Genomic DNA, 57,671 nt, shown 5'->3' with positions numbered 1-57,671 from the left:
ATGCTGGAAAAACTTGCTCGTAGCTTGTCAGGCCCGGCAACATTTGCAAGCCTATACGCTGGAACTCTGTGGCCAAAAACTGTGCGGCTTGCAAACCACTCGGTTTGGCTGCGGCGCGGCCTTGCATGTTGTCAGCGGCCAACGTGCGCATAACGCGCTCCACGGTGGCCGCTGAAACTCCTCCAGCGGGCGTAGAAGCGGTTTTCTTTTGCGCCTGCAGCTGAAAAGTTGAAAGTACTAAAAACAGAACGGTGGGAATGAGGTTGCGCATGACGCAAAATAACCGTTTTGGACAGTTATTTGTACAATTCAGTAGCTGCCTTTTCCTATTTCACTCATAAGTGCATAGTAACTTCTCTTGTCTTATGCTTAATCTCCATCGTATTGCACTTGGATTGCCCTTGCTACTGCTTACCGCTTGTCAGTCTACCTCGCCAGCTTCGCAACCTATTACCCCATTGGCTTCACTACGCAACACTCGTTGGGTGCTTCGGACCTTGCAGGGCCAACCGGTTCCTGTTCCAACTAATGGCGAAGCATATTTGCTGCTACGGACCAACGAATTGAACGCTGAAGGCAATGGGGGCTGCAACCGGTTTCGCGGCACTTTTGAACTCCCCGCCGATGGGCAGCTTCGGTTCGGCCCGCTTCTTTCTACTAAGATGGCATGCCCAGATCTTTCCACCGAAACCGGTTTCATGAACGCCCTGACAAACACGCGCACCTACCAAATCAGCGGCGACACGCTGCGGCTTTTCACTGAGGCCGCAACCCAACCAGCCGCCGTGCTGCATGCCGTATATCTGCACTAGGGTACCTTGTCTTGGCCCGATAACAGATAGTGAATAAGTAAGCAGCCCTCCAGCATGATGTTAGATATGTGTTCTAACCTTATGCTGGAGGGCTGCTTACGTGAAAAGTAGATTTCGCTTTCTATTTGGGGTCGAGAGTATCAAGTACGTTAGCCCACTCAACGTCAGTTTTGGCTTTCTGAGCGGCACCCGATTCCTTGAGGGCAGCGGCAAGTTCTGGCATGGCCGCTTGCAACGTTTTCACGCTCAACTTAAGCGGCACCAAGCTAGCATCAGGACGGCGCAGGTAGTACACGTTCTTATCTTCGACTTGGTCGTATTGCTGGCCGGTGTTGTATGCTCCGGTATTGTTGGCCTTGCGCAGCAGCTTCACATACCGCTTCAATAGCGAGTAGCGGCCCTCATGCAGCACCTCCACGTAATCCATGCGCTGGTTAGGGACGAGGGCTTCTTCGAAACGCCGAAACACCCGCTTTCGAATAGTGGTGGTGCCCGGAACAGGGTCATCCAACTCGAAACGCGTCACCGCCCGATCATCGAGTTGCAGCGAATCAACTCCCCGGTCGAGGGGGCGCATGAGGAGGCGCTGGTTTAGCACATCGTATTTGAGTGGTACTGGCGCCAATGGCAGCTTCGTCGAAAGGGTAATTCGAGCCAGTAGCCACCGATTGTCAGCGTAAGGGGTGCCTATTACTCCCGCACTGGTGGGTTTGCGTACAACGGCCGCGTCGCCCCGCCCTAGCGCATCAATATTGTCCCGGGCCGCAGCACCTGTTTGCTCAATGGGCGGTGGTAAAGAACTCTGAGCCGCCGCTGCCGCGCTAATCAGCAGCAAAACGGCAATGGGTAGCAAACGCGTAATCATAGCAACTTCAAACTTACTTATCTTATTTAAAATCAATTGCTTACTATACACCTAGCCATCCACCTCCAATGCAATACTTTGTGAAGGCAAAGCAAGTAGAGCCGTTGCACTACTGGTTAGCGCAACGGCTCTTAGTTTGCTCTGTACAGCAAGCTCACCTTGTAACACAAGGCAGCAGTAAGATATTAGCTTTCACTCATACTACGCCAGTGTTAGCACCAAATCGTCGGCGTTCACGAGGGTGCCTTCTGGTAGGTGCAGGCTTTGCACGGTGGTGTCTTCGGGAGCGGTAATGGTGGTTTCCATTTTCATGGCTTCGATGATAAAGAGTGGCGAATTACGCTTCACTTCCTCGCCATCTTTGACCAACACTCTCGAGAGTAGCCCTTGAAGCGGGGCACCAACTTGCTTGGCGTTGAGTTTGTCGGCTTTCTGGTTGAGCACGCGCTTCACCTCCACGCTCAGGTCGCGCACTTCCACGTTGCGGGTCTGGCCGTTGAGGTTGAAGAAGATAGTGCGGTTGCCGTCCTCGTTTACCGTACCAATCGACTGCAAACCCACAATGATGCTCTTGCCGCGGGCAATGTCTACAATGGTTTCCTCGCCGGGCTTCAAGCCGTAGTAGAACACCGGTGTGGGCACAATGCTCGCGTCGCCGTACTGGACCAAGTGCGCCCAATATTGCTCGAACACCTTTGGGTAGAGCAGCCACGACAGCAAATCAGTGAACTTGGCGCGGGCACCAAACTTCTCTTCGAACTTCTGCCATTCCGCATCGAAGTCGATAGGCGCTAAGTGCTCGTTGGGCCGGTCGGTGAAGGGCTGCTCGTCTTTGAGAATGACGCGTTGCACGTCGGCGGGCCAGCCACCTTCGGGCTGCCCAATGTCGCCGCGAAACAGTTCGCGCACCGATTCGGGGAAGTTCAGGCTCTCTCCTTTTTCCACCACGTCCTGCGTGGTGAGGTTGTTGGAAACTAGGTACAGCGCCATGTCGCCTACCACTTTCGAGGAAGGCGTTACTTTCGGAATATCGCCGAAGAGCAGGTTCACGTCGGCGAAGGTGCTCTTGATGGTTTCGAACTTATCGAGCAAGCCCAACGCCGCCGCTTGGGGCCGCAGGTTGCTGTACTGTCCGCCCGGAATCTCGTGTTGGAATACCTCGGAGTTGCCGGCCTTCAAGCCCGATTCAAAGGGGTAATAATGCTCTCGCACCGTTTCCCAATAGTTACTGAACTCGTTGAGCGACGGTTGGTTGAATTCGCGGTGGCGCGGCTGCCCACGCAACATTTCCACTACGGAGTTGAAGTTGGGCTGCGACGTCAAACCCGACAAGCTACCAAGCGCCACATCAATCACATCAACACCTGCTTCCACCGCTTTCAGATACGTGGCCGCCTGTAGCGACGATGTATCGTGGGTGTGCAGATGGATGGGCAAGCTGATAGTTTCGCGCAGGGCCGTAACTAGTTCGGTGGCCGCGTAAGGCTTCAGTAGCCCGGCCATGTCCTTGATGCAGAGGATGTGCGCGCCGGCTTCTTCGATCTGGCGAGCCAGGCGCAGGTAGTACTCCAGGTTGTATTTCTGGTTGCGCTTGGGGTCCAAAATGTCGCCGGTGTAGCAGATGCTACCTTCCGCCAACCGGTCGGTTTTGTTGCGCACAAAGCCTATGCACGCCTCCATGCCCGGCATCCAGTTCAGCGAATCGAAAATGCGGAACACGTCGATGCCGGTTTCGGCAGCTTGCTGTACAAACCGCTCGGTAAGGTTGTCGGGGTAGGCCTTGTAGCCCACGCCGTTGGCCCCGCGAATGAGCATCTGGAGCAAAATATTCGGGGTGGCCTTGCGGAGCTGCGCCAAGCGGGCCCAAGGGTCTTCGTGCAGAAAGCGCAGCGCCACATCAAACGTGGCCCCGCCCCAGCATTCCAGCGAGAAGGTTTGGGGGTGCTGGTGAGCGTAGCGCTCGGCCACCTTCATCATATCCGAGGTCCGCATGCGGGTGGCCAGTAGGCTCTGGTGCGAATCGCGGAGGGTGGTGTCGGTGTAGTGAATCTGCTTGTCTTCGCGCAGCCACTTGGCAAATGCCTCGGGACCAAGCTCCGTGAGCTTATTTTTAGTGCCGGGCTGCAAGGGCGCCTCCGGGTCGTACTGCGGCAGGCGAGGCTTGCGCAATTCCCGGCGCTCGTCCACGAGGCCTTTCACGTCGGGGTTGCCGTTCACAATGATTTCGCCCAGGAAGTTGAGCACCTTGCTGGCGCGGTCTTGCCGGGTCTTGAACTTGAACAGCTCGGGGTGGTCCTTGATGAAATCGACGTTGGCGGCCCCACTCCCGAAAATGGGGTGCGCAATGATGTTTTGCAGAAACTGGATGTTGGTACGCACCCCCCGCACCCGAAACTCGTCGAGCGTGCGGGCCATTTTGGTGGCCGCCTCGCCAAGCGTGGGCGCATGGGTAGATACTTTCACCAGCAAAGAATCAAAGAACGGCGACACTTTCACGCCGGTGTACACCGAGCCCTGGTCAAGGCGGATGCCGAAGCCGCCGGCCGAACGATACGCCGTAATGGTGCCGTAGTCGGGCTTGAAATCGTTGGTGGGGTCTTCGGTGGTGATGCGGCACTGAATGGCGTAACCGTTTTTCAGGGGTTTGTTGTCGCCGCCCAAGCCAATTTCCGGAGAAGTGAGGCGCTTGCCATCAGCAATGTGGAGCTGCGTTTTGATGAGGTCCACGCCCGTAATCATCTCCGTAACGGTGTGCTCTACCTGAATGCGGGGATTCACCTCGATAAAATAGATGCGGTCTTGCTCGGGGTTAACCAAAAACTCGACCGTACCCACGTTGTTGTAGTTCACGGCCCGGCCCAGGCGCAGCGCGTACTCATATAAGAGGTGGCGCATGTGGTCAGGCAGATTCAGCGAAGGAGCCACTTCCACCACCTTCTGGTAGCGCCGCTGCACCGAGCAGTCGCGCTCGTAGAGGTGAACCAGGCCGCCGTGGTTGTCGGCTACCAGTTGCACCTCGATGTGCTTGGGCTGCTCCACAAACTTCTCCAAGAACACGGTATCGTCGCCGAAGGCTTTCAGCGCCTCGTTGCGAGCCTCGAAGAAGCCGCGCTCCAATTGCTCATCGTCCCGAATAACCCGCATACCACGGCCGCCGCCGCCCGCTGCGGCTTTCAGCATCACGGGGTAGCCAATGCGGTGGGCTTCATCCAGCGCAGTGGGCAAGTCGTTGAGCTCTTGAATGCTGCTCTCAATAATGGGCACCTGGCACTGAACGGCCACTTTCTTGGCGGCTACTTTGTCGCCTAGGGCATCCATTACTTCGGGGCGCGGCCCCACGAAGATGATATTCTCTTCGGCGCACCGCCGGGCCAGCGTGGCATTTTCCGACAGAAAGCCGTAGCCCGGATGAATTGCATCCACGCCGTTTTCTTTGGCCGTCCGAATCACCCCCTCAATATCCAGGTATGGTTTCAGCGGCTCGTCGTCGCGGCCAATTTGGTAGGCTTCGTCGGCTTTGTAGCGGTGCAACGAGTAACGGTCTTCGTAGGTGTAAACCGCTACGGTCGTAATACCTAACTCGGTGGCAGCACGCATGACGCGAATAGCAATTTCGCCCCGATTGGCGACTAGCAGCTTGCGGATGTTCATCTTGGAGTATGCGGTGTTTAAGTAGAACAGGAATGCGTGTGGCAAGCTACTCAAAGACTTGGGAAATAGGAGCGAAAATTCGCTTCACTATTATAGTATATTGAAATTTTAGCATAAATACGCCGATTATCTAGCAAACAAATAGTTTATCCAGCCACTATTTGAGAAGATGGCAGTAATAACTGGCATCAGTTGCTAATATCTTATTCAGTGGTTAGCACAAACCTTAGCTGCACCATTCAGTTGTCACTAGATCCTGTCTAATTGATTTCACTGCATGGAATTTGCCAACCAAAACATTCTGCTCGTTGGGGCTTCTTCGGGTATTGGACTAGCTACGGCCCAGCTGCTGCATAAGCTTAATGCCAATCTGTACACCGCCTCCCGCCACCTCTCCCCAGAACTGGCCGAATTAGGTACCACCTTTCTGGAACTAGACGTAACGCAGCCTATCGGTACCGCCCTCGACGGTTTGCCCGATGAACTGCATGGCGTGGTATACTGCCCGGGCAGCATCAAGCTGCGGCCTTTCGAGCGAATTCCGGTGGATGATTTTCGGGCTGATTTCGAGTTGAATGTGCTTGGGGCCGTGCAAGTGCTGCAAGCCACTATGAAGCGGCTCAAAAAAGCGGGCGGCGCCTCCGTGGTGCTCTTCAGCACGGTAGCCGCCGATACGGGCATGAGCTTTCACGCCAGCATTGCCACGGCCAAAGCCGCCGTGGAAGGGCTTACCCGGGCGCTGGCTGCCGAGTATGCCGCCAGCAACATTCGGGTGAATGCCGTGGCACCGTCCCTGACAAATACGCCCTTGGCTGCGGCCTTGCTCAACACGCCCGAAAAGGCAGAGGCAGGCGCCAAACGCCATCCTTTGCAGCGCATTGGTCAGCCCCAAGACTTGGCCTACATGGCGTCGTTTCTGCTCTCCGACCACAGCTCTTTTATCACCGGCCAGGTATTGCCGGTAGACGGCGGTATGGGCCGGTTGAAGTAACGAGCAGCGCGGAGCTTCGATTTCGCGTATCGTCGTTGACCTGCAGCCCGTACTAAGTATATGGTTCAACGATGGGCGAAGTTGAAGCTTCGTGCTATACTTGCTTTATGACAGAAATTACGCTCTTTTGGCACCGCCGCGACATTCGTTTTCACGACAACGCCGGCTTGGCCGCCGCTTTGCAAAGCGGATTCCCAGTGGTACCGCTCTTTATCTACGACCGAGAAATCCTGGATCTGCTGCCTAGCCGGAGCGATGCGCGCGTCACGTTTATTTATGATGAGGTAGAGCGGTTGGGCCGCAAAACCTCCCAATCAGGGGGCCAGCTGCTGGCATTTTATGGGCGGCCGCTCGAAGTTTTCGCGCAGTTGCTGACCACCTACAAGGTGGCCGCCGTGTACACCAACGAAGACTACGAGCCCTACGCCACCGAACGGGACACCGCCGTAGCACAGCTGTGCCAGCAGCATGGTGCCACATTTCACGCGCTGAAAGACCAAGTAATCTTTGCCAAAAACGAGATACTCGGCAAATCAGGCAAGCCTTCCAAAGTATTCGGGACGTACCGTAAGGCTTGGCTGGAAACTCTCCGCAACGAGCAACTGCTCCCCTACCCCTCGGCCGAGCTGTTCAACGCCACCAACCTAGCTAAGCTTCCCAACGCACCCCGCCGCCCCACCCTAACCGAAATGGGCTTCGAGGAATTCCGGCAGTTTGTGCCCTCTGCCGAGCTACCTACCGAAAGCTTGGTGCGCAACTACCACCTCACCCGCAACACACCCGGTCGGGTGGACAGCAGCACACGCCGCTCGGTACACTTGCGCTTCGGGACGCTAAGCGTGCGGGAGCTGATGCGGCAGGCTCAAGAACTGAACCCCAAGCTGCTGGCCGAACTCATCTGGCGCGACTACTTCATGATGCTGCTGTGGCACTACCCATATACTGCCACCGAAAGCTATGAGCCCCGCCTGCGCCACGTGCCCTACCGCAACAACGAAGAAGAGTTTCGGGCGTGGTGTGCAGGCCGCACCGGCTACCCGCTGGTAGACGCCGGCATGCGCGAGCTAAACGAAACCGGCTACATGCCCAACCGCGCCCGCATTGCTACGGCCGGCTTCCTGGTAAAGCACTTGCTCATTGATTGGCGGTGGGGCGACAAGTACTTCTCCGACAAGCTGCTCGACTACGATATGAGCCAGAACGTGGGCAACTGGCAGTGGATGGCGGGTACCGGAGTGGTAGCGGCACCCTGGTTCCGGGTATACAGCCCCCAGAGTCAGCTAAAGCAGTACGACCCGGACCTGGCCTACGTGAAAAAGTGGGTGCCCGAATACGGTACTAGTGCTTATCCGGTGCCTATAGTAGACCACAAGTTTGCGCGCGAACGGGCCATAGAAACCTTCCGCACCGCGTATCGGGCGGCTGTAAGCTGAGGGAGGCAATAGGTGGAAACTGTTCGGAATAAACTCAACTAATCGGCCGCCCCGATGGTTATAATAGTACTATGGAACAGCAACCTTCGCCTCAAGCAATGCCCGAAACGGCCAGCGCCACAAAAGTCCGGATCAAGCAAGCCTACCTCGACTATGTATTAGACAAAGGCCACCAGCCGGCGTCGGTGTACAAGCTCACCAAGAAGCTTGGTTTGCCTGAGCAGGAGTTCTACCTGCACTATGCCAACTTCGACGTTATCGACCGGGAGTTGTGGGCCGACTTTGGCCGGGAAGCTCGGGCCACGGCCGCCAAGGAGCCTGTTTGGGAGCAGTACGGTGCCCGCGAAAAGCTGCTGGCTTTCTACTACACGCTCATCGAGATTTTAAAGCGCAACCGCAGCTACGCCCTCAACGCGTTGCGCCGCTCGCTTTCAAAAATGCCGGGCCTCACGCCTCGGGTGCTCGATGATTTCCGGCAGGAGTTTGAGGATTTTGTAGATGAAATCCTGCGCGAAGGACGCCGCACCGACGAAGTAGCCAGCCGCCAGCTTATCCAGGACGGCTACCCGCAGTTTTTCTGGCAGCAACAGTTGTTTGTACTGAGCTTCTTTGCCAAAGATGACAGCATCAACTTCGAGCGCACCGACGCAGCCATTGAAAAAGCCGTGACGTTGAGCTTCGACCTAGTCGGCCGCAACACCCTGGATTCTGCCACCGACTTCATTCGCTTTCTGCTGCACAGCCGCCGTCGGCGCTAGTTTGAAAAAGTGTACGGTTTGCTTGATCTGGCGGCCGCGTGTCATAACATCCCGCGTGCGTGCACAGGCTAACTACTCAATCAGGACGTCATGCTGAGCGCAGTCGAAGCATCTCGCTAGTGTGGTAAACTCAGTTAGTGCTGCAACGATTCGAGCGAGATGCTTCGGCTGCGCTCAGCATGACCGATATAGTTTGGCTTCGTCAGCACGCGCGGCGAGATGCTTTAGCTTCGTTGCATCCCTGGCTTGATGCGCCACATCTTCAGCATGATAGGTGCTTTGGCAATAGTTGCCTATACAACCTTAGCATGCGAAACACTTAGGAGGCGTCGCGTCAGCTTGATGGCCTTGAGCAAGCAGCTGTTGCGCAGCGGATTTACACCGTTTTCACATCAATTTGAATGTCCGAATTACCTGAGAATAACTCTCTTTCTTCTCTTCCCACCACCAAAGTAGCGCGGGCGGCTCGCTTTGCGCGTACTGGCCTCAACGTAGGCGCCAACTACGTGAAGCATTACGCCAAGCGCGCCGTAGGAGCCGAAAGCACCACCGATGATCTGCATGCGGCCAACGCGGCCGAACTGTATGGCACCCTAAGCGAGATGAAAGGCTCGGTGCTGAAAGTGGCGCAGATGCTGGCCATGGAAAAGAATCTACTGCCTACCGCTTATGCCGACCAGTTTGCGCAGGCGCAGTACCAAACGCCGCCCCTATCGGGCCCGTTGGTGGTGAAGGCATTTCGGGATGCTTTCGGGAAGTCGCCGTTCGAGGTATTCGAGGAATTTGACATCAACGCCCGGCAGGCAGCCAGCATCGGGCAGGTACACTTCGCACGCAAAGACGGGAAAGCCTTGGCCGTGAAGGTGCAATACCCCGGCGTGGCCGACAGCATCCGCTCGGATATTCGGCTGGTCAAGCCCATTGCGTTGCGCGTGTTGGGCTTAGATGAAGCCACGGTACGCCCTTACTTGCAGGAAGTGGAAACTCGCCTCATCGAGGAAACGGATTATGCCTTGGAGTTGCGGCGCGGGCAAGCAATAGCAGCGCAGTGCGCCGGTTTGCCGCACCTGGAGTTTGCCACCTATTACCCGGCGCTGTCCTCGGCCCGCATCCTAACCATGGATTGGCTGCCCGGCCTGCACTTAAAGGAGTTCTTGGCTACCGCTCCCAAGCAGGAAGTACGTAATCAGTTGGGCCAGGCCCTGTGGGACTTCTACATGTACCAGCTCAACGAGTTACGCATGGTACACGCCGACCCGCACCCCGGCAACTTCCTGCTGCGCGCCGAAGCCGGTGGCACCGTTGGTGTACTGGATTTTGGTTGCGTAAAAGAAGTACCCGCCGATGTACACCGCCTCTTCAACGGCCTCCTAACGCCCGAAACCCTAGCCGACCGTAGCAAGCTGGCGGCACTGCTCACCGAAGCGGGCATTCTGCGTCCTGAGGATACCATTACCCGGCAGCAGTTCTACCTCGACACCATGCAAGCGTCGCTAGAGCTAGTCGGTCGGCCGTTCCGGCAAGAGGTGTTCGACTTCGGCGACCCGTCGTACATGCAGGCACTCTACGCCCTCGGCGACGACCTGATGCAGCAGCCGGAACTGCGACAGCAACGGGAACCGCGTGGCTCCGAGCACTTTATTTACTTGAACCGGACCTACGTTGGTCTCTACGCCTTGCTCACGGAACTACGCGCAGTGGTACGGACAAGCCGCTAGACCTACTGAAGTGGAATTCAACAGAGAGCTTATTGCTTCACGAGTTGCCGCGTGATAGGAATACCATCTACATCGAGCAGCAGCGTGTAGATACCAGCCTGGCTTATCCCTAGTTCTTCGGCCCGTAATTGATAATGGTAGCGGCCGGCAGCTTGCCGGTTATACCGAATAGTTTTCACTTTGCGGCCAGCAGCATCGAGCACCGTAACGGTTACTGGCGCCACGCGAGGCAGTTGGTAGTTGAGCGTTAGCACGTCGCTTACGGGGTTGGGGTACGTCTCCACTTCGTACACTGCCGTAGCGGAAGCCATGCTCACCCCGGCAACAGTGCGGGTGATAGTCCAGTCAACCGTATAAGTGTGTTGTATGACGTGGCTGGCTTGGCGTGTGAGGCCCGTCGTATCGACCACAACGGCGCGAACGGTGTGCATGCCCGATGGCAATTGCGCCAGCGCAACAGTGGTTGCCGCCGTGTCGCGGGCAAACACCTCACCGTCGCGGGTCCAGGTTACCTTGAGCGTGTTAGGGCTGGGTGGCAACAAGGTAAGCGCGAACGACAAATCTTGGCGGGGGTTGCTGATCGTGAAATTGGTGGGAGAACAGGCTTGCAACGGCGGCACCAACGTGTGTATGCGCTCCACAAATGTCTCTTTGCACACCGAGCAGAAAGGCATATCCAAGAACTGCATTTTGCAGTTCTGGTGCGGCTTTTGCCATTCAGGATGGTCTACGTGAGGATAGATACCCACGGCATTCGTGCCCATCCAGGAAGCCCAGCGCACTGTGGCCGGATCGGTGGTTTGGGTCATGTTGGCTGTTTCCCGTGCGTATTGGCTTCCTGCCCAATACTCGTCGGATAGCCCCGCAAAGGAGTGTCCGATTTCGTGGATGGCTATTTCGGAGGCGTTGTTATTGGCTGAAAAGGTGGCAAACTGCCCACCCGAACCGCCGTACTCACTGGAGTTGACCAGCACAAATACTTGGTCGTAGGTTGGGAAGCTTTGGGCCAGCACCATGCCCAAAGCCGCAGTTCGCTGGGGCACCAGCAAGCGGTGAATACTGCCCACATCGAAGGTGCTGTTGAAGTAAGTGGATGCCTTGAAGGAAGGCGTAGGACCGCAGTCAGGCGCCGTGCGAGGGTGTGTCGAGCCGCTCTCGGCAGAAGGCACTTTAATGGCGAAGGCATTAAAATACTGCTGATATTCCTGAAACGGACTTTGAGTTAGCAAGCTATGCAAGGCCTGCTTGGCCCTACTAATGAATAAAGGCATTTCCGCTTCCTTATAGCCGTCGGGGACAAAAACCAGATTGATGCGCTTGGTTAAGCTGCCCGTTTTCACCAACGTATCGACGGGGAAGGTTTGCGCGGCCACTGGCCCAGACAGCCCCGCCCATAGCAACAATAACAAGTAAAATGTATAGGCTTTCATAGCTTAGAAGGAATAGCAAGTTCACTGAGGATAGAAGTTCGACCGTCGGCAATTTCTTCGATGCGGACCGTAGTGGCCGTTGGCTGCAGAGCCAGCCGAACGAAGAACTCGGCCGCTGGCAACTTCACTTCGCTGCGCTGGAAAGTGCGCTGATCATCGGCTACGTGCTCCAGGCTCCGGCGCAATGGATGCGTGACCCGCGTTACGCCTACCACCTGGCTACGGCCATCGAGTTGGGAAACGCGCAAAAAAGCAGATGTGTCAGTTGCTGTTTCAGGGGCTTTCAAAGTACCAAGCACCGCCTCGGCGTGCATGTCGTGGAGCCGGGAGCCAGATGGCTCGGCCGTCAGCCGACCGCTAAGGAATAGCAGTTTGGGAGCAGGTGCTATGGTAGATACCGGCAGCGGCCTGAAGTCGCCTACGGGGCGGTGGGTGCACGCTAAGAGCCCGTGCACGATGCATGCACAACTTGATAGATAATAGATAACCCGCATAACCCAGTCACCCCTCAATTCCTACAACGCTTGACTGTCAGTCAACTGGCTGGTTCCAGTGTAAACTTGTGTAATTGTACAAAACTAAATTCCAATTTTACAGTTTACCACCAGTCTTTTGAACCTGTGTAATTACATTGGTTTACAGGTTTTTGTACTAATCCTTCTTCCTTACTTTCTACATGAAAAGAATCTGGACTCTCCTTACTGTGCTATTAAGCACGGCTGTTATGGCTTCGGCGCAAAGCACGATGAGCTGCTGCACCAAGCCAACAAACCAAAACGCAACGGAGGCCTTTGCCATGCTCGCCACCAACGAGGACTTCTCGGGCGGCCACGATGCACCGCTGCCTTTTCGTTATGCGGGCGAAGGACAGCCAATTGAGTTTAAAACCCCTGATGGCAAAACCGGGAAAGGATTCGAAATCAAATCGGCCACTCCCTCCGACAAGTACCTGTTCGTGATTCATGAGTGGTGGGGCCTCAACGACTACATCAAGCAAGAAGCCGCGCAATACGCCAAAGACCTGCCCGGTGTCAACATCCTAGCCCTCGACCTGTACGACGGCCAGGTAGCTACCACACCGGAAGAGGCTGGCAAATACATGCAAGCCGTGAAAACCGACCGCGCGCAGGCCATCATCAAAGGAGCCGTGCAATACGCTGGTTCTAAGGCACAAGTGGCAAGTGTAGGCTGGTGCTTCGGGGGCGGTTGGAGCTTACAAACCGCTCTGCTGGCTGGCAAGCAAGACGTAGGTTGCGTGATGTACTACGGCATGCCCGAGAAAGACGTAACCAAGCTCAAAACCTTGAATACGGACGTGCTTGGCATTTTCGGCAGCCAAGACAAGTGGATCAACCCGGAAGTGGTAGCTCAATTTCAGAAAGACATGGCCGCCGCCAAAAAGAAGGTGACCATCAAGAGCTACGATGCCGACCACGCCTTCGCTAATCCTTCCAATCCCAAGTACAACAAAACGTTTGGCGACGATGCCCACGCGCTGTCGGTAGCTTACCTGAAGAAGAACTTCAAGCTGAAAAGTTAAGGTCAGCACTTGGGGTAGTTAGCTGTAAGTAGTTGGTGGCCACACCTCAACCATAAGTGGCCACTTCCGAATAACAACAAAGCCCGGCTGTATGCGCAGTCGGGCTTTGTTGTTATTCGGAGGTAGATAAAATTTAAAATAATTAGCTCTACCAGACCTAATTACAAAAAAACAACAAGCAGATAGAGCAGAAACCTACCCGGCTATTTCAAGTTGGAAGCAATGGCTGTACTAGTATCCCCCCTCCCACTGCCATACTTCAGACAACTTGAAAAACTACGGAACAGGCTTCCACACTATTGCTTGTTGTGGTTCTGAATATAAGAAATTTATTCCACTGGTTTCAGTTGCCAATCAGAAGCCAGAATGGCCGCTAGCTCGGCTACGCTACCAGTAAGGTGCTCCCAATTGGGCAGCACGAAATATTGGTCCTGCAAATGCGCTTCGCTGTAGGGCGTGTGCAGCACGGTGGCCAAGTCGAAAGGCCGACGAGTACTGGTGTCGGCAATGCAATGGTGAATCTCGCCCGAGGAGGACAGCAAACCGGCGCCGTACATCCGGGTAGCGCCGTTTTCCTCTACCAACCCAAACTGCACCGTGAAACCATAGAGCCGATCGAGCCGCTCCAGCGCGGCCGCATCGTGCAGATGCTGCGCGGCTACTTGGCCCAGGAAGTGCAGGAAATCAGCAAACGCTTTGTCCATGAGCAGCGGCACGTGCCCAAATACCCCGTGAAACAAGTCGGGCTCTTGGATGAAGTCGAACTGCGCCATGGAGCGAATCCAGACGGTAGCCGGGAATTTGCGCTGCGCCAGCAAGCCGAAGAACTCGGCATCGTTGAGCATGCCGTGTACGGGCTCTAACTGCCAACCCGTAGCCTTCTGAAGCCGCTCGCTGGTTTCCTCGAAATTAGGAATGGCATTGCGGTGAAAACCAACGCGTTGCAGGCCATCCGCGAAAGCCTGGCAGGCACGTTTGTGCAGCAGAGCTGTTTGGCGGTCGAACAATACCTTCCAAACCAGTTGGTCTTGGGTGGTGTACCGGTCGTAGTGTTGCTGTAGCATGGTTGTATAGCAGAAAAAAGCCCGGCTCCTTGTGTTAGGAGTCGGGCTATATAAGGTTTCAGAGGTTAAGCGTCATATTTCGCTTCTAGCTTCCGTACCGGCAAGTCAGCCCGACTCCGTCCCGCGCGGGACGAATATTGGTTAGGCAAAACTGTTTCACTAGCTGGTGCGACATCATAGTGACAAATATATAGTAGAAGATTAGTAACCTGTATCGGTCGAGCTATTGTTTTTTTGAGTGTCACAGAAAAATAACATAGATTTTTAACTCTACCCACCCTCGGCTCGAAGGCCATATTTCAATTTATATAGTGATTTTTCTTAACACCCCCTTCTAAATAAAGGCAACTATTACACATACTACTATATATGGCAGCCGTTGCCGTCTACTTTTCACTGTTCTTTTCGCTATTATGCTTATCGTTGAAACTCATACTTGTTACGCATGAGGAAGGCGGTAGTACCATCGTATTTCACTTCTTTCAGCACTGAAAACTGATGCGAACTAAGGAGCACGGTGCGCTTAATCAGGCAGTCCTTCTTGTCGTCTAGCCCGCGGCCTTCGAGCACTAGTTGCAGCGTTTCATCTGGCAGGCGGGTTTTGCTACTGATTTGCAGCGGTACTCCATCCCAGGTCAGGCGAGTGCCATCAGCAGAAAGTTGGACCTTGTCGGAGCCTTTCACTTTGCTGCCATTAGGCTCTTGGTACACAAAGTCGAGCTCCAACTCCAGCGGTGTAGCTTGTATGCCAGTTAGGGTTGTAGCAAGCATAACAGGCTTTTTAGTGGTGTAGTCCAGGTAGGTTAGGGAGCCAGTCCATTGCTGAGCAATAGCAGTCAGTTCCTGCATGGCCACTTTGGCTGGCGTCTGCGACGGCTGCGCGACCACCGCACCAGCAGCCAACACCAGTACGACTGTTGCTACCTGAGCTTTTAGGGTAGCCGCCAGCGGAGCAGAAGCATGAATGTGCGCCTTTTGTACCAGCCAATAGTCCAGGGAATAGCGCCCGCCCCCAAGTGCTGCTACCAGCACAAAGGCCCAAAATAGGAATTGCTGATAATACATGCTGAGAAAGGGCTCAGGCTCGCCGTACCACAGAAAAGCAACAATCAGAAACTGAAAAGCGAGTTGCACCCCGTTCCAACGGGTTAGTAACCCCACTGCAATGAGCAGGCCACCAGCAAATTCTCCCCAAGCGGCCAACCAAGCCCACACATACGGTGTAGGATAGGTAAAACCAAGGGTGGCCACTTGCTGCACAAACCAGTCGGGTGGCGCTAGGGGCACGGCGCTGGTGGCTAGTTTGGCGGCTTCCTGTGTGGTGGTCAGGTTAATTAGCTTAGCCCAACCGGCCCCAACAGCAACAGACAACCCTAAGTGTAAGCGGAAAAGCAACCAGACGACATCGGCGAGGCGTGAAGAGAAAGGCTGCGCAACAAACAAAAGCTTTTTCATGGCGAAACGAAATGAGAGTGAGAAGTTGGGATGTAGTGGGTTCTTCTCAGAGCTTGTTTTCGCTGCTCATATTCAAGTTCGCTTCGCCGGTGATGCGCAGATCTAAGTTGGCCTTGGTGGCGGTGGAATTGACAAGCACAGCCGCCGAGCCAGCCGCAAACCGCAGTGTGGCTTGCTGCCCCGGCTTAAGGTTTGCTTTACTGAATGGGGCACCATTGGCAGGCCGCTCTTTCACTTCAACGGCTACTTTGCCCACGTTGCGAGCCGCTACTTTGAAGGCGCCGCGCTGGTTGCCACCAAGCACAAACTGCTGGCCAGGCTCGATAAATAAATCGGAATGCACATTGCCCCAGCAAGCGCTGGTCAGCAGCAGTAAACCAGTGAGCATAGTCAAAGGCGACTGAAATTGGAGGGCGTTCAGGACACGCATAGGTCAGGGGGTAGAGTTGGTGAAACAATGCTCCAAAGCAACACCCCGCTCTTACCCTAAGCGACCCGAATTACCTTCCGGGACGTCCCAACTTATAGATTGAGACCCGCGGCTACCTCACTCGGCGTTGCGCCGCGCAGCTTTTTAAACACCCGATTAAACGTAGATTTAGAATTGAACCCCGATTCCAAGGCTATGGCCAACAAGGTGTAATGCCGGTACCGCGGGTCGCGCAAACGACGCTCGGCCTCTTGCACGCGGTATTCGTTCACGTAGTCGTTGAAATTCTGGTTGAAGCCCGCGTTGATGACGCGCGAGAGCACCGAAGTATTGGTACCCAAGCGCGCCGCTAGCTGTGGCAAAGTCAATTCTGGAAGCAAGTAGGGCCGGTCAGCAGCCATGAGGTCACTTAGGCGCGCGGCCCACCGGGCTAGTTCCGGGTCAGTAGCCTCGGCAGTTGGCGCTGGCTTATCGACTACCGAGGCAGTGGCCGTTGCTTTATCGGCAGACAGGCTGTTAGGACTTGCCTCCAAAGCAGTCAACCAAGCATCGTCTTCCCCTGAACCGGCAGTTGCGGCTGGTACTCGCGCCGATGAGCGTTCTGCCAGTGGCACCGCCAGCGGAGCAGCAGGTACTTCAACTTCGGCGGCCTCAGCGGGAGTAGGCAAGAACTGCAGCGGCACGGCCAGCCGGTCGTTGGTGAGCAGGCCGGCAATGCTGAGAAAGTAAATCAGAATGCCCGTAGCCAGGAACTCATACCACATTTGATAGAAGTTGAGTGACACCACGCCCACATTCACTACCGAGAACAGAAAGGTGGTGCCCACGCCTAGCAGCATGGCTACCAACAAATTGCGAAGCCACACAAACCGAATTCGCTCGGTGTCGGAGAAGTAGTCGTTGATGTAGCGGCGGTACTGTTGGTACTCGCGCAAGGTCAGCCAGGCATACCACGCTATTGATACGTAGCCTAGCGCCTCCACCCAAAAGCTGAGGCCTTGCTGCATAGCCGCCAACTGGCCCTTGGTGCCGAAGTGGTACGGAAACGGCCGCCCGCGCACCCCATGCTCCCACCCCACATCTACTATAAAAGCGGCTGCCCGCCACCCCAAATACAGCAGCGCCGGCACGAAATGCAGCAGTTCCCTTCGTCCAAACCGAAACTCTTGGTTGGTGAGGCTGCGGAAATAAAAGTAAAGCGTTGGCCCTAGCGCCAGCCAATTCCCGAACGGGAAGTAGAACATGAACGTCGATAGCGCATTGTGGGCGTCGTACCAACCGCCAAACCCAAGCATCCACTGCGCCAACCGGACAGAGTGCAGCAACAACAGCAAAGCCAGCCACCCATCCGAAGCGGTTCCGTGCCGCCGGCCACGTGTCAGCAGCACGATGCTTACTACCACCCCTTGCAGAAAGAAGGGCAGCAGCAAGCTACTGTAGGCGCTGAAGGTGAAGGTCATGCCGGGCTTTTCGGTATCGGTGGCGAGGTTCCGCAGTAGCTAGTCAACAGCCAAAGCTGAACCGCCACCCAAAGAAACATCAGCCACCAATAACGAAAAACAAAAGCCAAAAACGTACGGCCTACTCCAGCTCCTGCCGCAGCGCGTATACCCTGCGCAGGTTGCGAATCAGGCGGCCGGATTCTTCGAAGTTCAAGGTTTGGGCCCCGTCGGAAGAAGCCTCTTCGGGCTTCTCGTGGGCTTCGTAGATGATACCATCGGCACCGGCCATTACGCCGGCTAGCGCCATGGTGGGCACGTACTCCCGAATGCCAATACCGTGCGAAGGATCCACGATAACGGGCAAGTGCGTTTTCTCTTTCAGAATAGGCACGGCGTTCAGGTCGAGGGTGTTGCGGCTGGCCGTTTCGAAGGTCCGAATGCCCCGCTCGCACAAAATCAGCTTCTCGTTACCGCCCGAAAACACGTACTCAGCCGACGACAGCAATTCTTCCAGCGTACCCGAAATGCCGCGCTTAATCATCACCGGCTTATCAACCCCGCCCAAGGCATCGAGCAGGTTGAAGTTCTGCGTGTTGCGGGCGCCCACCTGAAACACGTCCACGTAGTCGTGCATCTCTTCCACCTGCGACACCTGCATTACTTCGGTAATAATTTTGATGCCGCGGGCCCGGGCCATTTGGTGAAACAACTTCAACCCATCCATGCCCAACCCGCGAAACGAGTACGGCGACGAACGGGGTTTGAACACGCCCCCCCGCATAATGCGCACATCATTGTCGATGAGGTGCTGCATCATCAGTTCCATCTGCGGCTCGCTCTCGATGCTGCAAGGGCCAGCGGCCAGCGTCAGGCTGCCTTCCCCTATACGCACCCCGTCGCCGAGGTCGAGCACGGTAGGGCGTACGCGCCACTTGCGGCTCACTAGCTTGTAGTCGTCAGAAACCCGGTGAATGTCGAGGATGCCCGGCAACTGGCCGATGGTGCGCAAATCGAAGTCTGCTTTGCCAATGGCCACCAGGTAGTGCGCCCGCTGCGTGGTGACGTCCGTGGCTTTGTACTTCACGGCCTTGATGTGCGCCAGAATATCCGCCTTCGCGGCTTCCGTGATATGAGGGTCGAGTTGGATAATCATACTTCAAAAATCAAAAAACGCTAGGCCATACTGGCCGATATTTTCCCCGCATATGGTTTGCCATCCTTCATCTGTCATCCTGAGCTTGCGAAGGACCTTCTCACGCGTATACTGCTGGCGAAACAGTGGTTCGTGCCAACGTGGGAAGGTCCTTCGCAAGCTCAGGATGACAGATGAAGGAGAGCTAATAGCTCACACTTAGCAGGAAAACGATTTAGTTTAGAACAGAAGAAACAAACCGCGAGGCGGCAGCCGGGGCATCATCGACACCATCCAACGCCTTGATAAGGGCCGAGCCGATGATAGCCCCTTCGGCGTACTGACAAGCGTGCTGGAATGAGGCTTTATCGGCAATGCCGAAGCCAATGAGGCGCGGGTTGCGCAGCTGCATGTCCTCGATACGCTGGAAATACGCATCCTGTACGCCTTCGGCCTGCGTATTGGCCCCACCCGTAGTACCGGGCCCCGAAACGAGGTACAAAAACGAATCCGTCAACTCATCGATGCGGCGGATGCGGGCGGGTGCCGTTTGGGGCGTAATCAGAAACACCGGCTTCAGGTTGTAGCGCCGGAAGATTTCCTGGTACTCGTCTACATAATCATCGAGCGGCAGGTCGGGCAGGATAACGCCATCGACGCCCGCAGCGGCAGCTTCGCGGCAGAAGTTTTCCACTCCGAACTGCATCACCGGGTTCAGGTAGCCCATTAGCAGAATAGGCGTTTCGGGCACTTCGTTGCGAATGTCTTTGAGCTGCGTGAACAGCACCCGCATGTTCATACCGTTTTGCAAGGCTACGGTGCTGCTCTGCTGAATCACGGGGCCATCGGCGAGCGGGTCGGAAAACGGCATTCCAATTTCAATAAGGTCGGCGCCGGCGGCGGTCAGGGCTTTGAGCACCGGCACGGTGTCGTGCAGGCGCGGATAGCCCGCCGTGAAGTACACATTGAGCAGCTTCTTGTCCTGCTTTTGGAAAGCTTGTTGGATTCGGTTATTCATTATCAGGTTTCCGCAGTAGGCACGGAGAGTTACGCCAAGGGCGCGGAGGTTGCGCGGCTTTCGCATAATCTCCTGCGCCCTCGGCGGGCTAGTTTTTACTTAATAGAATCCGCGTACTTCATGTAGGTTTCCAGGTCCTTGTCGCCGCGGCCGGAAAGGTTGATAACCACTACATCGTTGGGGCCTGCGCCTAACTCACCGAGGGCAGCCAATGCGTGCGCGGTTTCCAGAGCCGGAATAATGCCCTCCAAGCGGCTGCACTCCGCTACTGCCCGCAAGGCAGTTTCGTCTTCAATGGAAATGAACCGCGCCCGGCCTTCCGCCGCCAGATAGGCATGCAACGGCCCAATACCTGGATAGTCGAGACCCGCCGACAGCGAATACGGCTCGGTAATCTGGCCGTCTTCGTCCTGCATAAGCAGCGTGCGCGAACCATGAATAATGCCCGGCTTACCCAACACCGACGTAGCCGCCGAGTGACCCGACGTAATACCATGGCCAGCTGCTTCTACCGCAATCAGCTGCACCGACGGCTCGTCGAGAAAGTGGTAGAACGCGCCGGCTGCATTGGAACCGCCACCCACGCAAGCCACCACGTACTGCGGCAACTCCGAACCCGTTTTTTCTAACAGCTGCTTGCGCATTTCCTCGCTGATAATGGATTGCAAGCGTGCCACCAAATCGGGGTACGGGTGCGGACCTACCACCGAGCCAATGATATAGTGGGTGTCAACGGGATTGGAAATCCAGTCGCGGATGGCTTCGTTGGTGGCGTCTTTCAGGGTTTGGCTGCCGCTGGTAGCGGGGCGAACTTCGGCACCGAGCAGGCGCATTCGCTCCACGTTGGGGCGCTGCCGCTCCATGTCTACCGAGCCCATATACACAATGCACTCCATGCCCATCAGCGCGCACACGGTGGCCGTGGCCACGCCGTGTTGCCCGGCACCCGTTTCGGCAATGATGCGCGTTTTGCCGAGCCGCTGCGCCAGCAAAATCTGCCCCACCGTGTTGTTGACCTTGTGGGCGCCGGTGTGGCAAAGGTCTTCCCGTTTCAGAAAGATGCGCGTGTTGTACTTCTTCGACAGCCGCTTGGCCTCGAATAGCGGCGTGGGTCGCCCTACAAAGTCGCGCAGGAGTTGCTGGTACTCGCGCTGAAACTCCGGGTCGGCGAGGATGGTGAGGTAATTGTCGCGCAGCTCTTCCACGTTGGGGTAGAGCATTTCGGGGATGAAGGCGCCGCCAAACTGGCCGTAGTAGCCGCGGGCAGTGGGTTCTTTATAGGTTGTGGGCGTCATGGCTCGTAGGGTTTCGGTGGGGATGATGCAGATACTTGCAGAATGAAGCAGGGCGAAGCGCAACATTTGGCGGCTATCTACCTCGGCTTATTATTGCAAGTCCTATCAGGTTCGTAGTTCAGTAAAAAGTTGCCGCAGCATTTCGGCGTCTTTCAAGCCCGGTTCAATTTCGAAACGGCTATTTAGGTCCAGTGCAAACAAGCCCGGCAGGCGCAAGTTCCGCAAGTCGTCGGCTTGATCTAAACTGAGGCCGCCAGCCAGGAAATAAGGCACCGGCAAGTTGTAGGCAGTTAGCAGGTTCCAGTCGAAGGCAGTGCCGTTGCCGCCGGGCTGGCTGCCTTTGGTGTCGAAGAGGAAATAGTCGACGCTCTCCACGTAGGGCAGCAACACCTCGAAGTCGAACTCCTCTCCCACCGAGAAGACCTTGATAACGGGTACTCCCGCGGCCCGAATAGCTGCGCACTGCGCGGGGGTTTCCCAGCCATGGAGCTGCACCAAATCTAGCCCTAGCTCGGCTACGCGCGCCAGCACCGCCTCCGTACTTTCATCCACAAATACCCCCACCTTGCGAATTCCGGTTGGCAGCGCCGCTAGTTCCGTTTTGCTAAGCTGCGCACCCACATACCGGCTAGACTTTGGGTAGAAGATGAACCCCAAAAAGTCCGGCCGCAAGGCAGCAACTGCCGCCATATTTTCTGGCTGCCGCATGCCGCAAACTTTCAAATAAGGCGTTGTTGGGGTCATGGCTGGAAAGGAGTGCGTCGGCCGCAAAACGGCTTTAGAGCAATGTCACTGCTTCGGTGGCGCGGAGCTGCTGCACCAAGGCGGCGCAGGCTTTTTCGGGGCGGCCGTGGCGCATGAATGTTTCGCCTATAAGGAAGCCTCGGTAGCCGACGGCGCGCAACGCCTCGATGTCGGCCGCTGAGCTTAGCCCACTCTCGGTCACTTTCACGTAGTCGTTGGGAATGCGCTGAGCTAGCTCGCCGGAGGTGTCGAGGCTAACGGAGAAGTCGTGGAGGTTGCGGTTGTTGACACCCACCAAGCTTACGGCATCAGGGTGCAGCGTTTTGTCGAGTTCTTCGGCGCTGTGGATTTCGAGCAGCACTTCCAGGCCGAGGCTCTTGGCGAAACGGCCCAAGCGCAGCACTTCTTCGCCCGTCAGTACGGCCGCAATGAGCAGGATGGCATCAGCGCCAATGCTTTTTGCTTCCAGAATCTGGTACTCATCTACCACGAAATCTTTGCGCAGAATAGGGCAGAAATTGTAGCGCCGGGCAACAGTCAGATCCTCGTTTTTGCCACCGAAGAACTCGGTATCGGTGAGTACCGACAGCGCCGAGGCACCGGCTTGCATGTAGCCCAACGTGGTTCGCTCCACCGGCGCGTGGGCATTGATTACGCCCTTGCTCGGCGACTTGCGCTTGAACTCGGCAATGATGCCGCTCAGGTCGTCGCGCAGCAGGTAGTGGCGCAAGCTCAGCGGCTGCGAGTCCATGTAGAGGCTTTTTTCCAGCAGTTTCACGGCTACCAACGCTTGGCGGTCAATTACCTCTTGGCGCTTGTGCGTGATGATTTTGTCGAGAATGGTGGGCATTTCAATAGCACCAGCTTACAGCTAGCAACGGTTAAGTGTAAGGGCGAAATCAGTGTTCCGCGGGTTGTTGAATGATAGTTACACAGCCACTAGGTTGCTGTGCGTGGCGGCCAACAGCTTCCGCAGCGCCGTTCGTGCCCGCCCGGAATCCAACGACTCTTGCGCAGCGGCCAAGGCTTCGGCGAAACCAAAGCTGGGTTCCAAACAACGGATGGCTAAGGCGGCGTTGGCCGTTACCACGTCGCGCTGAGGCCGAGTGGCGCGGCCTTCTAGCACGTTCAGGAACAGCTGCGCCGACTCGGCTGCATTGCGGCCACCTGCTAGCTCGGTGGGCTCGGTGGCCTGCAAACCAAAGTCGGCCGCCGTTACCATTTGCTCGCCCGTACTGGTGGCTAGCTTTGCTGCCGCAGTGAGGGACAGTTCGTCGTAGCCATCCAGGGCGTGCACCACAGTGTAGCACGCATCGGTTTGTTGCAGCAAGTAGTGGTAGAGGCGCAACAGCTCCAGGCTAAACGTACCGGCTACCTGGTAGCGCGGCCGAGCTGGATTCACGAGTGGGCCAAGAATATTGAAGAAGGTGCGCACGCCCAACTCGCGCCGCACCGGGCCTGCATGCCGCATAGCCGGATGGAACGAAGGCGCGTGCAGAAAGCAAATATTGGCCGTCTCCACCTGCCGCTTCAGCACGTCGTTGCTTACCGCAAAGTCTACCCCAAGCTGCGCCAGCACATCCGACGAGCCGCACACCGACGATACACCGATGTTGCCGTGCTTGGTAACCTTGTAACCCGCACCTGCTACCACAAAGCAAGCCAACGTGCTGATGTTGAGCGTATCTTTGCCGTCGCCGCCGGTGCCTACTATATCTACGGTGTCGTGGGTGCCTAGCTCCGGGTCACGGCTGAGGCTGAGCAGCGCGTCGCGGAAGCCAGCTAGCTCGGGTACTGAAATAGGGCGCATCCGGTACACGGCCATAAACGCCGCCATTTCTGCCGGATTGGCCTCGCCCTGCCCGATGTGCAGCATGGCCTGCCGCGCCTCGGCGTGGGAAAGCAGTTGCTGATCGAAAAGGATGTTGAGAAGGTGTTTCATTCTGTAACGCCAAGCAGACGCTTGCCGAGTCGGTAAACAATGAGACAAGAAACCTCAGCAGGCTGCACAATTGGTGGGCCGCTGCTGGAGCTTAGCGCATTAGGCCAGCCAGTTGCGCAGCATCTGGTGGCCGTGCTCGGTCAGAATGGACTCGGGGTGGAACTGCACGCCGCGCACGTCGTAGTCGCGGTGGCGGAAGGCTAGCACCTGGCCATCAGCGTCGAGGGCAGTTACTTCTAGCTCGGATGGTACCGACTCGGGGCGCACGCTCCACGAATGGTAGCGCCCTACTTGAAACTCTGTGGGCAGGCCGTCGAACAACTTATCGTCGGCCGTTACTTCGGCCTTGGTGGCAATACCGTGCAGCACCTCGGGCATATTATATAGCTCGCCGCCGAAGCTCTCTGCCAACCCTTGGTGCCCAAGGCATACTCCCAAAATCCGCTTGGTAGGCGCGTAGCGACGAATAATTTCCGGCATCAGGCCGGCTTCCGAAGGCAAACCCGGACCCGGCGACAGTAGCACCGCATCATATTCTTCTACATCGTCCACTGCTAGTTTATCGTTGCGGATGACGGTGGTGGCTTCACCGTGGCCTAACTCCCGCAACACTTGCACGAGGTTGTAGGTGAAGGAGTCGTAGTTGTCGAGGACCAGGATTTTCATATAGCTAGGCGGGATTTTAGAGGAGGTGGAGAACTTGGGAACGTAGGGTCTATTATTTCGTCAAGAGGTTGCAGCTGGTGCTTGGTTCCGCAGAATAAGTGTAGCTTCTTGGCTTTGCTTGAAGTGCGTTTCAGATTCAGCGTCTTAAACAGCCTCGGCTTCTTTCAGAGCTTTGCGAAGCGCAGCTAGTTTGTGGTGGACTTCGTTGAGTTCGGAATTGATGTCGGAAGCGGCCACTACGCCGGCACCCGCTTGGAAGTACAGCTGACCCGCCGTGCTCAGGAAAGAACGAATCATGATGGCGTGGTTGAAGTCACCGTTGAAGCCCAGGTAGCCGATGGCACCGCCGTAGTAGCCGCGGCCAGTAGGCTCCAGGCTGTCGATGAGCTGCATGGCGCGGTGCTTGGGTGCTCCGGAGAGCGTGCCCGCCGGGAAGGTGTCGGCTACCACTTGCAGCGGGCTAGCGTCCGGGCTTAACGTGGCGTTTACTTCGCTCACCAAGTGAATGACGTGCGAGTAGAACTGGATTTCGCGGAAGGTTTTCACCCGCACGTTGTCGCCGTGCCGGGCCAAGTCGTTGCGGGCTAGGTCAACGAGCATGGTGTGCTCGGCGTTTTCCTTGGGGTCGTCGGCCAGCTTTTGGGCCAGGGCGGCATCCTCGGCGTCGTGGCCGGTGCGGCGGAAGGTGCCGGCAATGGGGAACAGGCTAGCTTCGCGCCCCTTAATAAGGAGTTGGGTTTCGGGCGAAGACCCGAAGATTTTGAAGTTGCCGTAGTCGAAATAAAACAGGTATGGCGACGGGTTGATGGAGCGCAGCGCCCGGTACACATTGAACTCGTCGCCGGTAAAGCCCTGCTGAAAGCGGCGCGAAAGCACTATCTGAAACACATTGCCTTGGTGGCAATGCTGACGGCCAGCGGCCAGCACTTTCAGGAATTCTTCATCGGTCTGGTTGGTGGATTCCTCTCCTACTACCGAGAACTTGTAATCCGGCAACGAGGGGTTGCGCACCAGGTTGACAAGGCGCGTGAGGCCTTCGGGGTCGGTTTCCTCGCCGGCTAGCGTGTGCTCGAATACGTACAGCTCGTTGCGGAAGTGGTTCACGGCAATAACATACCGATACGTACCGTACAGGATGCTCGGAATCTGGCCGGCGGCCTGCTTGTCGGTGCGCAGGTTCAGGTCCTCGAAGTACTGCACGCCTTCGTAACCGATGTAACCAAACAAGCCTCCCGTAATGAAGTCGTACTCGGTAGGCTCGGTTTGGAAGCAACCCGCAAATTCCTGAAGGCGCGTGAGAGCAAGCCGAGGCTCGGTCAGGGTTTCGGTTTCGACGCTGTCGTCGGGGAAAGTTAGCTTCAACTCGTTGCCACTCAACTCGAAACGGGCCAGGGGGTCGAAGGCGAGGTAGCTGAACGCGTTTTGCTGGCCGTGGTAATCGGAGCTTTCCAGCAGCAAGCAGTTAGGATACCGGTCGCGCAGACGGAGGTAGAGGCCTACAGGCGTTACGGTGTCGGCTAGGACGCGGAGGTGGCGGGTGTGGAGCTGGAACTGTTTCATATGGGGCGTTTCGAGAGAAGCTAAGCGCCGGGTAATAAAAAAGCCCGGCGGGTCGGCCGGGCTTTCTGTAGAGTCGTTGCGGAGAAGAGTTTCGATGATCTTAACGCACGCACAGGAGGTCCCGTCCGGAATTTCCGAGAGGCCACCACCAAGCTTGCTGAGTCATTGAAACGGTCATTGCCAAAAGGTAAAGGGGCGTTGAGTAGCACAAAGGTAAGGTAGCTTTTTTACCACACAAGCAAAATTCAAGATTTGTGATGGAATAATGGCAAGAATAAGCGCCGATAGTTACGATAGTGTTAAGACATCCGGTTATTTGAGTGCTAGGTATGGCTACTCTGTAGGTGGTCTGATGCTAAGGTCTAGAGAAGCTAATCCTCCTTGGCCAAGAAATTAGAGGATACTGAACTATAACCAGCACGAGCTACAAGACCGTCATGCTGAGCGCAGCCGAAGCATCTCGCTAGTGTAGTAACCCCTTTTGTCAGCTCAACGATTCGAGCGAGATGCTTCGACAAGCTCAGCATGACAATGGTTTGGCAACATCAGCAACGACTAGTCAAACACCCCCAACTCCTCCTTGCTAGATTCGCAACATCATTTGAGGAAGGGAACTAGTCTTGGTCTTAGCATAGGCTAGACGCACTATTTCTTAAGCTAGCAACTGGCTTGCTGCTGATACGCACAAAACATGACGCCTTAAATTACCATCCATAAGCACACAATCAATTGAGCGATGAGGCCTCACTTGATTCATATGATTAGCTAGTACTTAGGCAGCGGTTGAGAGTATGGCTATGCGCACCGCTAGGCAAGCGAAGCAGGGTGTGGTTACACAAACGATTGGGCAACCCAATAAACCTATCTACTTTTCGGGCTGCTTAACGCCGCGCGCAAACTGCGCTTACAGTCCCCACCCTATGCTCAATCGATTATTTCTTCTGCTTTTTAGTGCTTGGCATATCCTTTTGGCGCTACCATCGGCGGCACAAAAGACTCCGCGCCAGCCTGAGGGCGACGTGTTTGTGGACAAACAGGGCGTACTGCGGTGGCAGAAAGGCAAGCAGGAAGTAGCGTTGTTTGGCGTGAACTACACCACGCCCTTTGCCCACGCATACCGGGCGCACCAAAAGCTAGGCGTACCGCATGAGCAGGCCATTGCGCAGGACGTATACCACTTGTCGCGGCTAGGGGTTGATGCCTTTCGGGTGCACGTATGGGACGTGGAAATCACGGATACGCTCGGCAATCTGCAGGAAAACGAACATCTGAAGCTGCTCGATTTTCTGGTGGCGCAGCTGAAGCAGCGCGGCATCAAAATCATCCTCACGCCGATTGCCTACTGGAACAATGGCTACCCAGAGCGCGACACGGGTACCGGTTTTTCCAGTATTTACTCGAAAACGCAGGCCTACACCAATCCGCGGGCCATTCTGGCGCAGGAGAAGTACCTAACGCAGTTCCTTAACCACCGCAACCCCTATACCAAGCAGCTCAACCGGGACGAGCCGGACATCATTGCCTACGAAGTATGCAACGAGCCCCGCTACCGCAAGCCCGAGGCCGAAGTCACGGCTTTCGCCAACCGCATGGCCCAAGCCATCCGGGCCACGGGCTGCCGTAAGCCGGTTTTCTATAACGTGTCGGAAAACCCGGATGTGTACGAGGCCATTTTGAACGCCAAGGTGGACGGGCTGACATTTCAGTGGTACCCGCAGGGCTTGGTAAGCGGCCACGCTTTGCGTGGCAACTTCCTGCCCTACGTCGACCAATACACAATTCCGTTTCAAACCGACAAGCGCTTTACCAGTAAGGCGCGCATGATCTACGAGTTTGAGTCGGCCGACATTATTCAGCCGGTGATGTACCCGTTTATGGCGCGCAGCTTCCGGGAAGCAGGTTTTCAGTGGGCCACGCAGTTTGCTTATGACCCCATGGCTATGGCGTTTGCCAACACCGAATACCAGACCCACTACCTGAATCTGGCGTACACTCCGGCCAAGGCCTTGAGTTTGCTGATTGCCTCCAAGGCGTTCCACCGCGTTGGCCGCGGGCAAACGTTCGGGCGCTATCCACAGGATTCGGTGTTCGATGCTTTTCGGGTCAGCTACCGGCAAGGTCTCAGTGAAATGAACACGCCCGAAGAGTTCTACTACACCGCTTCCACCACTACGCAGCCCAAACGGGTAGCAAGCTTACAGCACGTGGCAGGGGTAGGCTCCTCGCCAGTGGTGCGCTACGGCGGCACCGGCGCCTACTTCCTCGACCGACTGGCCGCGGGCGTGTGGCGCTTGGAGGTGATGCCCGATGCCGTACCCATCCGGGACCCTTTCGAAAAAGCGTCCTTGGATAAAGCGGTAACGCAGATTCTGTGGAACAACCAGCCCCTACAGCTTTCGCTGCCGGAGTTGGACAACAACTTCAGTTTGCGTGGTCTCAATGAAGGCAATACCACCCAAGCACAGGCCACCAACGGCAGCGTTATGGTGCAGCCCGGCGTGTACGTGGTGTCCGCCACTGGCAAGTCAACCACGCAGTTCACGTCCCAAGCCACCTACAACTACATTAAGCTAGGCGAGTATGCAGCCCCGGCGCCTACCAAGCTTGGACCACAAGTGCTGCACACGCCGCCCGCGCAGGTTTCGGCCGGACAATCGGTGCGCATCACGGCCCGCCTTACCGGTGCTACGCCCCAAGACAGCGTATTTCTGGTGGCTCAGCACTATTACGGCCGCACCCAGACGCTCCCCATGACCACCACGAGCTACGCCACCGTAGAAGCCACCATACCCGCCGACATGGCTTATCCGGGTATGTTGCGCTACTGGATAGTGCTCCGTAAAAAAGACCAGACGCTGACCTTTCCAGGCGGTTTCGAGGGCCAGCCCCGAGATTGGGACTACTACCATTCCGAGCATTGGGAAACTCCTATAGTGGCGGCTGCTACTCCCCTGCCCCTTTTCCAAGCCAGCCGCGACCAAGAGCAAGTAGAAGCACGCGGCATAGCCAGCACCGCCTGGACCGACTATGTAACCACGCCCACCGGCACGCTGGCATTGCGTTTAGTACAAGGAGCCGCGCGGCCCAACCAACCGCAACCTGCTGCTACAACTGGCCCAGCCGCAGCTTTGCGCGCCTACTTCGGGCACAAGCTTGCCGGCCGGGTCACTGAGCTAGCAAGCTTCAAGGAAGTTGCTATCCGGGGGCGGGCCAGTGAGGCGGTTACCTCCGTGAAAGTGGTGCTGACCACCAAGGATGCAACCGCCTATTCAGCCACCGTTCAGCTTGGCCCGGAAATGCAGGAACTACGGATTCCGCTTTCCGCATTCCGTCCCGATGCACTGTTACTGGTGCCGCGCCCCTATCCCGGGTTTCTACCGTTGAACTACCAGCCCGCTCGTCAACCTGCCCTGCAACTCACTGAAATGGAGGTGCTGCACGTGCTGTTTGATGTTCCCGCCCCGGCCACCGGCTCACGCCACCTCGACCTCGAATCCGTTTCCTTGCAATAGACCTTATATATGCCTGACCTTACGCTGCTTTCCAAGGTTTTTGCCCGTGTTGGGGGCAGCTTGCTGCTGATAGGCGCTCTGAGCGAATGCTCCACCCACTCCTCATCTAGTATAGCGCCGGCGGTTGACTTCAACCAAGACTGGCAGTTTGTGAAGGATATAGATACGGCAGTTACTGCGTCCTTCTTCACCAACACCACCGACAGCACCATTCGGTGGGCAGCCGTATCGTTGCCCCATACGGCGCAGCTAGAGCCCGTCGTGACTGATAAGAAGCAGTGGCAAGGCATCTGTTTTTACCGCAAGTTTTTCCAGGTACCCGCTGCCGATTCCGGCAAACAAGTAGCTATTCACTTTGGGGCGGCCATGCACACTGCCGATGTGTACTTGAACGGCAAGCGGCTCGAACGGCACGTGGGTGGCTATCTGCCCTTTACCGTGGACGTGACGCGCCAGTTGAAGTATGGGCAGGAAAACTGCCTGCTGGTGAAGCTCAACAACCAGGATAACCCGGCAGTACCGCCGGGCAAACCACTCAAGGACCTGGATTTCAACTTTTACAGTGGCCTCTACCGCTCGGTGCAGCTGTTGGTGCAAGACAAAGTCCACATTTCCGACCCCGTAGAAGCGGGGCACGCGGCGGGCGGGGGCATTCTGGTACACTACGAAAACGTAAGCCCGCAGTCGGCTACGCTGCGGCTGCAAACCGAAGTAGAGAACAAAGCAGCCCAGGCTCAGACTGTACAAGTACGCGCGACCTTGCTCGACGACAAAGGCCAGGAAGTGGGTAGAACGCAAAACGAAGCGGCTGGCATTGCCTCTGGCGCTTTCGAGCGTGTAGACCAGCAGCTTTCCATTGCCAACCCGCGCCTTTGGTCGCCGGAGCAGCCGTATCGTTACCGGCTGGTGGTGGAAGTGCTGCGCGAAGGAGCCGTAATTGACCGGCAAGAGCTGCACACCGGCATCCGAACTATTCGCTTTGCCAAAGACGGTTTTTACCTCAACAACCAAAAGCTTCGGCTGCGGGGCACCAACCGCCACCAAGAGTATCCCTACTTAGGCTACGCCCTATCCGACAACGCGCAGTACCGCGACGCCTGGCAGATTAAAGACGCGGGCTTCAACTTCGTGAGGTGCTCCCACTACCCGCCCTCCCCTGCTTTCCTCGATGCCTGCGACGAGCTTGGTATTCTGGTGATGAACTCTATCCCGGGCTGGCAATTTTTCGGGAATGCGGAATTCCAGAAAAATAGCCTGCAAAATGTGCGCGACATGGTTCGCCGCGACCGGAACCACCCGAGTATCGTGCTCTGGGAATCGTCGTTGAACGAAACCGGGATGAGCAAGCCGTACATGGAGCAAACCCATCAGGCGGTACATCAGGAGCTTCCCTGGAAGGAAGGCGTGTACACCTGTGGCTGGATGGACTACGCCTACGACGTGTTTATTCCGGCTCGCCAGCACAGCAAGGCGCCCGATTACTGGAGCAAGTATGCTGGCAAGAAGCCGCTGCTGCTGTGCGAGTACGGCGACTGGGAGTACTACGCTCAAAACGCCGGCTTCAACCAAACTGCCTACGCCGGCCTGAAGGAATCGGAGCGGACTTCGCGCCAGCTCCGCGGCCAGGGCGAACGGGCACTGGCGCAGCAAGCCCTCAACTTCCAGGAAGCCCACAACGACAATTTCCGTAGTCCGGCAGTGGGCGATGCCAACTGGCTGATGTTCGATTACAAGCGCGGCTACGCCCCCGATATTGAGTCGTCGGGGGTGGGCGACATTTTCCGTCTGCCCAAATTTGCGTACTACTTCTACCAAAGCCAGTACGGCCCGGTAACTACTCTTCATGGCTTCGGTAAACCCATGGTGTACATTGCCAATTACTGGCAACCTACCTCCGCCAAGCAAGTGGTAGTGTATAGCAACTGCGACGAGGTGGAACTGCAACTCAACGGCCAGCCCGTAGCCCGCCAGCGCCCCGATGCTAATGCGTTTTCCAATAAGCTAAAGCATCCTCCCTTCACGTTCACGCTACCCGCCTTCACTCCAGGCACGCTGCGGGCAGTTGGCTACCGTAACGGGAAAGCCGCCGCTCAAACCGAGCGACGCACTCCTGGCGCGCCGCAACGCCTTCAACTTAGCTACGCCCGCCACGGCAAAGACCTAGCAGCTGGCCAGAACGACGCCGTATTTGTGTACGCTTCCGTAGTAGATGCCAATGGCACCGTCGTACCGGAAGTTACCACGTCTGTCAGCTTCACTGTGCAAGGGGCCGAGCTCATGGGCGACAACCCAATGAAGGCAGAAGCCGGTATTGCCACCATTCTACTTCGCGCTGGGGTTAAGCCCGCAGCTATTCAAGTAACAGCTTCGGCTACTGGCTTAATCAGCAACACATTGATCATCAACAGCAAGTAGTTTTATTGCTCACTAGCATAAATCACCAGGGTCCATGGCGTAATCTGTTGATTAGCTTCTAAGCTGTTGCCACCATTTCCCTTCGAAAACAGGACACTGTTTTACTACCAATTTGCAGCTTGTATGTGCAGCGTCACTAAGCTCACGATGTCGTCTTAAAAGCAGCTTCGTCTGCAACAGCTGTACGCAGCTAAATTTTGATGTAGTCGTATTCCAAACTCATGGCTGCTAGGTTAGCACTAGCACGACGGCTAGTTAAGAGACCTGGAATCATAAAGTGTACGCTTCGTTTTTGGGCATCTTGAAAGAAATCTACAATCCAAGCAAAAAATAGCAATTGTATTTTTCACATAAAAAAAGTCTAATCATGCTACGCTGTTGCCTCTTTTAGGACAGCTTTTAGCCTTTATTTATGTGATGGTCAGCTCGACCTTGGCAACTATACTTTACGAGTATTTGAAATTCGAGCGAGGTTTTTGCTAGACTTTATTAGGTGGAAATGTTATTTCAGATACGGGCACCAAAGACAATTCTGCCTCGATTACCTATCTAGTTTGCAGCTGATTTAGACCTGTACAGCACAAGCAAACTCGTTATTGAAACGTGGATTGATTAGATGTTTTTCGTGTATAAACATCTTTACGTCAAGGGGCATACCGTTCGAGCGTCTTACTAAATCGATTTAGTAAGACTTTATTTATGCTTCACATTTGGCCTTGTAGTGCTCCTATTCCTCGGTTTTGCAAGTATCTACCAACAAACACCCGGTTGAATAAACTGGTTAATCGGTGAAGCGGGTTTGGTTGTGCAAGCAGAGAAACCTAAGGACCTCATTGCCGAGGCTGAAGATTGCCGAATCGGAATGGGTTGGGAGAAAGCCCAATTGAAACAAGTGAAGTTTCGCCAGCAAAATAGATTTATTGCTATTCTTAGGGAGCCTCTGCAAACGTTTTCGATGTCGTTTGCAAACATTTAACTTGCGCACTAAATTAATAAGCAGTCAATGCTAAATACCTTTTAAAGGGCCCCGTGAAGTAGTCCGCCGGCTCTAGCTAGGCCCTTTGCCAGATCATTAAGCATTGCCTCAAATTCCCGCTCCGGCAAAACCGGAAAAGTCCAGTTCAACACCCAAACAAATTCCCAATGAAACACACCTACCTGGCAAAACTTTTGTTTTTGCTGCTGTTTGTGTGCGCCGGTTTCACCGGTGCATTCGCCCAGACTGGTTCAGTGAGTGGCCGCGTTATTGACGAAAAAGGTGAAGGCCTACCCGGCGTGACAGCCCTCGTGGAAGGAACTACCCTTGGCAACTCCACTAATTCCGATGGCACCTTCTCTATCCAGAACGTGCCAGCTGGCCCCCACACCCTAATTATTTCGTACGTAGGCTTCACGTCGTTGCGGCAGCCTTTCACCAGTGCTAGCGGCCAGAATGTTGCCTTAGGCAACCTAACCCTCAATGAGAATACCACCCTGCTCAACGAGGCGGTGGTAGTAGGCTACGGTACGCAGCGCCGCCAAGATGTAACAGGTTCTGTTGCCACGGTCCAGGCCAAAGACTTCGTGCAAGGGCAGGTAACCAACCCCGAGCAGTTGGTGCAGGGTAAAATTGCGGGCGTAAGCATCACGACGGGTGGTGGCGCGCCTGGAGCCCCGGCTTCGGTACGTATCCGCGGTAACTCTTCGCTCAACGCCAACAACGACCCGCTCTATGTAATTGATGGAGTGCCGGTAGACAAAGGCGGCATTTCGGGCGCTTCTAATCCGCTCACGCTCATCAACCCCAATGACATCGAGAGCGTTACGGTGCTGAAGGATGCTTCGGCGACGGCTATCTATGGCAACCGCGCTTCCAACGGTGTTATTCTGGTTACCACCAAAAGAGGTCTGCAAGGCGAAAAGCTGACGGTTAATCTGTCGTCGCAGACCTCTGTTTCCCGGCGCGCCAACGAGTACGATGTACTGGGTGCTCAGGAATTTAGCGACATTATCCGGGCCAATGGCTTGGGGTCGCAGGTTGCTACGTTGGGCACTGCCAACACCGACTGGCAAAGCGAAATCTTCCGCACGGCCGCTACCTACGATAACAACATCAGCCTGACGGGCAGCTTCAAGAAAGTGCCTTTCCGGGTTTCCTACGGCAACCTCAACCAGGAAGGCATTGTCATCACCAACAAGCTCAAGCGGAACACGGGTTCTATTAGTTTGACGCCTTTGCTCTTCGATGACCGTTTGCGCATCGACATCAACGCCAAAGGAACACTGGTTGACAACCGCTTCATCGACAATGCTCAGGTAGGCAACGCGGTGCTTTACGACCCAACGCAGCCAGTATTTGGAACCAATGAAATGCGGTACGCTCCTTACGGCGGCTACTTTCAGTTTCTGCAGTCCAACGGCAACCCGCTCGGGCAGGCCATTGGCAACCCGGTGGCAGCCCTCAACAACGTCAACAACACCAGTGACGTGAAACGCCTGATTGGCAACGTGCAGTTCGACTACAAGATCCACGGCATTGAAGGGCTGCGCGCCAACCTGAACCTGGGCACCGACATTTCGCGGGGCGAAGGCTCAACTGTCACCAACCTCGCCGACTTCGGCAACTACCTCAACCAGGGCCGCTTCACGCAGTACAACCAAGACAAGGACATGCGTTTGCTGGAAGCCTACTTGGCGTACAGCAAGCAATTTGGCGGCACCAAGTTCGATATCCAGGGTGGCTACTCCTACCAAGATTTCGTAACGAAAAACGACAACTTCCTCGACTACCGTTTCGACCGCACGACGCTTGTCAATCCAACGGCGGTACTAACCGTACCGGGCGGCTACTCGAAGCTGGTGCTGCTTTCTTACTTCGGCCGGACCACGCTGAACGTGAAGGACCGTTACTTGCTGACGGCCACCGTCCGGAATGACAATACCTCGCGCTTCTTGGAAGGCAACCGCAGCGGCGTATTCCCGGCTGTGGGCTTAGGCTGGCGCTTGAAGGGCGAAGAATTCCTGAAAGACAACAACACCTTCTCGGAATTGAAACTGCGTGGTGGCTGGGGCCGCACGGGCCAGCAAGACATTGGCGGCGTGTACGACTACTTGCCGCGCTACGTGACCGGCAACGCTGCCGCCCAATACCAGTTGGGTAATGGCTTTGTTACCACCCTGCGCCCCTCGGGCTACAACCGCGACCTGACCTGGGAAACCACCACAACCTGGAACGCAGGTATCGACTATGGTTTCCTTGATGACCGTATTTCGGGTGCCATTGATGTGTACCAACGCACCTCCGACGACTTGCTCTCGCTGGTGAACGTACCGGCTGGCGCCAACCTAACCAACCAGCTCAACGCCAACATTGGCTCGCTGCGCAACCGCGGTATTGAATTCAATATCAACGTAGTGCCTGTGCGTTCCGAAGACTGGAACTGGGACTTGAACTTCAACGTCGCATACAACAGAAACAAAATCACCGATTTGGGTCAGCAGCAGGAGGGTTTTGCGGGCTACCTGACCGGTGGTATTCCGGGCGGCACGGGCAGCACCATCCAAGTCAACTCGGTTGGCTCGCCTTCCAACGCCTTCTTCGTGCGCCAGCAGGTATACGACTCCAATGGTCGTCCGATTGAAGGCGTGTACGTGGATCAGAACGGCGACGGCATCGTGAACGAGCGTGACAATTACCGCTACAAGCAGCCCGCTCCGCTAACTGTGCTTGGCTTCTCTTCGAACGTGTCGTACAAGAAATTGAACCTGTCGTTCTTGCTGCGCGGCAACGTGGGCAACTACGTGTACAACTCGGTGGCGGCCAACATCGGCAACCTCTCGAATGCGCAAAGCTCGTCGGGTTTCCTGCTCAACCTGCCCACCGACATCCGGAATACCGGTTTCAGAAGCCAGCAGATTTTCTCGGACTACTATGTTGAAAACGGCTCGTTCCTGCGCTGCGAGAACATCACGCTCGGCTACAACGTCGGCAAGTTCTTCAACGACAAAGCCACGCTTCGTTTGACGGGCGCTGTGCAGAATGCTTTCCTAATCACCGATTATACTGGTCTCGATCCGGAGGTAACCAACTTCAACACCACCGACAATCGGTTTGAGGCGGGTATCGATAACAACTTCTATCCCCGCTCCCGCACGTTCACCTTCGGTTTCAACGTTGGCTTTTAATATTCCCACCTATGCATAAGAACTTACTTCGGGGACTGGTTGCCGTAGCAACTGGTTTAACCCTAGCCACAAGCACTACTTCTTGCACCGACGACCTCGACCAGCAGCCACGATTCGAAACCACTCCCGATAAGGTATACGTTGACCTCAATGGCTACCGCTCGGTGCTGGCCAAGCTGTACGGCGGCTTTGCTCTGACCGGCCAGACGGGCCCTAACGGTGCCGGCGACATCGGCGGCATCGACGAAGGTACTTCCGACTACATCCGTCAGTACTGGAGCGCGCAGGAACTCACCACCGACGAGGCCGTAGTGAACTGGAACGACCTTGGCATCCGGGACTGGCACAACATGAACTGGGACTCCAGCAACCCGCTGCTCCGCGGCTTGTACAGCCGGATCTACTTTGAAATTGCGGCCTGCAACGAGTTCATCCGCGAATCATCGGACGATAAGCTGGCCTCCCGCTTGAGCGGCAATGATGTAGCTGCGGTAAAGCAGTATCGGGCCGAAGCGCGGTTCCTGCGGGCCGTAGCCTACATGCACGCCATGGACCTGTTCGGCAATGGCCCATTCGTGACAGAGGCCGACCAGGTGGGCTTCACTAGCCCTCAGTACTACACACGGCAGCAGTTCTTCACGTTTGTGGAGCAGGAACTGACAGCGCTGGCTGCCGACCCTGATTTTGCCGAGCCGCGCACCAACGAGTACGCCCGCGTTGACAAAGCCGCCGCCTGGGCGATGCTCTCCCGTCTGTATCTGAATGCCGAAGTGTACACCGGCACTGCGCGCTATGCCGATGCCGCCGCGCAAGCCAAAAAGGTGATTGATGCCGGTGGGTTTTCCTTGGTTACCACGCCAGCCGGAAACGTGTCCTCCGCCTATGGCCGTCTTTTCCTGGCCGACAACAACACGGGACCAGCCCGCACCGAAATCATTTGGCCCATTGCCTTCGACGTGAACAACACGCAAAGTTACGGTGGCACCACGTTCCTGGTGAACGGCGCTACTGGAACCTCTGCCGCTTGGCAGGCCCGCGTGGGCCAGTCGACGGGTTGGACGGGTCTGCGCACGACCAAGAGCCTGTTCAACTTGTTCCCGGATACTGCCCGCGACACCCGCGGCCGTTTCTGGACCCGAAAAGCCGATAACTCGGCCCGCTCCATTGAAATTGCAGACCTCTACGACTTCGAGCAGGGCTTGGGCGTAGTGAAATTCCGCAACATTAACTCGGCCGGTGCTGGTCAAGGTGGCGCGCAGAACTTCTCGGGAGTCGATTTCCCTATGATTCGTTTGGCCGAAGTGATGCTCACGTATGCCGAAGCCGCCGCCCGTGGTGCTGGCGACCGGACGTTGGCGCTCAACTACGTAAACCAAATCCGGGCTCGTGCCTTCAACAACCAGCCCGGCAGTGCTATTACCGCCGCGCAGCTCACTCCCGAGTTCATCCTCGACGAGCGGGGCCGGGAGTTGTACTGGGAAGGCTACCGCCGCACCGACCTTATCCGCTACAAGCGCTTTGTAGAAGGCACCTACCTGTGGCCGTGGAAAGGCGGCGTTGCAGCCGGCCGGGCCGTGGATGCTTTCCGGATCGTATTCCCCATTCCTGCCTCCGACCTATCAGCCAACCGCAATCTGCAACAGAACAGCGGTTACTAGCCAACTAGTCAGCCGACCGGTTCCCTCGAAAGTAGCGGAACCGGTCTACGCTGGCTTATATCCCACTCATTACCTCCCTTAGTATATGAAAAACTGGATTACTCAGGCGGCAACTGGCCTCTTTGCGCTAGCGGCTGTTGTGTTGACTTCCTGCGAAAAGGACGAAACGCGCGTGGTGCTAACGCCCACCACTACGCCGACCCTTACTGCTAGCACTACCAATGCTGGCGTTTTGGTTGCGGGCAATGCCGCCAACAACGCAGCTACCTACTCTTGGACCCCACTGGCCTTCGATGTTTCAGAATCACAGAAAGTTGGGGTTACGGTAGCCTACAACGTTGAGTTTGCGCAGGCCGGCTCCAACTTCGCTAACGCCGCCAGCCTCGACGCGGGCAATGGTACTACCAAAACGTTTACAGTAGGCGAAATCAACAACGCACTGATTCGTGCTGGCTTAACACCCGGCAAATCAGGCCAAGTTGATGTGCGTCTCCGGGCTAACTATTCAGCCAACCAAGAGCCCCTGTATAGCAATGCTACCACCCTTACGGGTACCTCCTACTCGCGGGAGCTGTACGCCTTCGGCAATTTCCAGGGTACCGCTGACGTAACAAAGGCACCGTTCATTCAGATTACCAGCAACGCGCAAGTTTTCGAAGGGTATCTGTACATGCCTAACGCGACCAATGCCTTTAAACTGTCGAATACTAACACGACTTCTGGCACTGTATACGGCAAAGGCTCCGGAGCTGCAGGTGCCGCTAATAGCTTTGCGGAGGGCGGCGGAGACATTACGCTGTCAGGCCCTGGGCAATACCGGTTGCAAGTGAATCTAGTAAACAGCTCTTACACCGCTGACCGCGTAGCATGGGGTGTAGTTGGCTCGGCTACTCCTGGCGGCTGGGATAAGTCTACTCCGCTTACTTTCGATCCAGCCGATAAGAAATGGAAAGGTCGGGTTGCCATGGTAGCTGGAGAAGCCAAGTTCCGCGCTAATGATGCGTGGGACATTAATCTTGGAGTTGATAAGACTGGTAAGATGGACTATGGCGCTGACAACATTCCGAGCCCAGGTGCTGGCGAGTATGATGTCGTACTGGACCTCAACACGCCCAACGCATATACCTATAGCTTCACTAAAAAATAAGCTTACTTAAAACGCAAAAAAGCCCGCCAGATTGGTGGGCTTTTTTTATGTATCCCATGAAGCTATTATTCACTGATGTTCTCATGCAGAGACATGAGCAATTAGCCATAAGCTAGATGCCTAGCCCGAGGATTCGTTGTGCAGCTGCTAGCAAACAAAGACACACAAAAGCTATATAGCTAAGTGGGCTTTCATCGGGCTTGTAGGTACCTACCCGATAGAAATATGCACTTTGCAATTAATAGAAAACTACGATTTTTGCTGGCAGCCTATCCAGTCAAAGTTGCGTAAGAGCCTGATTGCTGTACTTTCGTGTGTCCCCATGCTTACATGCGAAGTCCTGTGTGACAGCGTACCTCCTTTTTCAATTCTTTTCCTCCTATGATTCTTATTGCCGACGGCGGCTCGACCAAGAGCAACTGGTGCCAGCTTGATGGTGCCGGAAACCGCGTGTTTTTCAACACCGAAGGATATAATCCTGACTTCATGAGCACCGAGGCTATTGCGGCCTCCCTCAACAAAAACTTGCCTGACTCGCTGCCGCGCCAGGAAATAACTGAAGTTTACTATTACGGAGCGGGTGTATCGAACGCGCAGAAGGCCGAGCGGGTAGCCGCGGCTATGCGCCAAATTTTCCCCAATGCCAAAGCAAAAGTTGCCGAGGACTTGCTAGCGGCGGCGCACGCCCTGCTCGGCGACAAGCCCGGCTTCGCAGCCATTCTTGGTACCGGCACCAACTCCTGCCTCTACGATGGCGAGAAAATCATTTACAACGTCGATTCGCTCGGCTATTTCTTAGGCGACGAAGGCAGCGGCTCATTTATTGGCAAGCGCCTGTTGCGCGACTACCTGCGCGGGTTGCTGCCGGATGGTCTGCAGGAAATCTTCGAGCAAGAATTCAAGCTCACCCGCGAGGAAGTATTGGACCGTCTCTACAACAAGCCGCTTCCCAACCGCTTTCTGGCTAGCTTCGGCAAGTTCACCTACGACCACAACAACATCAGCTACTGCCGCGAAATAGTGCTGCAAGGCTTCGAAACGTTCTTCGATAACATTGTGGTTCACTACCCCAACTACCAGCAGTACACCTTCAACTGCATAGGCTCGGTAGCTTACAACTTCCGCGACGCGCTGGCGCAGGCAGCCCGCAAAAATGGCATGGAAGTCGGCAAGATCATCCGCTCCCCTATTGATGACCTGGTATCCTACCACGAGAGCAAACTTGCCAAGTAAGCTCGTGTAGTATAGCTTCAATAGATACTAAAAAAGGCCGTTCCCTAACAGGAACGGCCTTTTTCGTAGCCTTTGATGTACCAGAAGAATCTAGCTGTGCCCTAGTAAGGCACGCCAGTGAACAAGAGCTTAGTGCTGTACTACCAAGCGAGTGGTTTGTGTGAGTTGGCCGGCGCTCAACCGAACGAGGTATAAGCCATTGGCGAGGTCCTGAACCGGCAAGCTCAGCTCATGCAGTCCGGTTGCTTGCCGAGTATCGGTTTTCATGGTCCGCACGGTACCGCCAAGTAGGTTTTGCACCGTGATGGTAACGGCGGCAGGCGCTGTTAGCTCATAGCGCAGCAGAGCACTGCTATTGCTTGGGTTAGGGGCAGCCGTCAGGCGCAAAGCGTCGGCAGCGCGGGCTTTGGTAGCCAGCACGGTGCTTTTCTTGATAAGCCGCGAGGTGTACACAGCGTACTGACCGGGCTGGAGCGTGATGTTGGCCGTAGCATTGGTTACCATAATACTGTCGCCGGTGAGGTAGTTGTACCATTTGCCGGTGCGCTGAAACGCTGGGTTAATGGGCTGGGGCACCACGTCGAAATTGCCTACTACCGTCAAACTCAAGCTCGGGTCAGTGAGGTGCAGCGACTTGGTACTACCGCTTACTTGCTGCGTGAAAGTGCCCGTTTCAAAGGCAGGCTCCACTTTGTGCAAGGCAATCAGCTCGCGGAACACGTTGTAGAGCTTACGCCGGTTAGCATCCTGATAGTAGTTCCAGCGGATGGGCTTGGCACCGGTGCGGCCATTGGAGTCGATGCTTACGTCGTAACCCACTTCTCCAAACTGCCATACCATTTTCGGGCCCGGCACCGTGAAAAAGAAAGCTGCCGCGGCTTCCTGACGGGCCAGCGCCGTAGCCAGCGTGCGCACATCGTAAGCTGGGGCACTGGCTTGGTTGCCAAACGCCGTGTTCTTAAACATCATCCGCTCTTCGTCGTGGCTTTCCATGTAGGAAACCAGGTGTGGGTAAAGCCAGTTGCGGTTGCCGAAGTAGCCGCCGCTGAAATCCGACTTCTCCCGTGGGTCTGTGTTGCTGATAGGTCCGAAATACCCCATAGTGGCTTCGTTGTAGGCCTCATTCAGGTTGCCCCACAGCATCAAGCCGGCATCGGCTAGCACCTTCTCTTCCCGGTTGTCGGCGAAATGCTCTAAAATCGGGTACACAGTTGGGTCGATAGAGGTCAGGAAGCTGTGGTAGTCCAGCCAGATGTTAATGCGCGACTGGTCGTAGTTGCTCCACTGGCCCACGTCGGAACCGGAGTTGGTTTGCGTAAAGCCTTTGCTTAGGTCGAAGCGGTACCCGTCGATGTGGTATTCTTGGAGCCAAAATTCCATCACCCGCTTGCTGAAGTACTTGGTGAAGGCACTTTCGTGATTGAAATCGTAGCACACATTGAAGGGGTGCGTGGCCGTGCTGTTGAACCACGGAGAGTTGGTAGCCGGGTTGCCGCCATCGAAGTACAGCTGCACCATGGGGCTTTGGCCGCAGCTGTGGTTGAGCACCATGTCGAGCACCACGGCTATGCCGCGGCGGTGGGCTTCGTCGATGAAATTCTTGAGGGCGTTTTTGGTACCGTAGTATTTGTCGGGAGCAAAATAAAACGACGGATTGTAACCCCAGGAGTCGTTGCCTTCAAACTCATTCACGGGCATCAGTTCGATGCAGTTAATGCCTAGGCGCTGAAGATACCCGAGCGTATCCCGCAGAGTTTGGTAGTCGTGGCGTTCTACGAAGTCGCGCAGGTGCAGCTCGTACACCACCAAATCCGTGCGCTTCGGCTTCTGAAAGTTGTTTACCTGCCACTGATACGGGGTTTGGTTGGTTTGCAGCACCGATACAATACCGGTGGTTTGGCCGGTCGGGTAAGGCTTCAGGTTCGGGTACGTGACGGCCGGAATGAATTGGTCGTTGCTGGGGTCCAGCACTTTCTCGCAGTACGGGTCGGCCACGCGCAGTACACCATCTACATCATATTGATACGCGTATTCCTGACCGGGCGTGAGGCCATTAATTTGCACCCACCACCGGGCATTGGCCGCGTCGGTGTCGGGAGTGCGGTTCATAAAGTTGGTGTTGGCGTACTGCCAGTTGTTGAACTCGCCAAGCGCATACACAAACTGCTTGCCGGGGGCCGTTAAACTCAAAATCACCGATGTACCACCGTTCAGGTAGGTGATACCATTCTTTTTGGCTCCTGCCGGCAGAGCCGCCACCGTCACGGTTGGCCGCACCACCACAATCAGCGAGTCGGAAACGGTGGTCGTACCACTGGTGGCGGTGAAGCGCACCACATTGCGGCCCATCTGCGTAATCGTGACGCCCGTGGTAAACGTGGTGGCCGAAGCCTGCTGCGCCACCTGCGCGCCATTCAGCCTGAAAGCAAGCTGCGCAGCCGAAGAAGCCTCCCCCGTTACGCTAATGGTAGTGCCAGCCGTTACGAATTGCGCGTTGCCCCCGGTATAGGGCGCCGTGATGCGCGCTGCCAAACCGCCCTGAAATACATCCACGAAAATGTCGCTACCGTTGTTTCCGCGCCCGACAACGCTGCCGTCGGCGTTCTTGAAAACCATGGCTAGCTTCAGCATCTGCTCGGTGGCAGGTACGCCATAGAATGTGCGCGGCGTGAACGTGATGCGGTACAAGTTGGGGTTGGAAGCGTCGCGCGTCATCTGCGCGGCAGGGTCGGCGGTGTTGAAGGACGGACTTTTCACATACTTCCAATCCGAAGCCGACGTGCTACGATTGGTGATTACGCCGGTATAGACGTAGACCGGCCCCGTGAAGCCAGCCAGTCCGCCATTGCCTTGGCTGGCATCGAAGGTGAGCGTAACGGGAGTGTTATCCTGGAAAAAGGTTGGCTGAGACGTGACGACCTGTGCCTGGACTAGCAAGGAGCTCAAGAGTAGCAGCCATAAGGTGCCGAGTAGTCGAAGTGTTTTCATGAAAAAAGAAGTGGGAATTGTGCTAGAATCAAAGCCAAAGGTAGCTAGTCTGTACACTGAGCTCGCAGTTCCGCAGTGGCTTTTGTTTGTAGCTTTGTCAAACTGCTACGGTTGACCTGTGCCTCCTCACTTCACGCTTTTCACTCGTCCTTTTTTCGGTCGGTTGCTTACGCATCGCGGCCTAAGCACGACTCTAACCTGCGTGCTGCTGACTACTCCGGCCCTAGCACAGCAACTCTCCGCTCCACCCCCTTCGGCGGGAACCACAACGGCTCCCCTCACCTCGCCGGCTCCTCGCCCCGACACCGTTGCCTCGCGCTTGAATCGGCGCCTGCCCTTGCTCGCGGCGGGCCTGGCCGTTTCGTACACGGGCCTCACCTATGCCTTAAGTGAAGGGTGGTACACCGGCGAGAAAACCAAGCTTCACTGGTTTAATGACCTACCCGAGTGGAAGCAGCTCGACAAGGCCGGTCACTTCTGGGGTGCCTTCCACGAGAGCCGCGGCGCGGTCGACATGTTGCAGTGGGCCGGCGTGCCCGAGCGTCGCGCTATTTGGTACGGCGGCTTTGTGGGTTTTCTACTGCAAAGCCCCATCGAGCTGCTCGATGGGCGTGCCCCGGCCTACGGGGCCTCCGCTACCGACTTGGCCGCTAATTTTCTTGGTTCGGTGGGCCTTATTGGGCAGCAGCTCGCCTGGCGGGAAGTGCGCATCATGCCCAAGTACTCGTTTCATACCACGCCCTACGCCGCTCGCCGCCCCAACGTGCTCGGCAAAAGTTTAGCCGAGCAATACCTGAAAGACTACAACGGCCAGACCTACTGGCTCTGCGTTGATGTGGGGGCTTGGCTGCCGGCCAGTTCCCGTTGGCCGCGCTGGCTGCAACCCGCTGTGGGCTACGGAGGTCAGCAGATGGTATTCAACGACCCGGCTACCAACGCCGCGGCTGGCCTGCACGCCTATCGGCAGTATTATCTGAGCCTGGATGTAGACCTGCGCCGCATCCCGACCAAAAGCAAACTACTGCGCCGTGTATTCTATGTGGCGAGCATTTTTCATCTTCCTGCCCCCGCCTTAGAATGGAACAAGCGCCGGGGCTTCGTAGCCCGCGGCTTGTATTACTAGAACACGCAAGCACTCCTATTTATATAGTGTATCTGCTAAAAAGTATGCAGCGCCTGCACAGAGCTATTCCTAGCTTCTGTACAGGCGCTGCAGCCTGAAATCAAGACCTATTGAAAGGTGTCCTGCCTTACTCTACAACGAGCGTGAAGTTTTGTGGCTCGCCGTCGATAGTGGCTCTGAAGTAGTAGGTACCGCTAACCAAGGTGCTCGGCAACTGGAAAGACGATTCACCTGCTGGTACTGACCGGGTGAGCAAGCTTACCAGTGTACCCTGCTTGTTGAAGACGCGCAAGGTTACGTCTTGTGCTTGTTTGGCCTGCCAGGTGATAGTTGGGCGTCCATCGGTGCTCGGGTTAGGATAGACAGATAGCGGAGCCGTTGGCAAAGCTGAAACGGAGGCAGCGGAAGTTACAGCTGCTGCTTTTGCAACCGAAGCGCCAGCCGAGCGGTACAGGATCGAAGCCGGGATAACTTGCTTGTCGAAGCCAGGGCCGTCGTAGCTCACGTTGAATACTTCCTGGCCAGATCTTTCGAAGTAGCCTACCGTGATGGCATGCTTACCAGCTTTCAAGCCGATGGTGCCCGACCGCTCCTGCTCTGCATGCAGGCCGTTGTTGTCAACTACTACCGTTTCGCCAATCGAGAGCACCGAACCGTCGTCAGACGTGGTGAAGAAGGTGTAGGTACCGTCTGCTGGTACGTCGATGTAGCCTGTATAGCTGAAAGCGAAGCTTTCGTTGCGAGTACGTGGCTCCAAGGTGAAGGAAGCTATGTCACCAGTTTTCACGGGAGTCAGCGAGCTGAAGGTTGGCACAGTGCTCCAAGAACCCTGATAGTAGGCGTACGACAAGCCGCTTACGGCGTCGCTTGGGTTGTCGGGGTTACGCAAGCCAGGTGTTGGCGCAGCAGTTGAGGAAGTGCGGTACAAGGCCGAAGCAGGAACAGTTTGCTTGTTGATGCCAGGACCTTCGTAGCTAACGTTGAGAACCTCACCACCGCCTCTTTCGAAGAAGCCCACCGTGATGGCGTGCTTACCAGCCTTCAGACCGATTGCACCAGACCGCTCCTGCGTGGCGTGCAAGCCGTTGTTGTCAACTACTACATTTCCACCGATGGAGAGGATCGAACCGTCGTCGGAAGACGTGTAGAAAGTGTAGGTGCCATCGGTTGGCACATCAATGTAGCCTGTGTAGTTGAAAGCGAAGTCGTCGTTGCGAGTGCGCGGGGCAAGAGAGAAGCTTGTTACGTCACCGGTTTTCACGGGAGTCAGCGAGCTGAAAGTTGGCACGTCGCTCCAAGCACCTTGGTAGTAGGCATACGACAAGCCGCTTACGGCGTTGGCTGGGTTGTCAGCAGCCCGGAGAGCTGCGGTTGGGCTTGGGTTACCGGTGTTGCCTGTGTTAGGAGCAGAGCTACGGTAGAGGGCCGAAGCGGGAATGATTTGCTTGCTGATGCCAGGTCCGGCATAACTCACGTTCAAAATGTCGCCGCTGCCAGAGTTGTCGAAGTAATTAACGGTAATGGCGTGCTTACCGGCTTTCAGGGCGATAGTGCCTGACCTCTCTGCTTGGCCGTGCAGGCCATCGTTGTTTACTACTACGGCGCCACCAATGTTGAGGATCGAACCGTCGTCGGAAGACGTGTAGAAAGTGTAGGTACCATCGGCTGGCACATCCACGTAGCCCATGAAGCGGAAGCCGAACTCATCGGCACGAGTGCGGGGTGCTAAAGAGAAGCCCGTTTGCTCGCCGGTTTTAACTGCCGTCAAGGCGCTAAAGTTAGGCACATTGCTCCATGCGCCATGGTAGTATGAGTAGTCGATGCCATTCACTGCGTTAGCTGGATTGTCAGCATTACGCATGGTGAGTTGTGACGAGTTGGTATAGCGGAAATCGAGCGGTACATAGCTCGTGTTTGGGGTGCTCGACTCGACGGTAAACGTGTTGCCAGTACCTGAAACCGGGCCGTTGCATGCTGCTATGGCATCCGTGGTAACGGACGTGTTGGAATCGTGCCAGTAGTCGCCGCCGGTCGTTTCCTCGCTTACCAAGTAGTAGGCCGTGTTTGCAGCCAGCGTCACTGGGTTAGAGAGGGCTACGTAGTTGAACTGCCCTTCGGTGCCACCTGCCATGTTGATGCTTACAGAACCCGTAGCCACGTCGGCACCATTGCTGGCTTGTACGAGCTTCACGGTATGCGCTTGGCTGTTGCCAACCACGCGGACCCGGCCCAAGTCGGTTACACGTATTGGGTTGTTGCCAACTGTAAATTTCATTCCCAACCAAACGTTTTGGCTGTAACCTGGAAGTGCGAAAGAGAGTACTGCTAACAGAGTCGGCAGTGTAAACTTAGGTGTCTTGGCGAAGATGAAAGTCCAAATCCAGTGGAGCATGCTTTGCGCAGTATGGTTTTGTTTCATGAAAAATCCCGTTTAGTGCGTAGCATTTCGCTACTACTTGCTCTTAAATCATTTAGAAGATGTTGGTCCTTGCTTTGAAACCAGGGGCTATCTATCCGGCCAATCAAGGCTTCTGAGTAGCTACCGAAAGTGCCACCTGGATTCAAAGCGCAGCCTAGCAGCCCCGAAAGGACGCTTGCTTGAGATCTCTTATTTCTGGGGCCGGCTTACAATACCTGGCCAATGTTATTCAGGCTACCCGCAGGTGAAATGCTTGGCATTTCGCTGAAGACGGGCAAAAGGAAATACCGATTAAACTGATTGTGTGGAAGGTTCCCTTATGGAACGTTGCTACCAGATACCTGGAACGGCCGACCTTGTAGCTGATAAGCACCGCCACATTCGAATTGGCCGTTTCCTCCTATACCGTAGGTGTTGCCGCCGTTGGTGTGGAAAATAATGTTGCCGTAGCGGTAGTTCAGCAGTTGCTTACCGCTATAGTCGGTAACACTTATCACTGGCACCTCGCTACCGTGGTTGTCGTTGTCTTCTACCCATACTGGGTCTTTCAGGCGGGTGTCGCGCAAGGTTTTCGTAACAGTAGCAGAGTTTCCGCTAATCTGTACCCACTTGATAGCCCGCTCACCGCGCGAACACACGATAAGTTCTTTGCCAATGTTGCAAGTGTTGGCATCATTATTGTACCCCTTATTCTTCGAGTATGCAATGCTCGTTGGGTTGCTACCTACTGCTACACTTCCTACTTCTCTGATATCAGCTGGCGTTCCGCCGTTGGTGGTGCTATATCCTCCTACACTAAACAAATGCAACGTTCCATCCTGAGTAGCGACGTAAGCTTGGTTGTAGCCAGGAACGATGTTGGTACGCACAGCCGTAGGAGCTTGCGCCATGTCAACTACTTTGGCCACAGTCGGAGCCGAACCCGGTGCGTTGTCGAAGGTGTAAGGCCACTGACTCGGCAGCATGCCCGTGTTTTGCGTGAGCAGGAAGTTGCTGCGCGATGTGAGATACATGTTAAACATCTGCGAGAACAAAGGCTTCAGATCCAAGAAAATCACTTTCTTCTCTGCCTTGCTGATGATTGTGGCGTAGCCACTCCGCGAGTAGCGGCCACGGTTCCCGCCCGAAATAAAGCTTACGCGGTTGGTCTCGTTGCTGAATGGCAACTCTCTCGCTTCGTAGCGACGGTCACGACCGTCGGCCGATACCAGCCAAGAATCGTTGTCGTCACTGCTAGCGGTGTAGTCGGTCGCGGCGCATATTTCAGTAGGCTGGGTCATTCCGGGCAGGTCAACGTAGCCCAGAATTTTCATGAAGGTGAAGAGACCTTTGTTGCGGAAACCCGGATAGTTTTCCGACCAGTCGCCCCAGAAGCTATTGCCAGTACCCAATGCCAGCACGGCCACTTGGCCTTTGCGCTGATTGGTATCCCATACTGTTACAAGAGCAAACTCGTTGTTGGAAGTGATAGCAATAGCAGTGGGAACTTTGCCCGGCGCTAGCTTCACAGCCACGTTACCCGGTCCTGTGTTGCTACCAAATGCGGCAACCAAGCCCGACTGGAATGTTACGAGGCTATTTGTAGACCAAGTATCCTGGCCATAAGAGTGAGCTACAGCGGTCGGTTGGCGGAGAGGTCCACCATTCGTAAGCACGTAGTTCAACCGGGTTGTGAGGTCGATGATTGGGTTACCTCCACCGTAGTATACCCAAGGCAATTCGGGTTTTTCGCTTACAGTACCCTCTGCCATTACCATCGTCTGTACTACTGCCAAGCCGGGATGCGTCATTGCATCGGGCACGAAAAGTAGCTGAGCGTGGTTAGACATGTAATCGTTTTTCGAAATGTCTTGAGAACCAATCTGATAGTCCCAGCCGCTACCATTCCCGTGGTTGTCGAAACGACGGCTACTTGGCTGATACAAGGTGGGGAAACCACTATCAGATACAGTACTAGGGGTGCCGTAGCGGTACTCCATACCCGCTGCAAGCGAATAGTTTTGGGCTAACTGCAAGTAGTCAGACGCATCTCCCCCACCCGAAGCCACTACCATAGTGTTGCGTGGAGTTCCTAAAGTCTTGCTGGTTAAGAAAGGAGTTGGAGTTTGGCCAAATGCAGTACTATTAGTTAAGAAAGGGAGTGCTACGCCACAGATAAGTTGAAATTTTCTGAAGGCTGAACTCTGAAACCACTGCTTCTTGGATTTTGCTTCACTACTAGTAGTAGCTTCACAAGACAATTTTTCTAGTGAAGGGCGTTCAGTCTGGGCAGCTTCTACTAGTCCATTCTGGTAGTTGGGCTGTTGAGCAGCTTTTCCAAAAATGGGTGAGTAGTGCTTTAACGTACGGGCTGTGGATTTGACCATTACAGAAGAAAAGGTTGAAATGAACACGCTAACGGATTAGCACTTTTTTGCGGCTTTGCCTTTTTGTTTTATTGTACTTTTCAAATCTTTTTAAGAACAGGTCTTTAAGATTTGTATTTGGTAGTGCGGACACGTATGCAACCCATGCATGAGCGTCGTTGAAGTACTACCTAGCTGAAGCGAACAAGACAGAAGCAGCTAACTAGATTTTTACCGTAATACCCTTAAAAACAAGGCTATACAGCTTTTACTAAGGAGGCTTTACTTCTTTTGCTTAGCTAGTCGACTACTATTTCAGCTCTTTGAGAAGGTAACAACTTCCTACTACTGAACTCTACTTTGACCCAATAATCACCTCAGGAAAGTGCTACTGGCTTTCTCTATTTGCACCGCAAGTTATGAATAACCCGTGAAATCCAAACCGACCACACTACCAGTTACGTAGTGCACCACCCGTTCAAGTGTTCTAATTATGAGACAAATTGGAGGTACACAGGCTGACAAAGCCGGTTATTTAGTATAGCTAGCTATAGCTGAAAATTTGCGCTCACAGTGCAAAAGAGCAACTTCAACAGATGATGAGCTATAGAACGACTACCTGTTTAGACTACCCTTAAATAAGCCTAAAAAGGCACTTTAAAAAAGTTGTATACGAGCGTAATTTTCTTTAAAAATTTATAAATGTTACTTAAAATACAAAATTAAATTATCACAATAAATGAAATACGGTATCCTTTATAGTAAACAATCACTCATAAAACTCTCATTATCAATGAAAAAGCCTCCCTTACTTTTACGAACAGTAGCTATATCTTGTGCGAGAGGCGATTTTAATCTGGAAAGCAGAATTCGGGTTAGCAAGCATAGTGCCGTTTCCTGCTGTAAATCTTGAAGAGTGCAAAATTTTGTTTTTACGCAAGAAGTGTAGGGCAAGTTTCAGCATAGCTAGCGAATGCTAAAGCGTTAGAGGGATGGTTAAGACTATAAGCCTGTCTGTATAACGAAAATCGCCAGAACAAAAAGCTGCCTGTGTTATATTAACTAAACCGTATATTATACTTTATACTGCTAAATCAGAGCTACATACTCTTGCCTGCATCCGGTAATTGCATTTATTCTCATGCTATGTGATTATTCTTTTGCTACATCCATTAAATTGCAGTGAAAGGCAATTGCCAAGCCACTTACAAAGAAGATTCATATCAAGCCTTTGATTAAATACTGCAAAGGCAGTATCATATCAGATTAAAGCAAATTTAATCTCGATACACCACTTCTACAGTCACAAAACGTTTTGTAGCCTTGATGAGCAGTCAATCTTTGAACATGACAGTACACCTTTGAAGAGTTACAAAATTTTGGCATTTAATTGTTGTCACGTAACACCAAAGCATTAGCATGCTTTGGTGTATGTACATGGTTAATCATATTCACATAGCGAAAAATCTATTTGTTGTATATCATTGATTTACAAAACATTATATCTACACAATTAGCATAAATGCTACTTTTTAGCCTTTGCGCTCCTTTGCATTTGAGAGAAATAATACAATTATACAGTACAATTCAGACCTAACAGTATTTACCGAGTGCACTAGATTATAATTCGATTAAATATTTTAAAAAGAAGTTTTTGCTCATACATTACCGCCACAAACCACATAGAAAATTACCTTAAACTGCTGAAGACCAACATTTGACGTACCAGTACTTCTCATTTAAACCTAACTAATGCTGTCTGTTATGAACAACTGCAACAGGAAGAGAAATGGTAGTAAGAGGATTGCCAGCTTGGCTCTAGACAGAGTGGTGATATGCGGGAATTGTATGGCTTAGAAACGTAGTGCAAACTTGTCTGTGCGAGACAGGGCACTAACAAGTAGTCGTGTTTGCTTTATAGAGGTAGCTTGATAATTGGTTATCTCAGTTACATCTCCTTTATGAAGATGGAGCTACTTCATGTGGCTGCAGCATGAAAGCCTCTGTTTTAGCTGAAAGCGGCGACTAAGCCCCAGCGTCAATTGCCTACTTGTGATTTTCCAGTCTAGTTAAGTGTAGTTATTAGCTCAGGCAATCTGTGTGTGAATTACACCATTGCTGCAGCTTATTAGTTCACTGGACAAGAAAGCCAAGTGGTGCTAGCCAGCCTTAGCAATTGCTTTGTTGCGGAGCACGTAGCTGTTGTTAGCAATGCTAGGTGAGGTTCTCTTCCGAACTATATAAACTCGAGAACGGTTACTGCCCGAAACAACGCGCTAACTCGTTGTTTGAGGGTTTTGCTCCTATATACATGGCTGCAGCAAAAAAGATGATGCTATAAACAACGTTTTTACATTTCTGTAAGGTGAAAAGCGGTTGTCTTACGTAAGGAAGCGAAATACTTGAGCTCAAGATAAAGCATCTAACTCTGCGCTACTTTTGCTCTTTGTTTGAATTCGCACCCATTGCCTTACCGACATGAATGTAGGAGATAGAGTACGCTTATTAACTGGTCGTGAGCAGGGCATTATTACCCGCCTGCTCAGCGACGATTTGGTGGAAGTAGCCATTGATAATGATTTCACCATTCCGGTTCTGCGCCGAGAGGTGGTAGTTGTAGCAGCAGATGAACAGAAAGCGTTTGGCACTCTCTCACAGGGGCCCGTGGCTCCACGCGACGTAGCCAAGGCTGCTAAAGCTGCTAAGTCGGGGAAAGCAGCTCAACCGTCTTTGCCGCGGACACCAACCCCTACAGTTGGCAGCGGAGCTGTGCAGCCTGCTCCGCCAAAAGCAACCGTGCCACAGCCGGCACCCAAAGGGTTATATCTGGCCTTGAGTCATCAGTCGCCGGAGCTACTATCGGTACATATCATCAACAATACAGATACCGATGTACTCTTTACGTATGGTGAAGAGCGTCGCGAACAGTATCGTGGCCTGACCTCCGACAAGATCGGCTCCAAAGCGGTAAGTGTTGCCTTAGGTCACTTTCACCTCAAAGATTTCGACCAGTGGCCGGCGGTGGTAGTGCAGTTGCTTCCTCACCAGGTAAATGGCACAACCGCTTACGAACTAATTACCAAACGCACACAATTCCGTGCGGGCAGCTTCTACACCAGCCGCCGCGAAGCGCCCGTGCTCAAGCAAGAAGCTTACCTGTTCCAGCTGGATGAGAAGCCAGCCGCTCCGGTTGCTATTGCGCCTGAGAAGCTAGCCGAAACACTGAAAGCCCAGCTCAGCGGCAATGCACCCGCCAAACCCGCCGCAGTAGCTCCTGTTCCAGAACCTGCCAAGGCTATTGTTCCCCCACCCCACGAGGTAGATTTGCACCTAGAAGCCCTGCAGCCCGATGGCGCGTCAGATTTATCAAACACCGCTATTCTAAAGTTGCAAATCGAGGCTTTCGAAGATGCGCTGAGTCGTGCTTTGGCCACTAACATGCACGAAATCGTATTTATTCACGGCTCGGGTAGTGGTACCCTCCGCAAGGAGCTCCACAAGCTGCTCAGCCGCAACAAGGACATCAAGTTCTTCGAAGACTCCCGTAAAGAGAAATTCGGCTACGGTGCTACACTGGTTAGGCTGAAGTAAAGTTCTTAACCGTTCTTATTAACAGAGCAGACAAAGCTTACTAGCAGTAAAGTCGCCAAGAAGAACTTGTGTCTTCTTGGCGACTTTTTTTATGCAGTATTTATTAAAAGGTTGAGCTTCCTGCTAGCCTGACGAAAGAATTGTTCAACACCTATTATATAGGTATAGCTACCATTCATGCCAAAGCTTTGCTGCTTGCCCAAGGCCGTGTCTTTCCTACGTGAACCTAAGTAATGTTAACGTTGCGCCATCAGAAGGATACATTGCGTCTGTCCGATATGCAACTCGCATGTAAACGGACAATGCATCTACCTTCACACCAGTTTTCGAAAAGCTGATGTCTTTACTGGCTATTTCTCCTATATGTACGATATAATCGGCGACATTCATGGCCATGCAATAGAGCTACGCAATATGCTTACCAAGCTCGGCTATGTTAAAGACCAAGGCATATACCGTCACCCTACCCGGCAGGTGATTTTTCTAGGAGACTTTGTGGACCGTGGGCCACATATCCGGGAGACACTGGAGGTAGTGCGTAGTATGGTAGATGGAGGCGCGGCTCTAGCCGTGATGGGCAACCACGAATACAACGCCATTTGCTTTCACGAAAAGCACCCACAGGGCGGCCACTTGCGGCCCCATATTCCGCGCAACATCTTCCAGCATACACGCACCCTGGAGGAATTTAACAGCCGAGAGGGTTGGGAGCAATGGCAAGACTACATCCAGTGGTTTAAGACGCTGCCCTTGTTTATGGAATTGCCGGGTCTGCGCGTAGTGCATGCCTGTTGGGACCCACGCCACATCGAGTACTTACGCACGCAACTTCCCGAAGCTCGCCTCACCGATGACTTTTTGCTACGTAGCACGCAACGCGGCACCCCCGAGTACAAGGCTGTTGAAGAAACACTCAAAGGAAAAGAAGTCGACCTACCAGCAGGCAATTTCTTCTACGACAAAGACGGCAATGTCCGCACCAAAATGCGTACCCGGTGGTGGTATAATCCGCAGGGCCGCACGTACCAGGAGTATTACCTGGAGCCAATTGAAGCTCTCAATGCATTGCCCGTAGATTATGCAGCACTTACGGATGCTTGGCATTACGAGGATACTACGCCCGTCTTCTTCGGCCACTACTGGCTGCGCGGCACACCGCAGCTTCTCGGTACGCACGCCGTCTGCCTCGATTACAGTGTGGCGAAAGGCGGCGAACTGGTTGCCTACCGCTGGAACGGTGAGCAGGAGTTGACAGCAGCAGGATTGGTAAGCGTATAAAGGCAAGCTGTTATTCCTTGCTCCGGTCGGAATGATAATGCTGACTATGCAGCCCGGCGCGGAGTCTGGTTACTTTGCAAAAATTTCGCTTCTATGAACTTACGCGCTACTCTCGTGGCCTTGCTGACTTTAGCTATTACTCGCAGCTTTAGCCAGCAGCTTCCTATTCCGCTCAACCTTCAAGCCACCTATGCCAAAGGCACCCGCTCCGCTACCGGCCAGCCGGGACCTACCTACTGGCAGAACACCGCCGAGTACGACATCAAGGTAAGTTTCAACCCAACCACGCGCCAGGTAGCGGGTACCGTGGACATTGTCTACCAAAATGCCAGCCCCGATTCGCTCAGGCAGTTGCAGTTTAAGCTGTATCCTAATCTGTATCAGAAAGGCGCCCCGCGGGCTAGCCGTATCAGTCCCAAAGACGTGGGCGAAGGCGTACAGATAGAGGCACTGAGTTTGGGCGGGCAAGCGCAGGACGTCAGCAAGCTTCGAATTCAAGCCACCAATATGCCCGTGCGGCTGCCCAAAGCATTGGCGCCTGGCAGCAGCCTCAAGGTGCAGGTCACATACTCGTACATCCTCAACAAAGGCTCGCATACCCGCACTGGTGAGGTAGAACCCGGAGCAGATTTCGTAGCCTACTTTTTCCCGCGTATTGCTGTCTACGACGATGTTGACGGGTGGAATGTGATTGAGTATAATGGTTCGCAGGAGTTCTACAACGACTTCTGCACCTTCCGGGCGGCCATTACCGTGCCGCGCAACTTTGTGGTGTGGGCCACCGGCGACCTGAAAAACGCCAACCAGGTCCTCACTTCCAAATACGTACAGCGCCTTCAGACCGCCGAACAGCAAGACGGCATCACCTCCATCATCGGCCCCGACGACCTGAAACGGCAAGACATTACGGCCCCCAACCCTTTAAACACTTGGCGCTTCGAAGCCCACGACGTTACGGACTTTGTGTTTGCCACCGCCGACCATTATGTATGGGAGGCTAGCAGCCTCGTGGTGGACCCTGCTACTAAGCGCCGCACGCGCGTTGATGCCGCCTACAATCCCAAGCACAAAGACTTCGAGGAAGTGGTGCAGTTCAACCGTCAAACGGTGGAAGCCATGAGCTACACGTTTCCGAAGTGGCCCTTCCCCTACTCTCACGAAACCGTCTTTGATGGCCTCGACCAAATGGAATACCCCATGATGGTCAACGACAACCCCGTGTCCACCCGCGACGACGCCATTACGCTTACCGACCACGAGGTGTTCCATACCATGTTTCCGTTCTATATGGGCACCAACGAAACCAAGTATGGCTGGATGGATGAAGGCTGGGCCACCATCGGCGAATGGATTATCTCCGGCATCATCAAACCGGGCTTTCAAGACGAGTATGGAGTGGAGCCTTATGCCCGCGGCTCGGCTCAGGAGTTCGACGTGCCCATCACCACGCTCAGCACCCTGCAGAATGGCTCCGCTTTTTTCTTGAACTCCTATCCCAAACCTGCACTCGGCTATCTCTATGTCAAGGACTTGCTTGGCGACGAGCTGTTCACGAAAGCATTGCACACCTACATCCAGAACTGGCGTGGCAAACACCCCATGCCCTATGACTTCTTCAACTCAATGAATGCTGGCGCGGGTCAAAATCTGAACTGGTTCTGGCAGCGCTGGTTTTTCGACGACGGCTACCCCGACCTTGCCATAACCGGCGTCAACAAGACCGAAGCTGGCTACAACGTGGTAGTTACTGCCAAAGGCACCAAGCCCGTGCCCGTCGATTTAATGGTGACTTTTGCCGATGGAAAAACTGAGAAACTTCACCGCACTGTTGCCGTGTGGCAAGCCAGCAACACCATAACGGTGCCAGTTGCCACCAAACAGCTTGTTACGAAAGTGACTTTAGGCAGCACCTACGTGCCCGATAAGCATAAAACCGACAACGTGTGGGAAGGCAAGTGAAGCTTACCTATAACAACTCGTAAAGGCTAGTCACGCTGAGAGTGTAGCCTCTGGCACAGTCTCAGCACTAGCATGCTGACATTGCTATTACACCAGAGCATTTATACCCAGACCGTCATGCTGAGCTTGCCGAAGCATCTCGCTCGAATCGTTGCATAGGTAGGGTTTACTACACTAGCGAGATGCTTCGGCTCCGCTCAGCATGACTGATATAGTTTGGCAACGGCAGCACGCGAGATACTTCGGCTCCGCTCAGCATGACGGTCTGGTTAAACAAGCATGATTGTGCTACTCATCATCCAGTACATTAGTAGGCCCTTTCTCAAAAAATATTTTCGTTGCCGAGCAACTTGTATGATATATCATACATCTATCGATTAGCAATTCACTTTAGGTATGCTTTCTAACATCATCTTCTATTCGCTCGACAAAGCCATTCGCCAATATCGTAAGATGGCGCAGGCTAACATTGACCGGGCAGGTATTGCTATTACTATCGACCAATGGCTGGTTCTGCGCGTGATTCAGGAACACGACGACCTCACGCAGACCGAAATTGCCGAACGCGTTTTTAAAGACCAAGCCTCGGTTGCCCGCATGATTAGCCTGCTCCTGAAAGCCGGTTTGTTGGTAGCCGTGCCCCTCCCCCACGATGGCCGCCGCAGCCGCTTGCGGGTATCGGAAGAAGGGCTACGTACCCTGGACGCGGTGCAGCCAGTAGTGCTCAGCAACCGCGGCATTGCATTGGAGGGACTTACGGAAGAAGATTTGGCGGTAATGCGGCCAATGCTGGAAAGGATTTATAGCAACTGCGTGGCAGCAGGTCAGCCTGTTGTTGGCTCACACCAGGTACCTACAACCGAATCGGCAGAGTAACCTGCGCTACCGATCAACCTTTTTTCAACAAAAAAACATAGTACATCTTGCATATACGAATTATTTCGTATTCATTTGTACGAACAGTTTCGTAGAACAGCTTTAGCACTCGCTTTGCCTCTCTGCCGATGCCCTGAGCGGTAACTCCCGGCCTCGCTACCTCTGCCTTAGGATTTTAGCCCACTGCCACGAATGTGCTCAGCAGGGACTCTGCATGCCTTGCTTTAGGCTACGGCACACGCATATCTAACTGCATTTCAAACCTTTACACTCTTTATCCATGGAAGCACCTGCGTTTCTGCGGCTATGGCTGCACTTGCCTTTCAGTATTCTCTTCTCGGTTGGATTACTTACTGCTTCTGCTGCTAGTGCACAGAACACCGGTGCAGTAAGTGGTACAGTGCAGGAGGCGTCGGGCCAAGCGGTAACTTTTGCCACGCTTACCTTGCACCGCGCCGCTGATTCAGTGGTTGTAAAATCTGAATTCAGCGACGACAAAGGCGGATTCCGGCTGGTAGCTGTAGCGCCAGGGCGCTATCTGGTGCTGGCTTCACAGGTGGGATTTGTGCGCCGCTGGAGCGCGCCGTTTGAAGTGGCCGGGGCGGAAGTGAAGCTACCTACCATAACGCTGCAAGCCAGCGGCGCTACCAACCTGAAAGAAGTGACGGTAGTGGGGCAAAAACCTCTGTTTGAACGCCTTGCCGACAGGACTATTGTCAACGTAGAGGGCAGTACACTGGCCGCGGGAGCTAGTTCACTGGAAGTACTTGGCCGCTCGCCGGGCGTTACGGTGGATGGCAACGATAATTTGGCTTTGAAAGGCCGCCAGGGCGTCATGGTGCTCATTGATGGCAAGCGCCAGCCCATGACGGGCTCGGAATTGGCGGACTATCTGCGCGCCTTACCCGCCGACCAGGTGAAAAGTATCGAACTAATTACCAATCCGCCGGCTAAGTATGAGGCTCAAGGCAGTGCCGGCATCATTGCCATCAACCTCAAGAAAGACCAGCGCCAGGG

At 54.5% G+C, this 57,671-nt stretch carries 37 protein-coding genes and 1 pseudogene (2 of these 38 only partly in view); 18 read left to right on the top strand and 20 right to left on the bottom strand.

The window, feature by feature from the left end:
* Positions 1–271: the beginning of a M20/M25/M40 family metallo-hydrolase gene (locus P1X16_RS06675; protein WP_277227153.1), read on the bottom strand. Its footprint begins 1,082 nt before the window's first position; the window shows 271 of its 1,353 coding nt (coding positions 1–271); its start codon is at positions 269–271; the stop codon falls past the left edge of the window.
* Between the two features lie 94 nt (positions 272–365).
* On the opposite strand from P1X16_RS06675, the gene P1X16_RS06670 reads away from it, so the two are divergent.
* Entirely contained in the window at positions 366–812 is a 447-nt protein-coding gene (locus tag P1X16_RS06670) for an META domain-containing protein (protein WP_277227152.1), read from the top strand.
* A gap of 121 nt (positions 813–933) precedes the next feature.
* Here P1X16_RS06670 and P1X16_RS06665 read toward each other — a convergent pair whose 3' ends face one another.
* Entirely contained in the window at positions 934–1,677 is a 744-nt protein-coding gene (locus tag P1X16_RS06665; protein ID WP_277227150.1) for a hypothetical protein, read from the bottom strand.
* A 201-nt stretch (positions 1,678–1,878) separates the two neighbouring features.
* Positions 1,879–5,328 carry a pyruvate carboxylase gene (locus tag P1X16_RS06660; protein ID WP_277227148.1) on the bottom strand — a complete coding sequence of 1,150 codons (3,450 nt, stop codon included), beginning with the start codon at positions 5,326–5,328 and terminating at the stop codon, positions 1,879–1,881.
* Positions 5,329–5,605: 277 nt separating this feature from the next.
* Between P1X16_RS06660 and P1X16_RS06655 the strand changes: the two genes are divergently transcribed.
* The 4 genes from P1X16_RS06655 (at position 5,606) to P1X16_RS06640 (ending at position 10,228) form a co-directional block, all read left to right on the top strand.
* Entirely contained in the window at positions 5,606–6,319 is a 714-nt protein-coding gene (locus tag P1X16_RS06655; protein WP_277227146.1) for an SDR family oxidoreductase, read from the top strand.
* Positions 6,320–6,426: 107 nt separating this feature from the next.
* Positions 6,427–7,752, top strand: a complete 1,326-nt coding sequence (locus P1X16_RS06650) for a deoxyribodipyrimidine photo-lyase (RefSeq protein WP_277227144.1) — start codon at positions 6,427–6,429, stop codon at positions 7,750–7,752.
* A gap of 71 nt (positions 7,753–7,823) precedes the next feature.
* Positions 7,824–8,510 (top strand): TetR family transcriptional regulator C-terminal domain-containing protein, encoded by a 687-nt coding sequence (locus tag P1X16_RS06645; protein WP_277227142.1) that lies wholly within the window; start codon positions 7,824–7,826, stop codon positions 8,508–8,510.
* Positions 8,511–8,911: 401 nt separating this feature from the next.
* Entirely contained in the window at positions 8,912–10,228 is a 1,317-nt protein-coding gene (locus tag P1X16_RS06640; RefSeq protein WP_277227140.1) for an AarF/ABC1/UbiB kinase family protein, read from the top strand.
* A gap of 29 nt (positions 10,229–10,257) precedes the next feature.
* On the opposite strand, the gene P1X16_RS06635 is transcribed toward P1X16_RS06640, so the two are convergent.
* The gene (locus tag P1X16_RS06635) at positions 10,258–11,658 is read right to left on the bottom strand and encodes a M64 family metallopeptidase (protein WP_277227138.1); all 1,401 of its coding nucleotides are present in this window, start codon (positions 11,656–11,658) and stop codon (positions 10,258–10,260) included.
* Positions 11,655–12,113, bottom strand: a complete 459-nt coding sequence (locus P1X16_RS06630; protein ID WP_277227136.1) for a hypothetical protein — start codon at positions 12,111–12,113, stop codon at positions 11,655–11,657. The genes P1X16_RS06635 and P1X16_RS06630 overlap by 4 nt, the downstream gene beginning before the upstream one ends.
* 221 nt (positions 12,114–12,334) lie before the next feature.
* On the opposite strand from P1X16_RS06630, the gene P1X16_RS06625 reads away from it, so the two are divergent.
* Positions 12,335–13,198, top strand: a complete 864-nt coding sequence (locus P1X16_RS06625; RefSeq protein ID WP_277227134.1) for a dienelactone hydrolase family protein — start codon at positions 12,335–12,337, stop codon at positions 13,196–13,198.
* A gap of 329 nt (positions 13,199–13,527) precedes the next feature.
* Here the strand turns inward: P1X16_RS06625 and P1X16_RS06620 are convergent.
* From P1X16_RS06620 to P1X16_RS06565, 12 genes and pseudogenes are all read right to left on the bottom strand, one after another.
* A pseudogene (locus P1X16_RS06620) lies at positions 13,528–14,274 on the bottom strand (phenylalanine 4-monooxygenase); the annotation flags it as partial.
* Positions 14,275–14,679: 405 nt separating this feature from the next.
* Positions 14,680–15,717 (bottom strand): DoxX family protein, encoded by a 1,038-nt coding sequence (locus tag P1X16_RS06615; RefSeq protein ID WP_277227132.1) that lies wholly within the window; start codon positions 15,715–15,717, stop codon positions 14,680–14,682.
* A 46-nt stretch (positions 15,718–15,763) separates the two neighbouring features.
* Entirely contained in the window at positions 15,764–16,147 is a 384-nt protein-coding gene (locus tag P1X16_RS06610; RefSeq protein WP_277227130.1) for a hypothetical protein, read from the bottom strand.
* 92 nt (positions 16,148–16,239) lie between these two features.
* On the bottom strand, positions 16,240–17,607 hold the full coding sequence (locus P1X16_RS06605) for a helix-turn-helix domain-containing protein (protein WP_277227128.1): 1,368 nt from the start codon (positions 17,605–17,607) through the stop codon (positions 16,240–16,242).
* Between the two features lie 121 nt (positions 17,608–17,728).
* Positions 17,729–18,742, bottom strand: a complete 1,014-nt coding sequence (aroF, locus tag P1X16_RS06600; protein WP_277227126.1) for a 3-deoxy-7-phosphoheptulonate synthase — start codon at positions 18,740–18,742, stop codon at positions 17,729–17,731.
* 214 nt (positions 18,743–18,956) lie between these two features.
* Positions 18,957–19,739, bottom strand: a complete 783-nt coding sequence (trpA, locus tag P1X16_RS06595; protein ID WP_277227124.1) for a tryptophan synthase subunit alpha — start codon at positions 19,737–19,739, stop codon at positions 18,957–18,959.
* A 95-nt stretch (positions 19,740–19,834) separates the two neighbouring features.
* A complete protein-coding gene (trpB, locus tag P1X16_RS06590; protein WP_277229474.1) occupies positions 19,835–21,034 on the bottom strand; it encodes a tryptophan synthase subunit beta in 1,200 nt (399 codons plus the stop codon).
* A gap of 105 nt (positions 21,035–21,139) precedes the next feature.
* Complete coding sequence (locus P1X16_RS06585) at positions 21,140–21,742, bottom strand: phosphoribosylanthranilate isomerase (RefSeq protein ID WP_277229472.1); 603 nt, start codon at positions 21,740–21,742, stop codon at positions 21,140–21,142.
* A 70-nt stretch (positions 21,743–21,812) separates the two neighbouring features.
* Positions 21,813–22,628 (bottom strand): indole-3-glycerol phosphate synthase TrpC, encoded by an 816-nt coding sequence (trpC, locus tag P1X16_RS06580; protein WP_277227122.1) that lies wholly within the window; start codon positions 22,626–22,628, stop codon positions 21,813–21,815.
* 78 nt (positions 22,629–22,706) lie between these two features.
* Positions 22,707–23,720, bottom strand: coding sequence for an anthranilate phosphoribosyltransferase (gene trpD, locus P1X16_RS06575; protein WP_277227120.1), 1,014 nt, complete (start codon positions 23,718–23,720; stop codon positions 22,707–22,709).
* A gap of 99 nt (positions 23,721–23,819) precedes the next feature.
* Entirely contained in the window at positions 23,820–24,386 is a 567-nt protein-coding gene (locus P1X16_RS06570; RefSeq protein ID WP_277227118.1) for an aminodeoxychorismate/anthranilate synthase component II, read from the bottom strand.
* A 144-nt stretch (positions 24,387–24,530) separates the two neighbouring features.
* Positions 24,531–25,946: an anthranilate synthase component I family protein gene (locus P1X16_RS06565; protein WP_277227116.1), complete on the bottom strand. Its 1,416-nt coding sequence runs from the start codon at positions 25,944–25,946 to the stop codon at positions 24,531–24,533.
* 968 nt (positions 25,947–26,914) lie between these two features.
* Between P1X16_RS06565 and P1X16_RS06560 the strand changes: the two genes are divergently transcribed.
* The 6 genes from P1X16_RS06560 to P1X16_RS06535 all read left to right on the top strand — a co-directional run bounded on the left by P1X16_RS06560 (position 26,915) and on the right by P1X16_RS06535 (position 40,075).
* Entirely contained in the window at positions 26,915–29,458 is a 2,544-nt protein-coding gene (locus P1X16_RS06560) for a cellulase family glycosylhydrolase (RefSeq protein ID WP_277227114.1), read from the top strand.
* Between the two features lie 9 nt (positions 29,459–29,467).
* Positions 29,468–31,873, top strand: a complete 2,406-nt coding sequence (locus P1X16_RS06555) for a glycoside hydrolase family 2 TIM barrel-domain containing protein (protein WP_277227113.1) — start codon at positions 29,468–29,470, stop codon at positions 31,871–31,873.
* A gap of 1,143 nt (positions 31,874–33,016) precedes the next feature.
* The gene (locus tag P1X16_RS06550; RefSeq protein WP_277227111.1) at positions 33,017–36,037 is read left to right on the top strand and encodes a SusC/RagA family TonB-linked outer membrane protein; all 3,021 of its coding nucleotides are present in this window, start codon (positions 33,017–33,019) and stop codon (positions 36,035–36,037) included.
* A gap of 11 nt (positions 36,038–36,048) precedes the next feature.
* A complete protein-coding gene (locus tag P1X16_RS06545) occupies positions 36,049–37,695 on the top strand; it encodes a RagB/SusD family nutrient uptake outer membrane protein (RefSeq protein ID WP_277227109.1) in 1,647 nt (548 codons plus the stop codon).
* Positions 37,696–37,780: 85 nt separating this feature from the next.
* Positions 37,781–38,842, top strand: coding sequence for a SusE domain-containing protein (locus tag P1X16_RS06540; protein ID WP_277227107.1), 1,062 nt, complete (start codon positions 37,781–37,783; stop codon positions 38,840–38,842).
* A gap of 381 nt (positions 38,843–39,223) precedes the next feature.
* Positions 39,224–40,075, top strand: coding sequence for an N-acetylglucosamine kinase (locus P1X16_RS06535; protein WP_277227105.1), 852 nt, complete (start codon positions 39,224–39,226; stop codon positions 40,073–40,075).
* 129 nt (positions 40,076–40,204) lie between these two features.
* Here the strand turns inward: P1X16_RS06535 and P1X16_RS06530 are convergent, their stop codons facing one another.
* Positions 40,205–43,063: an alpha-amylase family glycosyl hydrolase gene (locus P1X16_RS06530; protein ID WP_277227103.1), complete on the bottom strand. Its 2,859-nt coding sequence runs from the start codon at positions 43,061–43,063 to the stop codon at positions 40,205–40,207.
* Positions 43,064–43,181: 118 nt separating this feature from the next.
* Between P1X16_RS06530 and P1X16_RS06525 the strand changes: the two genes are divergently transcribed.
* Positions 43,182–44,186 carry a DUF2279 domain-containing protein gene (locus P1X16_RS06525; protein WP_277227102.1) on the top strand — a complete coding sequence of 335 codons (1,005 nt, stop codon included), beginning with the start codon at positions 43,182–43,184 and terminating at the stop codon, positions 44,184–44,186.
* Positions 44,187–44,313: 127 nt separating this feature from the next.
* Here the strand turns inward: P1X16_RS06525 and P1X16_RS06520 are convergent, their stop codons facing one another.
* Entirely contained in the window at positions 44,314–46,461 is a 2,148-nt protein-coding gene (locus tag P1X16_RS06520; protein WP_277227100.1) for a PA14 domain-containing protein, read from the bottom strand.
* A 461-nt stretch (positions 46,462–46,922) separates the two neighbouring features.
* Positions 46,923–48,659, bottom strand: coding sequence for a hypothetical protein (locus P1X16_RS06515; RefSeq protein WP_277227098.1), 1,737 nt, complete (start codon positions 48,657–48,659; stop codon positions 46,923–46,925).
* Positions 48,660–51,428: 2,769 nt separating this feature from the next.
* Here P1X16_RS06515 and P1X16_RS06510 point away from each other — a divergent pair.
* The 5 genes from P1X16_RS06510 to P1X16_RS06490 all read left to right on the top strand — a co-directional run.
* Positions 51,429–52,541, top strand: a complete 1,113-nt coding sequence (locus P1X16_RS06510) for a Smr/MutS family protein (RefSeq protein WP_277227097.1) — start codon at positions 51,429–51,431, stop codon at positions 52,539–52,541.
* A gap of 363 nt (positions 52,542–52,904) precedes the next feature.
* Entirely contained in the window at positions 52,905–53,819 is a 915-nt protein-coding gene (locus tag P1X16_RS06505; RefSeq protein WP_277227095.1) for a metallophosphoesterase, read from the top strand.
* A gap of 93 nt (positions 53,820–53,912) precedes the next feature.
* Positions 53,913–55,778, top strand: a complete 1,866-nt coding sequence (locus P1X16_RS06500) for a M1 family metallopeptidase (protein WP_277227094.1) — start codon at positions 53,913–53,915, stop codon at positions 55,776–55,778.
* A gap of 396 nt (positions 55,779–56,174) precedes the next feature.
* A complete protein-coding gene (locus P1X16_RS06495) occupies positions 56,175–56,654 on the top strand; it encodes a MarR family transcriptional regulator (RefSeq protein ID WP_277227092.1) in 480 nt (159 codons plus the stop codon).
* Positions 56,655–56,934: 280 nt separating this feature from the next.
* Positions 56,935–57,671, top strand: partial view of a TonB-dependent receptor gene (locus P1X16_RS06490; protein WP_277227090.1) — the beginning only. It continues 1,747 nt past the right edge of the window; only the first 737 of its 2,484 coding nucleotides appear in the window; the start codon lies at positions 56,935–56,937; its stop codon lies beyond the right edge, outside the window.

This window comes from Hymenobacter sp. YC55, assembly GCF_029433095.1.
In the GTDB taxonomy this organism is placed as follows: Bacteria; Bacteroidota; Bacteroidia; order Cytophagales; family Hymenobacteraceae; genus Hymenobacter.
This window is presented reverse-complemented; position numbering and strand designations above follow the sequence as displayed.

Bases quoted from the DNA above. Each gene is read 5' to 3' on its own strand.
- P1X16_RS06555 (WP_277227113.1), top strand. From the start codon at position 29,468: ATGCCTGACCTTACGCTGCTTTCCAAGGTTTTTGCCCGTGTTGGGGGC.
- trpB (WP_277229474.1), bottom strand. From the start codon at position 21,034: ATGACGCCCACAACCTATAAAGAACCCACTGCCCGCGGCTACTACGGC.
- trpC (WP_277227122.1), bottom strand. From the start codon at position 22,628: ATGCCCACCATTCTCGACAAAATCATCACGCACAAGCGCCAAGAGGTA.
- P1X16_RS06660 (WP_277227148.1), bottom strand. From the start codon at position 5,328: ATGAACATCCGCAAGCTGCTAGTCGCCAATCGGGGCGAAATTGCTATT.
- P1X16_RS06570 (WP_277227118.1), bottom strand. From the start codon at position 24,386: ATGAAAATCCTGGTCCTCGACAACTACGACTCCTTCACCTACAACCTC.
- trpA (WP_277227124.1), bottom strand. From the start codon at position 19,739: ATGAATAACCGAATCCAACAAGCTTTCCAAAAGCAGGACAAGAAGCTG.
- P1X16_RS06500 (WP_277227094.1), top strand. From the start codon at position 53,913: ATGAACTTACGCGCTACTCTCGTGGCCTTGCTGACTTTAGCTATTACT.
- P1X16_RS06505 (WP_277227095.1), top strand. From the start codon at position 52,905: ATGTACGATATAATCGGCGACATTCATGGCCATGCAATAGAGCTACGC.
- P1X16_RS06610 (WP_277227130.1), bottom strand. From the start codon at position 16,147: ATGCGTGTCCTGAACGCCCTCCAATTTCAGTCGCCTTTGACTATGCTC.
- P1X16_RS06640 (WP_277227140.1), top strand. From the start codon at position 8,912: ATGTCCGAATTACCTGAGAATAACTCTCTTTCTTCTCTTCCCACCACC.
- P1X16_RS06665 (WP_277227150.1), bottom strand. From the start codon at position 1,677: ATGATTACGCGTTTGCTACCCATTGCCGTTTTGCTGCTGATTAGCGCG.
- P1X16_RS06565 (WP_277227116.1), bottom strand. From the start codon at position 25,946: ATGAAACAGTTCCAGCTCCACACCCGCCACCTCCGCGTCCTAGCCGAC.
- P1X16_RS06530 (WP_277227103.1), bottom strand. From the start codon at position 43,063: ATGAAAACACTTCGACTACTCGGCACCTTATGGCTGCTACTCTTGAGC.
- P1X16_RS06605 (WP_277227128.1), bottom strand. From the start codon at position 17,607: ATGACCTTCACCTTCAGCGCCTACAGTAGCTTGCTGCTGCCCTTCTTT.
- P1X16_RS06645 (WP_277227142.1), top strand. From the start codon at position 7,824: ATGGAACAGCAACCTTCGCCTCAAGCAATGCCCGAAACGGCCAGCGCC.
- aroF (WP_277227126.1), bottom strand. From the start codon at position 18,742: ATGATTATCCAACTCGACCCTCATATCACGGAAGCCGCGAAGGCGGAT.
- P1X16_RS06550 (WP_277227111.1), top strand. From the start codon at position 33,017: ATGAAACACACCTACCTGGCAAAACTTTTGTTTTTGCTGCTGTTTGTG.
- P1X16_RS06540 (WP_277227107.1), top strand. From the start codon at position 37,781: ATGAAAAACTGGATTACTCAGGCGGCAACTGGCCTCTTTGCGCTAGCG.
- P1X16_RS06510 (WP_277227097.1), top strand. From the start codon at position 51,429: ATGAATGTAGGAGATAGAGTACGCTTATTAACTGGTCGTGAGCAGGGC.
- P1X16_RS06520 (WP_277227100.1), bottom strand. From the start codon at position 46,461: ATGAAATTTACAGTTGGCAACAACCCAATACGTGTAACCGACTTGGGC.
- trpD (WP_277227120.1), bottom strand. From the start codon at position 23,720: ATGAAACACCTTCTCAACATCCTTTTCGATCAGCAACTGCTTTCCCAC.
- P1X16_RS06655 (WP_277227146.1), top strand. From the start codon at position 5,606: ATGGAATTTGCCAACCAAAACATTCTGCTCGTTGGGGCTTCTTCGGGT.
- P1X16_RS06615 (WP_277227132.1), bottom strand. From the start codon at position 15,717: ATGAAAAAGCTTTTGTTTGTTGCGCAGCCTTTCTCTTCACGCCTCGCC.
- P1X16_RS06545 (WP_277227109.1), top strand. From the start codon at position 36,049: ATGCATAAGAACTTACTTCGGGGACTGGTTGCCGTAGCAACTGGTTTA.
- P1X16_RS06670 (WP_277227152.1), top strand. From the start codon at position 366: ATGCTTAATCTCCATCGTATTGCACTTGGATTGCCCTTGCTACTGCTT.
- P1X16_RS06625 (WP_277227134.1), top strand. From the start codon at position 12,335: ATGAAAAGAATCTGGACTCTCCTTACTGTGCTATTAAGCACGGCTGTT.
- P1X16_RS06495 (WP_277227092.1), top strand. From the start codon at position 56,175: ATGCTTTCTAACATCATCTTCTATTCGCTCGACAAAGCCATTCGCCAA.
- P1X16_RS06515 (WP_277227098.1), bottom strand. From the start codon at position 48,659: ATGGTAGTGGCTTCGGGTGGGGGAGATGCGTCTGACTACTTGCAGTTA.
- P1X16_RS06635 (WP_277227138.1), bottom strand. From the start codon at position 11,658: ATGAAAGCCTATACATTTTACTTGTTATTGTTGCTATGGGCGGGGCTG.
- P1X16_RS06535 (WP_277227105.1), top strand. From the start codon at position 39,224: ATGATTCTTATTGCCGACGGCGGCTCGACCAAGAGCAACTGGTGCCAG.
- P1X16_RS06650 (WP_277227144.1), top strand. From the start codon at position 6,427: ATGACAGAAATTACGCTCTTTTGGCACCGCCGCGACATTCGTTTTCAC.
- P1X16_RS06585 (WP_277229472.1), bottom strand. From the start codon at position 21,742: ATGCGGCAGCCAGAAAATATGGCGGCAGTTGCTGCCTTGCGGCCGGAC.